Source organism: Nostoc sp. MG11, from assembly GCF_014904695.1.
GTDB lineage: Bacteria > Cyanobacteriota > Cyanobacteriia > Cyanobacteriales > Nostocaceae > Komarekiella.
Genome location: NZ_JACXXN010000011.1, coordinates 115,343 through 173,013 on the forward strand (window position 1 = coordinate 115,343; position 57,671 = coordinate 173,013).

48 protein-coding genes and 2 pseudogenes (2 of these 50 running past the window's edge) are annotated in these 57,671 nt (G+C 42.9%); 21 read left to right on the forward strand and 29 right to left on the reverse strand.

The genetic code is table 11. The features are described 5' to 3' along the window. The 4 genes in view from HCR01_RS17495 to HCR01_RS17510 are tightly spaced (at most 41 nt apart) and all read right to left on the reverse strand, a layout consistent with a single transcriptional unit that may run on beyond the window. Window positions 1-192, reverse strand: partial view of an antibiotic biosynthesis monooxygenase gene (locus HCR01_RS17495; protein WP_193197469.1) — the beginning only. It extends 357 nt beyond the left edge of the window; the window shows 192 of its 549 coding nt (coding positions 1-192); its start codon is at window positions 190-192; the stop codon falls past the left edge of the window. Between the two features lie 9 nt (window positions 193-201). Further along, the gene (locus tag HCR01_RS17500) at window positions 202-723 is read right to left on the reverse strand and encodes a GNAT family N-acetyltransferase (RefSeq protein ID WP_193197411.1); all 522 of its coding nucleotides are present in this window, start codon (window positions 721-723) and stop codon (window positions 202-204) included. Window positions 724-764: 41 nt separating this feature from the next. Then, entirely contained in the window at window positions 765-1,679 is a 915-nt protein-coding gene (locus tag HCR01_RS17505) for an SMP-30/gluconolactonase/LRE family protein (protein ID WP_193197412.1), read from the reverse strand. A gap of 16 nt (window positions 1,680-1,695) precedes the next feature. After that, window positions 1,696-2,346, reverse strand: coding sequence for an SDR family NAD(P)-dependent oxidoreductase (locus HCR01_RS17510; RefSeq protein WP_193197413.1), 651 nt, complete (start codon window positions 2,344-2,346; stop codon window positions 1,696-1,698). A gap of 102 nt (window positions 2,347-2,448) precedes the next feature. Between HCR01_RS17510 and HCR01_RS17515 the strand changes: the two genes are divergently transcribed. Continuing rightward, window positions 2,449-3,366, forward strand: a complete 918-nt coding sequence (locus HCR01_RS17515; protein WP_193197470.1) for a LysR family transcriptional regulator — start codon at window positions 2,449-2,451, stop codon at window positions 3,364-3,366. A gap of 164 nt (window positions 3,367-3,530) precedes the next feature. Here the strand turns inward: HCR01_RS17515 and HCR01_RS40795 are convergent. The 12 genes and pseudogenes from HCR01_RS40795 to HCR01_RS17575 all read right to left on the reverse strand — a co-directional run. Then, a pseudogene (locus tag HCR01_RS40795) lies at window positions 3,531-4,754 on the reverse strand (ATP-binding protein); the annotation flags it as partial. A 275-nt stretch (window positions 4,755-5,029) separates the two neighbouring features. Continuing rightward, on the reverse strand, window positions 5,030-7,267 hold the full coding sequence (locus tag HCR01_RS17525; protein ID WP_193197415.1) for a family 1 glycosylhydrolase: 2,238 nt from the start codon (window positions 7,265-7,267) through the stop codon (window positions 5,030-5,032). 32 nt (window positions 7,268-7,299) lie between these two features. Beyond that, entirely contained in the window at window positions 7,300-8,130 is an 831-nt protein-coding gene (locus HCR01_RS17530; protein WP_193197416.1) for an N-acyl homoserine lactonase family protein, read from the reverse strand. Window positions 8,131-8,175: 45 nt separating this feature from the next. Further along, a complete protein-coding gene (locus HCR01_RS17535) occupies window positions 8,176-8,430 on the reverse strand; it encodes a hypothetical protein (protein WP_193197417.1) in 255 nt (84 codons plus the stop codon). A 24-nt stretch (window positions 8,431-8,454) separates the two neighbouring features. Continuing rightward, window positions 8,455-9,384: an alpha/beta hydrolase gene (locus HCR01_RS17540; protein ID WP_193197418.1), complete on the reverse strand. Its 930-nt coding sequence runs from the start codon at window positions 9,382-9,384 to the stop codon at window positions 8,455-8,457. A gap of 11 nt (window positions 9,385-9,395) precedes the next feature. Further along, window positions 9,396-11,309, reverse strand: coding sequence for a cytochrome P450 (locus HCR01_RS17545; RefSeq protein WP_226889404.1), 1,914 nt, complete (start codon window positions 11,307-11,309; stop codon window positions 9,396-9,398). A gap of 113 nt (window positions 11,310-11,422) precedes the next feature. Continuing rightward, on the reverse strand, window positions 11,423-12,994 hold the full coding sequence (locus HCR01_RS17550; RefSeq protein WP_193197419.1) for a cytochrome c: 1,572 nt from the start codon (window positions 12,992-12,994) through the stop codon (window positions 11,423-11,425). Between the two features lie 32 nt (window positions 12,995-13,026). Further along, window positions 13,027-14,490, reverse strand: coding sequence for a hypothetical protein (locus tag HCR01_RS17555; RefSeq protein ID WP_193197420.1), 1,464 nt, complete (start codon window positions 14,488-14,490; stop codon window positions 13,027-13,029). Between the two features lie 171 nt (window positions 14,491-14,661). Further along, window positions 14,662-16,359: an alpha/beta fold hydrolase gene (locus HCR01_RS17560; RefSeq protein WP_193197421.1), complete on the reverse strand. Its 1,698-nt coding sequence runs from the start codon at window positions 16,357-16,359 to the stop codon at window positions 14,662-14,664. A gap of 89 nt (window positions 16,360-16,448) precedes the next feature. Beyond that, a complete protein-coding gene (locus HCR01_RS17565) occupies window positions 16,449-17,513 on the reverse strand; it encodes a DUF6765 family protein (RefSeq protein ID WP_193197422.1) in 1,065 nt (354 codons plus the stop codon). A 38-nt stretch (window positions 17,514-17,551) separates the two neighbouring features. After that, complete coding sequence (locus tag HCR01_RS17570; RefSeq protein ID WP_193197423.1) at window positions 17,552-19,879, reverse strand: GMC family oxidoreductase N-terminal domain-containing protein; 2,328 nt, start codon at window positions 19,877-19,879, stop codon at window positions 17,552-17,554. A 448-nt stretch (window positions 19,880-20,327) separates the two neighbouring features. After that, the gene (locus HCR01_RS17575) at window positions 20,328-21,131 is read right to left on the reverse strand and encodes an SDR family NAD(P)-dependent oxidoreductase (RefSeq protein ID WP_193197424.1); all 804 of its coding nucleotides are present in this window, start codon (window positions 21,129-21,131) and stop codon (window positions 20,328-20,330) included. Window positions 21,132-21,515: 384 nt separating this feature from the next. On the opposite strand from HCR01_RS17575, the gene HCR01_RS17580 reads away from it, so the two are divergent. Then, window positions 21,516-22,478, forward strand: a complete 963-nt coding sequence (locus HCR01_RS17580; protein WP_193197425.1) for an XdhC family protein — start codon at window positions 21,516-21,518, stop codon at window positions 22,476-22,478. Window positions 22,479-22,615: 137 nt separating this feature from the next. On the opposite strand, the gene HCR01_RS17585 is transcribed toward HCR01_RS17580, so the two are convergent. Beyond that, window positions 22,616-22,801, reverse strand: a complete 186-nt coding sequence (locus HCR01_RS17585; protein WP_193197426.1) for a hypothetical protein — start codon at window positions 22,799-22,801, stop codon at window positions 22,616-22,618. Between the two features lie 504 nt (window positions 22,802-23,305). On the opposite strand from HCR01_RS17585, the gene HCR01_RS17590 reads away from it, so the two are divergent. Together HCR01_RS17590 and HCR01_RS17595 are read left to right on the forward strand one after the other, a co-directional pair. Next, window positions 23,306-24,124, forward strand: a complete 819-nt coding sequence (locus HCR01_RS17590; protein WP_193197427.1) for a carbonic anhydrase — start codon at window positions 23,306-23,308, stop codon at window positions 24,122-24,124. A gap of 7 nt (window positions 24,125-24,131) precedes the next feature. After that, window positions 24,132-24,713 carry a nucleotidyltransferase family protein gene (locus tag HCR01_RS17595; RefSeq protein WP_320073129.1) on the forward strand — a complete coding sequence of 194 codons (582 nt, stop codon included), beginning with the start codon at window positions 24,132-24,134 and terminating at the stop codon, window positions 24,711-24,713. A 19-nt stretch (window positions 24,714-24,732) separates the two neighbouring features. Here the strand turns inward: HCR01_RS17595 and HCR01_RS17600 are convergent, their stop codons facing one another. Both HCR01_RS17600 and HCR01_RS17605 read right to left on the reverse strand, forming a co-directional pair. Then, window positions 24,733-25,227 (reverse strand): ureidoglycolate lyase, encoded by a 495-nt coding sequence (locus HCR01_RS17600; protein ID WP_193197428.1) that lies wholly within the window; start codon window positions 25,225-25,227, stop codon window positions 24,733-24,735. A gap of 78 nt (window positions 25,228-25,305) precedes the next feature. After that, window positions 25,306-26,289: an RNA polymerase sigma factor, RpoD/SigA family gene (locus tag HCR01_RS17605; RefSeq protein ID WP_320073132.1), complete on the reverse strand. Its 984-nt coding sequence runs from the start codon at window positions 26,287-26,289 to the stop codon at window positions 25,306-25,308. Window positions 26,290-27,111: 822 nt separating this feature from the next. On the opposite strand from HCR01_RS17605, the gene HCR01_RS17610 reads away from it, so the two are divergent. The 5 genes from HCR01_RS17610 (at window position 27,112) to HCR01_RS17630 (ending at window position 31,440) form a co-directional block, all read left to right on the forward strand. Then, window positions 27,112-27,711: a TetR/AcrR family transcriptional regulator gene (locus HCR01_RS17610; protein WP_193197430.1), complete on the forward strand. Its 600-nt coding sequence runs from the start codon at window positions 27,112-27,114 to the stop codon at window positions 27,709-27,711. A gap of 53 nt (window positions 27,712-27,764) precedes the next feature. Next, window positions 27,765-29,054, forward strand: coding sequence for an ABC exporter membrane fusion protein (locus HCR01_RS17615; protein WP_193197431.1), 1,290 nt, complete (start codon window positions 27,765-27,767; stop codon window positions 29,052-29,054). A gap of 76 nt (window positions 29,055-29,130) precedes the next feature. Continuing rightward, complete coding sequence (locus tag HCR01_RS17620) at window positions 29,131-29,469, forward strand: DUF2834 domain-containing protein (protein WP_193197432.1); 339 nt, start codon at window positions 29,131-29,133, stop codon at window positions 29,467-29,469. A 4-nt stretch (window positions 29,470-29,473) separates the two neighbouring features. Further along, on the forward strand, window positions 29,474-30,640 hold the full coding sequence (gene devC, locus HCR01_RS17625) for an ABC transporter permease DevC (RefSeq protein ID WP_193197433.1): 1,167 nt from the start codon (window positions 29,474-29,476) through the stop codon (window positions 30,638-30,640). Between the two features lie 47 nt (window positions 30,641-30,687). After that, window positions 30,688-31,440, forward strand: coding sequence for a DevA family ABC transporter ATP-binding protein (locus HCR01_RS17630; RefSeq protein ID WP_193197434.1), 753 nt, complete (start codon window positions 30,688-30,690; stop codon window positions 31,438-31,440). Window positions 31,441-31,728: 288 nt separating this feature from the next. On the opposite strand, the gene HCR01_RS17635 is transcribed toward HCR01_RS17630, so the two are convergent. After that, the gene (locus HCR01_RS17635) at window positions 31,729-32,265 is read right to left on the reverse strand and encodes a universal stress protein (RefSeq protein WP_193197435.1); all 537 of its coding nucleotides are present in this window, start codon (window positions 32,263-32,265) and stop codon (window positions 31,729-31,731) included. A 710-nt stretch (window positions 32,266-32,975) separates the two neighbouring features. On the opposite strand from HCR01_RS17635, the pseudogene HCR01_RS17640 reads away from it, so the two are divergent. The 3 genes and pseudogenes from HCR01_RS17640 to HCR01_RS17650 form a co-directional block, all read left to right on the forward strand. Then, window positions 32,976-35,063: pseudogene (locus HCR01_RS17640) on the forward strand (response regulator); the annotation flags it as partial. Between the two features lie 194 nt (window positions 35,064-35,257). After that, on the forward strand, window positions 35,258-35,644 hold the full coding sequence (locus HCR01_RS17645; RefSeq protein WP_193197437.1) for a response regulator: 387 nt from the start codon (window positions 35,258-35,260) through the stop codon (window positions 35,642-35,644). Between the two features lie 81 nt (window positions 35,645-35,725). Beyond that, complete coding sequence (locus HCR01_RS17650; RefSeq protein WP_193197438.1) at window positions 35,726-36,037, forward strand: chromosome segregation ATPase; 312 nt, start codon at window positions 35,726-35,728, stop codon at window positions 36,035-36,037. Between the two features lie 117 nt (window positions 36,038-36,154). Here the strand turns inward: HCR01_RS17650 and HCR01_RS17655 are convergent, their stop codons facing one another. Both HCR01_RS17655 and HCR01_RS17660 read right to left on the reverse strand, forming a co-directional pair. After that, window positions 36,155-36,874, reverse strand: a complete 720-nt coding sequence (locus HCR01_RS17655) for a dienelactone hydrolase family protein (RefSeq protein ID WP_193197439.1) — start codon at window positions 36,872-36,874, stop codon at window positions 36,155-36,157. Between the two features lie 449 nt (window positions 36,875-37,323). Then, a complete protein-coding gene (locus HCR01_RS17660; RefSeq protein ID WP_193197440.1) occupies window positions 37,324-38,289 on the reverse strand; it encodes an acetamidase/formamidase family protein in 966 nt (321 codons plus the stop codon). Window positions 38,290-38,432: 143 nt separating this feature from the next. On the opposite strand from HCR01_RS17660, the gene HCR01_RS17665 reads away from it, so the two are divergent. Beyond that, entirely contained in the window at window positions 38,433-39,062 is a 630-nt protein-coding gene (locus HCR01_RS17665; protein ID WP_193197441.1) for a type I restriction endonuclease, read from the forward strand. Window positions 39,063-39,282: 220 nt separating this feature from the next. Here HCR01_RS17665 and HCR01_RS17670 read toward each other — a convergent pair whose 3' ends face one another. From HCR01_RS17670 to HCR01_RS17680, 3 genes are all read right to left on the reverse strand, one after another. Further along, a complete protein-coding gene (locus HCR01_RS17670; protein WP_193197442.1) occupies window positions 39,283-39,951 on the reverse strand; it encodes an AIM24 family protein in 669 nt (222 codons plus the stop codon). A gap of 102 nt (window positions 39,952-40,053) precedes the next feature. Next, the gene (locus HCR01_RS17675) at window positions 40,054-46,662 is read right to left on the reverse strand and encodes a HAMP domain-containing protein (RefSeq protein WP_193197443.1); all 6,609 of its coding nucleotides are present in this window, start codon (window positions 46,660-46,662) and stop codon (window positions 40,054-40,056) included. Between the two features lie 233 nt (window positions 46,663-46,895). Then, a complete protein-coding gene (locus tag HCR01_RS17680) occupies window positions 46,896-48,062 on the reverse strand; it encodes a cysteine desulfurase family protein (protein WP_193197444.1) in 1,167 nt (388 codons plus the stop codon). A 191-nt stretch (window positions 48,063-48,253) separates the two neighbouring features. Between HCR01_RS17680 and HCR01_RS17685 the strand changes: the two genes are divergently transcribed. The 4 genes from HCR01_RS17685 to HCR01_RS17700 all read left to right on the forward strand — a co-directional run bounded on the left by HCR01_RS17685 (window position 48,254) and on the right by HCR01_RS17700 (window position 52,757). Next, window positions 48,254-49,885 (forward strand): DUF655 domain-containing protein, encoded by a 1,632-nt coding sequence (locus HCR01_RS17685; RefSeq protein WP_193197445.1) that lies wholly within the window; start codon window positions 48,254-48,256, stop codon window positions 49,883-49,885. Between the two features lie 85 nt (window positions 49,886-49,970). After that, window positions 49,971-50,543, forward strand: coding sequence for a GNAT family N-acetyltransferase (locus tag HCR01_RS17690; protein WP_193197446.1), 573 nt, complete (start codon window positions 49,971-49,973; stop codon window positions 50,541-50,543). 45 nt (window positions 50,544-50,588) lie between these two features. After that, the gene (locus HCR01_RS17695) at window positions 50,589-51,782 is read left to right on the forward strand and encodes an NAD(P)/FAD-dependent oxidoreductase (protein WP_193197447.1); all 1,194 of its coding nucleotides are present in this window, start codon (window positions 50,589-50,591) and stop codon (window positions 51,780-51,782) included. 321 nt (window positions 51,783-52,103) lie between these two features. Continuing rightward, window positions 52,104-52,757 carry an HAD-IA family hydrolase gene (locus HCR01_RS17700; protein WP_193197448.1) on the forward strand — a complete coding sequence of 218 codons (654 nt, stop codon included), beginning with the start codon at window positions 52,104-52,106 and terminating at the stop codon, window positions 52,755-52,757. Between the two features lie 218 nt (window positions 52,758-52,975). On the opposite strand, the gene HCR01_RS17705 is transcribed toward HCR01_RS17700, so the two are convergent. From HCR01_RS17705 to HCR01_RS38765, 4 genes are all read right to left on the reverse strand, one after another. Beyond that, the gene (locus tag HCR01_RS17705) at window positions 52,976-53,350 is read right to left on the reverse strand and encodes a hypothetical protein (RefSeq protein WP_193197449.1); all 375 of its coding nucleotides are present in this window, start codon (window positions 53,348-53,350) and stop codon (window positions 52,976-52,978) included. A gap of 313 nt (window positions 53,351-53,663) precedes the next feature. Then, window positions 53,664-54,905: a gephyrin-like molybdotransferase Glp gene (glp, locus tag HCR01_RS17710; protein WP_193197450.1), complete on the reverse strand. Its 1,242-nt coding sequence runs from the start codon at window positions 54,903-54,905 to the stop codon at window positions 53,664-53,666. Window positions 54,906-54,934: 29 nt separating this feature from the next. After that, window positions 54,935-55,261, reverse strand: a complete 327-nt coding sequence (locus tag HCR01_RS38760; protein WP_320073133.1) for a GNAT family N-acetyltransferase — start codon at window positions 55,259-55,261, stop codon at window positions 54,935-54,937. 3 nt (window positions 55,262-55,264) lie between these two features. After that, window positions 55,265-55,468 carry a GNAT family N-acetyltransferase gene (locus HCR01_RS38765; protein WP_226889405.1) on the reverse strand — a complete coding sequence of 68 codons (204 nt, stop codon included), beginning with the start codon at window positions 55,466-55,468 and terminating at the stop codon, window positions 55,265-55,267. A gap of 120 nt (window positions 55,469-55,588) precedes the next feature. On the opposite strand from HCR01_RS38765, the gene HCR01_RS17720 reads away from it, so the two are divergent. The 4 genes from HCR01_RS17720 to HCR01_RS17735 form a co-directional block, all read left to right on the forward strand. After that, window positions 55,589-56,146 carry an RDD family protein gene (locus tag HCR01_RS17720; RefSeq protein ID WP_193197451.1) on the forward strand — a complete coding sequence of 186 codons (558 nt, stop codon included), beginning with the start codon at window positions 55,589-55,591 and terminating at the stop codon, window positions 56,144-56,146. Window positions 56,147-56,189: 43 nt separating this feature from the next. Beyond that, window positions 56,190-56,384 (forward strand): 50S ribosomal protein L33, encoded by a 195-nt coding sequence (rpmG, locus tag HCR01_RS17725; protein ID WP_162397071.1) that lies wholly within the window; start codon window positions 56,190-56,192, stop codon window positions 56,382-56,384. Between the two features lie 2 nt (window positions 56,385-56,386). Continuing rightward, window positions 56,387-56,602 carry a 30S ribosomal protein S18 gene (rpsR, locus tag HCR01_RS17730; RefSeq protein WP_162397070.1) on the forward strand — a complete coding sequence of 72 codons (216 nt, stop codon included), beginning with the start codon at window positions 56,387-56,389 and terminating at the stop codon, window positions 56,600-56,602. Between the two features lie 118 nt (window positions 56,603-56,720). Beyond that, on the forward strand, window positions 56,721-57,671 hold the 5' end (the start) of the coding sequence (locus HCR01_RS17735) for a ribonuclease catalytic domain-containing protein (RefSeq protein WP_193197452.1). It continues 1,110 nt past the right edge of the window; only the first 951 of its 2,061 coding nucleotides appear in the window; its start codon is at window positions 56,721-56,723; the stop codon falls past the right edge of the window.

Consider the following 57,671-nt stretch of genomic DNA (forward strand, 5'->3'; position numbering starts at 1 on the left):
GTCAAACCGGAAAATAATCACATATTCGGGTCGCACGCCAGGTTGAGGGCGAATCACATTTGTACCCAAGTGACCAGTATAAGTTCTCGCCACACTAACAATATCTTTTACCCAAGCTTCGTAAGCATTTTCACAGCCAGGTTTGACAAGTTGCGAAATGACTACCGTTACGTATTGCTCATCTTGTTCCATGTTCATTAGTTATGTCACTAGCAAGCTTTTCTCACAATCTTTTGATGCAAGTCTAGTTTCTTGTACCAAGATTACAAAAGACACGCCCTGGGTTTGATGCTCAAAAGTCTTAACAGCGCGAAACCCTGCCTTGTACCATACTCGGAGCGCACGCTGATTGAACGCCGCAACCGTCACCCGAACAAAAGGAGGCGCAAACGTCTGTCGAGCAAAATCTAGAACCGCTTCCACATAGCAACTTCCTCGCCTCTGTCCTGTTAAATCTGGGCGAATACCCATGCCAATATCTAACCCTGGCGTGCTGTAATCACCTCCAGGCACTTGCCCATCTTCTCCAAAACTACAATAGCCAATCAACTCTTCTTGCTTTTCAAAAATACCGTAGAAGTTGTTTTGAGGATCGAGAAAGTAGTGTACGTTTTGTTCAATTTCGTTGGGATTCAAATTGTAAAAATCATAGGGTGCATCATAGTGCCACCCGGCCATCTCCCGCGCATTTGCTTCATTCAACGATTGAATAGCCAAGGACATTGTTAGTCTCCCATACAATTCAGACAGTGCCTCCCAGCAAGCTAAAGGTGATATCCAGCTTTTCCAACCTCAAGTCGGACAACGGTTGCTGGCACAACTCCTGTGGGAGGCGGTAAGAACATCCCACCATTTGTTACAACATAAATGGCTGTACGGTCTGATTCTTGTTGACCAAAAGCAACCGCTGTACTACCAATTACATCTTGCTCGGCTTGAGCAATGATGGTTGTATTTCCATTTGGAGCAATTCGCACTACACTGTTATAAATGTGAGTTGCTCCATAGAGATTTCCCTCTACATCAAACGCGAAATCATCAATATTGGTCTGCTCAATAAAGATTTCTGGTTCACCCGGTTCTCCTGCTGCGGTAATGGGAATCCGCAACAGCAGCATTTTATCAGTGTTTGAGACGTAGAGATTGTCATTAAAACGCTTCAAGCCATTTGCACCAGGAATGTTGCTCTCAGCAGTTCTCCGAGCTAGTAAAGAATGTTCTAACCAAATTGATGCATGGCGTTGAGCAATATCAATTTGCCAGATTGCACCCCGATAGGAATCAGCTGTCAAATACCGAGTACCTGATAAAGGTGTGATGCCATTGAGAAATATGGCATCTGGCAGCTTTAATAAAGTCTCTACTGTGCGATCTGAGGCAACCAGAGAAATCACAGGTACAGAATCAGTATTCCATCCAGTCGCTACCAAACCACCGTTTGTAGTAAAGGCCAGACCGCTGACTTTGCCCTCAATGTTTGCGTGAATATGCTGCTTTTTATCTGGAGTGATGCAAATAATTTTACCAATCTCGTGATTCGTTACAAAGATTTTTCCATCTGGGGCGATTGCCAAATTTTCTAGAAAGGTATTGACTGGAAACGAGGCAATAACTTGGGCAGATGCCAATTCAATTGGCGTATCTGCATAAATTGGGGGTAATCCGGCTGTAATTTCCATTTGGCTGCAACTCCTATTAATACACCACTTCTGTTTCAGAATCTTGAATAGTATAAAATTCCCAGTATTTATCTGCAATGCGATCGGGACTGTATTTGGGGTCTGCCGCGTCCACTGTACCGCAAATTGTGATTGTTCCCACCCGAATATTTTGACTTTTTAAAGCATCTGCCAGTGTATTAGCCAAACTGCGAATACCAGCTTTACCAATCGAGAGCGAGGCAAAATCAGGACTTGGATACAAAGCAAATCCACCGCCAGTCAACAGAATTGTTCCCTGACCCTGTGCTTGCATTGCTGGGATAACAGCTTGGGTTGCTACCAATGCGCCAGCAACATTCACTTTAAAATCATTGACTAGTGTCTCAAAAGATGTGTTAACAACATTCTCCATTCTCGGAACCGCCGCATTGTAAACAAGCACATCTGGGTTTCCTAATTGCTCTTGAATAGAGACAAATGCAGATTTTAGAGAAGCTTCATCACCCGCATCAGCCACAAAGTCATATACTTCATAGCCTGAGCCTTGCAATTGCTCTCGATATTCCTGTAACTTATTTTGGTTGCGAGCAATCATTGCGATCGCAAAACCTTCTTTAGCAAACCGACGGGCGATCGCTAATCCATTTCCCTCGCCCATTCCCACGATAATTAGCAAAGAGGTCATAATTCTTTGTTCCAATTTTGCAAAACTTAAATATTGCTTTTACTTGCAACGTACCAAAGTCAAATAAATTAATCAAATCGATTATAAAAATAATGACTATTGATGAAATCGATTGACTTGACCTCAATTGACCTAAATCTCCTTGTTACCTTTGAAGCCATCTTTGAAGAACGGAGCGTTACCAAAGCAGCTAATCGACTTTATTTAGGGCAACCTGCCATGAGTGCAGCGCTAAGACGGTTGCGAGTGCTATTTCAAGATGAGTTATTTATTCGTATTGGTAGGGAAATGCAACCTACTGCCAAAGCTACTGAAATTGCTTCTGCTATCTCAACCGCTCTACAGCAAATTCGACAGATACTAGAATCGAGTCAAACTTTTGATCCCGCAACTTCACAACATACTTTTGCGATCGGCAGTTCAGATTACACCAGTTATGTTGTGATGCCCAAACTATTAGAAATTTGTCGTCAGAATGCACCTGGTATTAACTTTCGATTAATTGGCTTTGATAAAGATCGAATTGGAGAGCTTTTAGAACAACGAGAGATTGATGTCGCCCTTGGTGTCTTCCAAGAACCGCCCAGACAAACGATGCAGGTTCGATTATTTTCAGAACACTTTGTAGGTATTAGTCGTCATGAACATCCCCTCATTACCCAGGACGCTTTTACAGCTGAAACTTTCGCTGCTCTGCCTCATGTTCTCTTTACCCTGCGGCGAGATGAAGTTGGTGAACTCGATAAGGTACTTGCTCAAGACAACTTACAGCGTCGAATCGTTTTGACAACCCCCCATCTGTTAATATTGCCAGCAATAATTTCATCCAGTGATCTGGTTACTGCCATTCCATCACGACTGGCAAAGCCGTTTGCGTGTCAAGGCTCATTAACAATTTTTGAACTTCCTGTGCAAACCGAACCGTGGATGATTTCCATGCTGTGGAGCAAACTTGCAGATCAAGATCAGGCAAATCGTTGGTTACGGCATATACTCAAAAGCGTTTGTGAGGGAATTTAAATATTAATTAAACTCCAACCCCATGTGTACCTTTGAATACATGGCAAATTTAACCCCTTCACTTCGTTCTCTGTTTTTACCTTTACCCTTTCCCTTTCCCCTTTTCCCTTCCCCCTTCGTTGATAAAAGAGTCAGAAGTTTACAGCATTTGGCTCTGCGTTATTAGCTGGCAAGTACACCTGAAACTGGCTACCTTTGCCTACCTCGCTATACACCTTGACAAAACCACCGTGGCTTTTGATGATATTAACAACAATGGAAAGTCCCAATCCAGTGCCTTGGCTCGTTTCTTTGGTTGTAAAAAACGGTTGAAGAATTTGCTCTAATAACTCTTGTGGTATACCGCATCCTGTGTCCGAAACAGTTACAAGCACGTAATCACCCACTTCATTCAGCCCTGCACAGTTTTGATCACAAAATAGATTTTCAGCAGAAATAGTTAGTGTGCCCCCCTGTGGCATGGCATCACGAGCATTTACACACAGATTCATTAATACCTGATGTAATTGTGTGGAGTCTGCCGAAACCATCCAGAGATCCTGTGTTGGTATATTAGTATGAATTTCAATTGATTTTGGGAATGTATTTTTAGTAATCTGCTCAATTTCCTTGAGCAAATGTCTTATTTGTAAAGGAACTTGCTTCCCTTCCGCTCCCCGTGCATAAGACAGAATTTGCTTGACCAGTTCGACACCGCGTTTAGAGTTGTCCTCTAGTATTTTCAGTAGTTGTTGATTCTGTTCATCATGATTGGGCAGTTTAAGTGGCAGTAGTTGAGCAATTATTAAAATAGGCGTTAGTATGTTATTCAAATCATGTGCAATACCACTTGCTATGATACCAAGGCTCTCTAGCCGTTGTGTCCGATATAACTGAGATAAGAGTTGTTTTTTCTTAGCTAAGTCAGTATCAATAGAGAAAATAGATTTAGGGGTGTTCTTCGCCACGCTAAAGAACTCCCGTGAATGTGGACGTACCTCATCTTTTAGCGGCTTGCTCACACTTTCCAGTATATTTTGGATAGCAAGACGAAGGCTTTGTGACGTAGTATCTCTTTTAACTAAATAGTCGGCAGCACCACTTTTCATCGCTTGTACTGCTATCTGTTCATTTCCCTGACCAGTTAGCATTATGACTGGAAGGTTTGTTTGACCAAACTGAGTCTTCAACTGACTTAAAATTTCTAGCCCATCCATATCTGGTAGCAGATAATCAAGCAAAATCACGTCAGGAATTTGTTGGCTACAAAATAACAGTGTCTCTTCTCCGGTCTCTGCCTCTAAAATATTGTAGGTGCGTTGCTTATCCCCCGACAGATAGCGTCGGTAAGTTTCCCGGTCTTCTAAGCAGTCATCGGCAAACAGAAGTTTTGGTGTAATTATTGCCACACAGCCCCCGGTCAACAGTTGTAATATCCTGCTCCTTTCATTTCAAATAACACATTGAGTGTATAAACACAAGGCTTTTACAGGCGCAGCCTCTCGAAGGCATCAGAACTTTGTAAGAGAGGGAAAAGGGCTTAACGCGACCACTATCCCCAAAAAGCTTTTTACCTCCCCCATAACAAAAGGATTATTTCGCGCCACTTAAAGGCGTTAGCGTAGCGGAACGAAGTCCGGTTTTTACTTTTACCCCTTTACCCTTTCCCCTGCCACTTCTTTTATCAAACCCCACCTTTTTTGATAATCTCTCGATATGCCGTCGCCGCAAGGGTTGGCTGGCGCTTTAATTCTGGGTCATTATCTAGACCAACGTGGTAAAGTCCAAAATCGCTATCTGGGCCGAACTTCAGACCCCACTCGCGGTTAGAGGTAATGCACCAGGAGACATAACCCACCACGTTCACACCGTCTTGACGAGCGCGTTGCACTTGCTGGATATGCTGGCGAATGTAGTCCTCGCGCTTGACGACCTTATCAGCTACATCAACACAGCCGTTCTCAACAATTAAAATCTCCTTACCGGGGAACAATTGGGCGTGGAACTTGAGCATATCGTACAGTACCCCAGACCAAACTGGCGCATTACCAAAACGTCCGAAAGCTGCATCCATCAACTGCTGGATGCGGTTAAGTCGTAAATTGCTGATGCCCCAATAGTAGTCAAACCCGACAAAATCTTGCTGGCCGACGCACTCTTGGGGACAGAGGAATGTTGGCAGTTTTCCAGCCATGCCGAGATGCCACCAGTTACTTGTTAGCGATGTTGAAAGGGCGCTAAAAATCTTCATTAATGGGTCAAAGATTCGTACAACAGAACGCAGCACAGGTAGACGTTCTTGAGTAGCAACGATTTTAAACTTTACTTTGCTAGGATCACCAAAAATTTGCTTTGCTAAAGCACGAGCTAGATCGATTTCTAAGCCGCTGAATTCACCCGTTTCTGGATCGCGATAACCAAACCCAGGAACATTATCTTTAACGGCAACAATTAAATAACCCCGCTCTTGAATCCGACGCAGCACAGGTTTGGGCAGGGGCTTGTTAGGCGCTGGGGGTTGTCCCTCTCCTTGATGTGTGATGTCAGCTAGAGTTGAGCGTCTGCCTAGACGGGGCGGTTCTGGCACTGGTTGACCGGGGAAATAGCGGGCGTAACTGGCAGCCCAAGCACCGGATTCTTTGAAGCTTCGCACTGCTATATCTACAGCATTAAGTAACTCGCGATCGCCTTTAACTACAGCAGCAGCGTAATTTTCTTCAGTAAGCCCTTCACCATTTTTACCAATCAGCCGATATTGCCCCGGAAACTGCTGGGCGATTCCTAACAAGATGGTGTCATCAGCGAGGATAGCGCTGATTTGCTCGTAGTCCAACGCTCTGAGAGCATCAGCATGATTTTCTACTACTTGGATATTGGCTGCGGGAAATAGTTGGTATCCGGTAGATTCAGCGGTAGTGCTTTTAACCACTGCCACAGGTTTGCCATCGACGTCTTCGGGTTGCTGAATTGGACTTGCTGACTTCACCAGTAAAAATTGACCTGCTTGATAGTAAGCCTCGGAGAAAGCTACTTGCTGTTGTCGCTCCTGGGTTACAGTCAAGGTAGCAATCACTACATCCACTTGCCCTTGTTCTAGCAAAGCCCGCTCACTGAAACGTTTTCCTTGAGCAACGAAGTCTTCGGGACGGCGGAGATTGGTAACGTTGCGATCCACCAGTTTTTGCAACCATAAGGGTAGACCCAACAACATGGGATTTGCTCCCACTTGAGCATCTGGGTTGACTTGCTTGAGAATAGTTCTAGCGTTAGTGTGTGCTATGAACAAATTTCGCATCAGCTTGCGGACTGCGGTCATTTGATCGGCGATCGTTGCGCCTCGATCTAAACCGGGTGGCATAAAGTAAGCTCTCTCCCACCAAGGTTTAACATAGCCATAAATGAGTTGACTGGGTTCGTTAAAGCTAATCCAATAGCGCACTAAGGGGCCCAAACGTTGAGCAACTTCTTTGGCATAGGTAGCAAAAATTGATGGGAAATCTGGGGAAATTAAACCGCCTCGTTCTTCAACATGGATGGGATGTGTGAAATGGTGTAGGGTGGCCATTGGTTCCATACCATGCGATCGGATAGTTTCAATCACTTGGCGATAGTGTTCAAAAGCTTCCTCATTAAACTCACCAGGTTTAGGTTCCACCCGCGACCAAGCGATAGAAAAGCGGAACATCTTGCAACCAAGAGACTTTGCTAGCGCTATATCTTCGGCATAGCGATGCCAAAAGTCAGTTGCTTGACCCCTAATTGTCAAGGCGCGACGCCGCTCCCACACATCTCGAATGTCTTCATAGCGGGAGTCGTAAGCTTCGCATTGGTGGTCAGCTGTGGCAACACCAAACATGAATGAGTCTGGTAAAGGTGAGAAGCGAGTTTTGTCCGTAAGTGGCTTTTTTTGTGCGTCTGACATAAAAATAACTCCTTTAGAAATAATCAAAGTAATTAGACTGAAACAATGATTTGCTCTGCTAACCTGTGAGCAGCATCAGGATCGTGACTCGGAAGATAGACTGTAGGAAATTCTTGTATGTACTGCAAAATCAGCTTCAATGTCTGGCGAGATTTTTCTTCATCTTGAGCAACACCGTCAACAATCTGATCCAACATGAGTTGCTGAGTGTAAGAGGCATCACCAGCAAAAAATAAGGATAGTCCGTCAGCTTGTACCAAAACTGACAAATGCCCCCCAGTATGACCTTCTGTAGGAATTAACTTGACATCTCCAGCTTTTGTCAGCGGGTAACTCTCTAAAAAAGGCCCGATTGGCTGAGGCTCATACTCGATTAAGTGAGGGTTTAACCACTCTGGCCAACGCTGAGTTAAATAACCCCTTAGCTGTCCGCGCCAACCACCAGTCAACTCATACTCTCTACGCGAGACAATAATTTCGGCGTTGGGAAAATGGTGCAGACCGCCTATATGGTCTGTGTGCAGATGAGTGAGAATTACCCAACGTACATCATTTGGTTCTATACCCAAAGCTCGTAACCGAAAATTCACTTCGTCTTCAGGTTGCAAACATGGTTTGATACTAAGCTGAAAATAAGGGTTCCACCAAGGGAAGTAGCCCGGTTCCAAAGTGCGTGCAGTTTCACCCGTATCAATTAAAATAATCCCTTCAGGATGTTCAATAGCCCAACTGTAAATAGGTAAAGGGTCAGTCCAATTGCGGTCAAGAATCGTGTTTACCAGACGCATAGCGCCATGACCTTTGCTATAGCACTGACAGGTTTTGATGGTTACAAGTCCACTTTGAACAGCGTGAATACGCATTTTTATACCCTGGTATGACAGTTACTAGTGCAAGAAGGCAAAAGGCTATTGTATTTCTGGCGTTGCTGAACGAAAATATGAATTTGCCGGGCTACGCCCCGCTTCTCTACGAGACGCTCCGCGAATGCTAACACGCAGAGACGCAGCGAAAAGTTCTGTAGGCGGGTTTCCCGCCGTAGGAAACTTTTCAAGACAGAGGCACAGAGAATAAGGGCATTGCTGAATTTGAATATGAATGATTTTAACTTTTTCATTTAATGCTTTCCTTTGCGTCTCTGCGCCTCTGCGTGAGCTTTTCATATATTGAGCAACGTCGTATTTCTCCTACCTACTCAGGTACTTCTCGAAGAAAGTGAGTATCTTGTCTGGGTTATCCACTGCGTATTGATACGCACCAAAGCGGTGGTCAGTCTCAGGATAAAGAGGTTCTACGGCGTTGGGTGTGGCTGCTACCATATTGGCTACATCAGCAACACTACCCCATTTGTCACCAGTACCTTGCACATAAAGCACAGGGGTATTGCGAGCACCTCTAGCGGCGTAAACTGGCTGGAGATAGGCAGTTTTGGGAGCGCCCGATAAGCAATAGAGAATTTCGATTGGTAGGTTAAAGAGTTTACCCAAAGGGCCAAATTTATCGGCGCGATAGCGTTCCCCAAACACCGATGAAGTATTGGGCTGCACGACAACGGCAACTTTAATATCAGTGGTTTCAGGAAGAGTATATATTACTGTGTTACCTCCCATAGAAAACCCGACGGTGACGATGCGATTTGGATCTACTTCGTTTCGGCTTTTAAGGTAGCTGATGGCTCCCAGCAGGTCACGCTTTTCTAGCAAGCCATAAGTAACTGGAATCCTGGCGTCGCTCTCACCAAAATTGCTGAGGTCAAACATGAGCACGTTATAGTTACTCTCGTGCAATGCTTTGGTCAATGGCAATAGGTTAATCGGCTTGCTACCTGGTAAGTCTCCGAGAGGATCGTTAGCTTTAGTACCCATTCGGTTCCAGGGCCAGCCGTGTAAAACGATCGCAGTTGCCGCTGGCATTTGTGTTGCCGGAATAAACCAGCCTTTGAGGCGTATTCCATCCTGGGCCGGAAACTCCACATCCTCATAGCCCAACCCTAGTTCTTGCTTAGGATTAGTCCATAACCGCTGTCGTTTTGGTGCAATTACCAACCGCGCCGAATTTGCGATCGCCAAAAGTGCTACTACTAAAATGATGACAACTAACCAGATAAAGATATTCACTAGCAACTCCTCTAAGCAACTGTCTGCTGATCAATCCCAAACCGCACCTTTAACCCATCACGTGGGGTAGGAAACAAGTCTTGGTTCAATTCCAGATTTTGCGGTAGCAGCTCCCAACTATATCGACGCAGCAAATGCACCCCCATTATCTTGAGCAACACAGTAATCAAGTCTTCGCCTGCACAACGATGTCCATCTCTAGGCCCACCGCCTTGGGGTACATAGCTGTTTTCCGGTAAGGCTGCAAAGTTTTCTGGAGCAAAGCGACAGGGCTTAAAACTCTGCGGTTCAGAAAAAACCTGGGGGATATGCATAGTGGTATGAATTCCTGCTACTGCGCCCCAACCTTTCGGAATGTGGAAATTTTGAAACTCACAGTCTTTCTTTACGTGAGCAAAAAAAGTAGCAGCATTAATGGGATAAAAGCGGCGGATTTCTTTGGTAATTTGCTCTAGATACACCAACTTTTGCAACCGTGCCATATCTAATGACCCATCAGGCACATATTGCTTGACTTCTTGCCTAGCACGTGCTGCAATCTCTGGATGTTGGGCTAGGGTTAGAGAAAGCAGCGTGAGAGCAACATAAAAACCAGAATAAGCCGCAAAGAACAAATGCATGACCTCACGGCGCAACTGTGCATCGGTGAGAGTGCTACCATCTTCACTGCGGGCTGATAATAGCAATCCCAGTAGATCCTGGCGGGGTTGCTGACGGTGCTGTTGAATCGCTTGGTCGATGTAATCGAGTAACCAATCACGATTCTTGAGCGCCCGTCCATAAGCATTAAAACCCAAGTTAATTGGTACTGAGGAGAAACCTTTGATAAAAGTGTCTGTGATTTCTCCCACAGTCTCACTCATCTGGCCTGGCTCTTTCCCAATAAATAACGCGTTGGTTAAAGATGCGCTCAGCTTACGGTATTCCGTTAACCAGGTAAAGCTACCCAGCTTTTCCCAGCGTTTCAGGTAGTAAGCCGCTGTTTGTTCAATGCTGGGTATGTATTTATCGAAAGCCTCCGGTGTAAAAGCCTGGAGAATAATCAGTTTTCGGCGACGATGTTCGTCACCATCCAACAGTGGTAAGGTGTCCCAGTCTAGTAGTTCTTTTATCGGATGTGGACTGGCATTTTCACGGGTGAAATATTCCTGATTTAGAAAGAAAGTAAAAGCCTCCGGGCCGTTAAAAGCAATGACAGGTTTGCCAAATAAATGAGTTTTAAAGACTGGGCCATATTTTTTAACACGCTTGCGGTAAAAGCTATGAATATCCAAAGCTAATGGAATCGTCTCACCCAGCAGCGGTAAACCGTAGGAACCAGGTGGTAGGTTTTCATTATCTTGACCATTGCGGGTGTTGTGCCGCACCAGTAAAGCTACCAAAATAGAGATAGCTAAGATAATCCCTAAAGTGCGAGCAAATCCCGCTTGTAAAATCAAATTAGCAACCAAAAAGCTCAAACCAACGTAAATATGCACCCCAGTTCGTTGGATTTGTATCCAGGTTGCCGAAGAATCGCTAAACCATCCCAAACTTATATCTAATCCCCACCATAAAGCTAAGATTAATTTACTCGCTGCGATCGCGTAGCCCATCGCACTCCCATCCGCTGCAAAATCTTGAATGCCGCCATATATTCCAAACACCTCATAAAACCAATGAACTAAATAAGCTAAAAAGCTAAAAGTCCATAGCAGCAACCAATAATTATTCTTTCTTACTGATTTCCCTAGCAATATATATAAATAAATCGCTGGAATTAACAACACCGTACTAGCACAAAATGAGTAAATCGCGCGGTGCAAATTCAAATTTGGTTTAAACTCTGCTGCTAAAAGCGTAGCAATCAGAATAATTCCAAAAGGGAAAAAAGTATTAGCAAATTCTGCTAAAGAAATGTTTTTTTTGAGTTTAAATATTTCCATTTTTATCTAACTATCTTTTTACCAAGAGTTATTATTTAACCTCTTCACTTTGTGTCTCCGTGCCTTTGCGGTTAAATAAATTCTTTTTAAAACACAAAGACACAGAGATAATTTTAAAGTGTCTTGAGATACTCTAATAAATCTTCCAAAGCTGCCTTATCCCAACCAGTTCCCTGATAAGTCCAAGGATAATCATGCCCTTTATTAGAGTTACCCTGAACATGGGTATCTAATTTAAAGTAATGTTTATCATCAGGTTCAGTTGGTGAAGCCAAGCCGACATCAATTGGATCGTAAAGATTGTCTCCGCGATAAAAAATTTCTCGACGAGGTTTGAGATTAATTAACTCTGCCAAAGTCAAGACACTGCCATTGTGTAAATAGGGAGCGCGGGCAAAAACTGATTCTATGGGAGCGTTAATGAAACCTTTGGTATTTCCTAAAGGCCCTGGTCTGATGTTTTCTCGTTTGGGTTTCAAGGGATTGTTATCAGGAAAGAAAACATCAACAGCATCTGGTAATTCTTGATAATAACGATAGTTAAGCCGTTCAGAATCAGTTTGAATTTCTTCTATCGGCGTAATTAAACCCTGAAGTTCACCTTTCACCCAAGTGCCATCTGCAAAATTGCGATCGCCATGACAGGTGGCGCAACTCTGCTGAAAGACAGCATGACCACGTTCTATTTTTTGTGGATCAAGCTTGATGCTTTGGTCTTTGAATACCTCTGCATATTTAGGCCCTTGCAAACCTCTCGTGTATTCAATGGCTTGGGTGACATTATGAGAAATTTCTGGCACTACTAAGTTATTCGGGGTGGCTCCTGCTGCCACAGCCGCAAGCACGCTGCGACTGAGACGATCTCTAACACTACCGTCATATTGCGCCCACTCGCGATTTTCCTGCTCGTACAATGACGGCAATTTGGAATAGGATTTATCCGAGGCGGCGGGGCGATCCATCACAAAGTGGACTAACTCTTTAAAAGGTTGCGTTCGAGCCGGGCCAATGGGTGATAATTTAGAGTCTCTCAGGTCTTTGCCATTATAGGGAGCATCCCATTTTGGAAGGGAAGCTAGTACTTGACCTCTAGCAGTCGATAGCCAAAAACCAATTACAGTTTTATCTACAATTCCCAGGGGTTTTTGGTATTTAGCTTCATAAGCCTTGGCAATGTTATCTACAGTTAGATTCTTATCAAGAATTGAAGTTTTAAAGGCGTCTACCCAGGCAAACAAGTCTAACGAAGTACTCCCCATGCCTGTGACTATCACAGCTTCATCTCCAGGAAACCTCCTAATATGGGATGTGTGACACAATGCACAACTAAAGCCCACAAACTTTACAGGCGAGGGATTTCCCGATTGAGGTTGATAGTTAGAAACACTAAAACCCACTGGCAAACCTTCGTTGTCCTCCGGCTTTCCGTGGATAAATCCGAATTGCTCAACCCAATCCCCTGCTTCTTTGCCTGCTGGCTGAAATTGATCGGGGAATAAATCGGGCAAGACTTGGAAAACTGGCAAGGGCGCTAACTCAGTACCGATACTGCCGTGGATAAATGCTTCTTTTGGTGTTCTAAATTGAGGTTTTGCCCAAGTTGATTCTATGTACAAAAACCCAAAGGTTGCTACCAGCAAGATCGAGATGAGGGAGATGGCGGCAATCCTGATAACTTTTAGCATACTTTCCTCTCACAAAGATTTGGCGACAGTGTTTAGCGATCGCCCCAAAGTTCAGCGTGCTGGGCTTGGCGACGGAAGAGAGCCGGATCGTAGTACTTTTGGTAGTACTCCAACTCTATGTGGCTAAATTGCAGCCAGATGCCAGGAACAAAGAAGGCATCGACGTGGGCAGGAAAGCGACCATAAGTGTCGTAGATATAGTTGCAGATATCTTTGGTGTACTGAATTGCTTCTTTAGAATGGGGTTCGGCATCCCGCAGAAAAGCTTCAGCACTTGACTTTGCTTGATAGGAGCGGGCAAACACATCCTTGTCTCCATAGGCTCCCTGGTTGCCGTACTTCTCTTCAATGACGCGATCGACCGCTTCATCCATAGAACTAATGTATGGTGGGCAAAGTCCTTCCAACACACCATCGATACCAACTGGATTGGGTTGAGTAGCGGGTGGCGGGGCCCAAATACTTTTCTTCGGAGTTGGTGGTTCCATGCGAAACCCTAAACCATACCATTCCTTGGCTGGGTTGTGTTCAAGAATGAAGGGTTGGAAGACTGACCCATGCACCCAACCACCAACACCCATTGCCTGACCAATGAGCATTAAGTTTTGCAAAATAAAGAAACATTCATGGTCAGTACGCATGGTGTGGGCGAGTCCCAAGGGAACAGTGTTGTTAGGATTGACAAAACCACCCTTGACTCGATCAATCCCACCGATGGGTTGATAAGGGATTTTAGGACTCAGCCCCAAGTGCATTCCTGCCCAAGCTGCCCAGTCTGCCAAACTTTTGGGTCGAAATTTCTGCCAGTCATCAACAAATAAAGGTTTTTGACCGTCTGGTTCCGAAAGTAGGATGAGTAGGACATTAATATATTGACGGGTGCAATCAACGACTGGGAAAAAGAGAGTTGTCCCAGGAAGGTTAGAGATTTGCTTGTTCCAACCCAGGTAGTAGGGATAAATTCGAGGGAAATCTAGGCGGCGATCGCTAATTTTATGTTTGACGGCAGCAGCAGCTTTTAGCCAGTGCTCCTCTGACCAATCTTCCCATTTAGGAGGTAAATCGCCAAGAGCTGCTAGCGCTTCCCGACCCTTGAGTCGCTTGATTAGCCAGATGCCTTCATCGTTGATCATGAAAAAGGAGGTAGCTTGAGAATTATCAGCGCTACTACCAGAACGAGCAACGATGTTAAGGAAGGGAGTTCCCAATTCTTTGCCACCTTCTGGTTTATCCAGAGGGCCATCGTGGGTTGTGATGCCAGTCATCCCCGTAGCAACAATCAAAATCGCCTCTTCCAACGGACTGAGAGGATCTGGCTGATTCTGGCTGGTATGGCTAAGTTCTCCTGCTACAACTGAAGCACCACGGGCTAATCTGCGAGTGCGTCGCTCAACAATTGCTTCTATCAGCGGGTAGCGAAATAGCTCTTTCAAGCCAGGATGTTGTCTGATATCAGACGCAAGTGGTTCACTGAGTAGTTGATTAATTTCGCTCATTTGCAATTACCTTGTGGGGAATGGGGAATGGGGCATTGGGCATCCCTTCGGCTTCTCTACGAGACGCTACGCGTAGCCGTAGGGGTACGCTCAGGGCAAGTGGGAATTGGGGAAGAATAATAACTCTTGACCCTTGACTCTTGACTCTTGACTCTTGACCCTTGACCTCAATTAATTGAACTTCTCTAATTCCGCCAGAATAGTCGGAAAAATATCCTTGGCTGCGTTTTTGCCCATGAAACAGTCCATGTGTGCATAATTAGGAATAACATGGCGAACATACAAGTCGCCACCATTTTTATCGCACAATAGCTTGTAAGTAATTTCCGAACCCTCTGGTAGGAAAAAGGCGTTGTCTGCGCCATGAATCAAAGCTATGGGAATGGCTAAGCGTTCTAGATGGGGCAAGTAAACATCTTTACCATCTTTGTTAACAATGTGTCCCTGGCGCAGGATCAAAGATATATGTCTGAAGAAAGTAAGATTCCCTGGGCCAAATATCTCGTGAATGGCATCGTGGGTAGCTTCGTTCAACTGGGCGATTTTGTACACTTCTCCATACATGAAGAGAATGCGGCGGTCAACAGGGTTGTTATAGGGTTCTTTGGTAGGATACAGTCTTAAAACCGTGTCGTAAAGTTTATCTTGCCAATCGGCATGGGTATCAAAGTCTGGGTTGAGAGTTTCTACCCCTAGCACTGTTAGAAATGAAGCTAGACGCAAACCAGCTCTGATTTCGTTAAGAGTTGCGGCTCTAGGATGGGTCGTTAGTTGGGAACAAACGGCGGAACGTACTCCTTTTAGACCCGCTAGCATGGCCATCAGAAAAGACATGGAACCAACGCAGTGACCCACGACTTGAACTGTTTCTGACCCAGTGATGCTACGCACTTGCTCAACTGCTGCTGGCCAATCGTAAAGCGCAATCTCATCGGCGGAAAACTGGGTCGCGGCGGATGGCAAATCGGCACTAGCTCGATAGTCGAATAGCCAGACATCATAGCCTTGAGCATACAAGAACTCTGGTAAGTTCGTGTCTACGGTATCGATGGAAAATGCCAAGGTGGAAGTCCCAAAGCCTGGTGCTAGCATGACTGGGCCTTTTGTTCCGCCTTGATACCGAATCAGTCGCAGTTGGACTCCATCATCAGTTGTGCAGAAATGAACTTGAGGCGCTGACATCCGCAGGGGACGCTTTTGACGGGGTGGTGCATCGGGATCGAATACTTTTGAAGGAGCAAATATTCCACCGTAAACGTTAAATAAGACTCCAGCAAAAAAGCTACCAAAGCGAGCAGTCTCTTCTAACTGTTGCGCGAGACTGGTGGTGTTGGTAACTTGCAACGTGGTCATCTGGTGAAGGAAATCTGCGGGGAGAATCTTTAAGATTCCTTGCCCTAGAATTGGACTATTGAGACTCTCGCCGTCATGCACAGTAATGTATAGCGTGGTGGTGTCTGCCCAAATGTCAAAACCTGGATCGTTGTGTACGACTTTGAAGCCATCAAAGTAATAAACTTTACCCTCTTCGCTAGTCATTTTCATGCGGTAGACCATGCGACGCGTATTTACGCTGTCTGGGTCAACGATGAATAAGTTAAATTCTCCATCGGTAACGCTGAGAGGTTCCGGCGATATAGCTGGAGCAATCACACTGCCAACGATTTTGGCTTTGTGGCTTTCGTCTGTGAGCATCCTGTCCAAATCATCGGAGCTGACTGTGACGGTAAATTCAAATTGGGAGCCACTCTGTTTACCCTGTTGTGCTGCGCGTTGATAGTCGTTTTGGACTGCTTTAGAAAAGTAGCCGCGCATGGTTTCGGTGAACTGAATTCCGACTTTGTTTGTTGCTGTTGTGGTTGTTGCCATGAAACACCTCGATTGCTGAGTAATGAGTCAAAAGTCAAGAGTCAAAAGTCAAGGGTAAGTATTTATTCCTCTCTGCCCCTCTGCCTTGTTCAAGCGACGCAGATTCCATATTTGGGTAGCAAGTCGTGGATGATGTAAAAGTGATGGGACTGCAAAGCATCGTGAAATAGTTTCCAATCACTTGCCAAAAAGCTGGGGTGATAGGGAAATCTTTCGTTTTCTCGGTCAACTGAGTTTTCAGTACCAAGGGCTAAGTGTTTCCACGAGTCTTTGCCTTTGGGGATATAAGTAACATTTGCTTTACCAAAGCTGAACTTACCCTGAGCGATCGCACTCAACCACTTTTGATGACGCAGGCTACCTTTGTTATCTGTGATACTCTCTAGCATCTGAGCAATTAAAGTTTTATCTGATTGTGGCAATCCCGGTACAACAGCATCAGGATTACCCGCTATATACCGCTGCATGACTTTGCACATATTGTCTGCTGCTTCTAGAAAGTCTTTAGGATTGTTTCTGGTAATTTGCTCGCCCCTGCCGTTAAAGTAACCCCAGCGCAAAAATGGCTTGTCAGGATGGCTGAGAACAGAACCATGTCCCAAGGGTAAAGCTTCATTGACGAAGTAATTCTGAAGCCGATCCATGAGGTTGCGATCGGGTTGACCATGTTCGTCTAGCAGGTGTTTGGCTTCATTGACCCGATGATTAACCCCGGCAAAGCCCTGATGTGCCCAAGTGTCAACATATACATGAGCAGTAATTCCCAGGCGATGCAGTCCGTAGGGAGTATGGCGGCGATTTATACATTCTCTCACCATCTCTTGAGCTACGTAGCTGTTGGGGCGACAAATTAGCTTGTCGATAAAGCTTCCTTGGGGGTCTTCACTTGCTGACAATCCGCCGTTACCTGGGAGAAAATGAAACGGAATCCAAACGCCGTAATTTGCTAGTTCCTCAAAGTTGCGATAGTCCAGCATTTTATGGGCAGAACTGATGCGGTGAAACAGTGCGCCGTTATCAAAGCGGATGAATCCGTCATTTATCGCATCGTCTACGTATTGGGCACTGTAAGCGATGATATTAGCAGGTTCGTGCTCAAATCCCGCTAGTCTTGCTGCAACATAGGTAACACCATGATGAAAGTCGATTTGCATAATGAGTCAAGGGTCAATAACAGCTAACAACTAACCATCTAGAGGTAGAGTTCAGATAATGTGCCAGCAAAGAAGCGACTGAAGCGATCAATTGCTTGCAGGCGTTCTGTGGGGCTGGGGGCGTTGGTGACTTTGATAGTGGTCATTTGCTTGACAAAATCTCCGGGCTGAATTTTCAGAATGCCTTTACCTAATACGGGATTACTGTTATTGTCGCCAGCATAAACGGTGATATAAAGGGTGGTGGTGTCAGACCACAAATCAAAACCTGGGTCATCGTGAAGTTCTTTGTAGCCCTCTAAGTAGTAAGACTGTCCCGCTTCTGTGGTCATGGGTAGACGGTAGAGCATCTGTCGTGTTTCATGTTGGTCTTGTACCACGACAAACAGGTTAAACTCGCCATTGGTGACGGTTAGCGGTTCAGTAGCCAGAGCGGGGGCTGTTACTGTGCCAACTATCTTGGCGGGATGTTTGGGGTCGTTGAGTAGATGTTCTAAATCATCGGCAATTACTGTCAGGGTAAATTGCAGGGGGGAACCGTCTTTTTGACCATGCTGAGCGGCACGTTGATAGTCGTCTTTGATTTCAGTGGAAATGTAACCGCGCATGGTTTCGGTAAACTGAATTCCCAGCTTGGCGGGCGTGTTGACGCTTGGGGAAGTTGGTGCTGAAGGTAGGTTGTAGTTAATTGTCCACTCCCGGTCTTTGGCGATGAGGGCGCAGCAACGCTCAGCTATGGCAGAAATTGTCAGTAGCGGATTTACTCCCAGTGTACGAGGAATCACTGAGCCGTCGGAAACATACAGGTTTTCGTAAACGGCTGTACCTTGGTTGCTAGAAAATACTTGTCCTTTATGGTTGACAACACCGTGTTCTGAATCTTCTGCGAGGATGCAGCCACCCAGAGGATGGACGGTAATCAGGTCGTGACCGAAGAAATTAGTCCAAATGGGGTTGGGAATTTGTGTGCCACCTAGGGGACGAGTCGCTTCTGCGAGGCGATCGTTCACTCGTTGAAAGATGGATTGTTTACCTACATTTTCCCAGCGAATGCGGAGGCGGTCATTTTCTAAGTACATTTCCCCGGCTGCATCATCATGGGTCATGACTAGGTAAGTTTGGGTGTTGCGAACTGCACCAGTGTAAGCACCTTTGGTTAAACTTTCTGCCTCTCGTAGCTTTTCTTGCAGGCGATCGCCTAAACCTTCATCAGTATCTTTACCTAGTATTGTGCTAGCGGCGGCAAGGCTTTTTGGTAAGATGGGAGCTAGCGCACCAGGAATTGAGCCTTCTTCTATAACCATGCCGTTATCAAGGCGTGGTTGCTCGCGCATATCGATAATGCCGCTGATGCAGGGGCCGACGGGTTCTCGTCCGCTAGCAGGACGATTCCCAAAGCCAACGCCGTTAATTTTTTGCTCGGTGTTGTAGCCGAAGGCCAGTACATCACCATTACCTGTAAAGTTGTGTCCCACCTGGTTAGATAATGCTAAACCTGCTTGTTGCGATCGCAGCAAAATTTCTGTAGAACCGAGAGTACCAGCCGCTAGGATAACTATATCGGCACTGACGAACATTGTCGGAGCGTCAAACTTCTCTTGTCCGGCGTTGAGTAGTTGGAAGTGAACTAACCAGCGATTATTCTGCCGTTCAATATGCCTTACGGTTACTTGCGTATAAATTTCTGCACCGTGATTCTTAGCATCAGGCAGATAATTCATCAATACAGTATTTTTTGCCTTGTTGTTGCAACCTGATACACAATCACCGCAGAGATTGCATTTGTTCTGTTCTACGCCGACATGATTAACCTCATCTTTAAAAGTTACATTGATGGGTGGTCGATAAAAATTTTCATTCAAGTATTTAGAAGACTTTTCTAATGCTTCTAATTTTGGCAAAGGTGGAAAATCTTGGGGATAAGAAGTGGGTTTGAGCATTTCCTCGGCACGACGATATCCCTCTGCCAATAATGTGTTGACATCATCACGCAATTCTTGGGGCCAGCGCTGATCTGCAAAAACACGGGGTTCAGCTTGTAATGACACATTGGCATTGACAAGCGATGTCCCACCCAGCCCACAACCAACAAATACATTAATATCTTTATTGACGTGAAAATCGTACAAGCCTGTGCATGAACCAACGCGTTTAGCAGGCAAATCTACTTGGATTTCACCTAGTGCTTTGACTTCATTATTTGGATATTCACCTGGTTGAAATTCTTTGCCTCGCTCTAGTAAACACACCTGCTGTCCAGCACGTGCTAGGCGTGAAGCAGCAATCCCGCCGCCATAGCCGGAACCAATAATCACAACTTTATAGTGATTTTTTAAGTTTTCAATAGGGCTTGATAAACGAGTCATAGCATCAATCCTTTAGATGTATGGACATAGCAAGATACGCTTCACCTACGTTGAGAATAAAGCTCATCAGAAGGGTTCTAACACCACTGCTGTTGTACATCAACAGCGCTCAAGGCGGTTCCGCAAAATCCGCAAAAAAAGTATTGCTAAATAATTATTTATGAAATAATAAAGTTTGAAAACAGATATATCCGGTATTGCTCAAGAAATTAAAGCAATACCTTCGATAGAGTTATCAGAGTTAATTAGGGATTTATGCAAGTTGAAAAATAACTTTACATTTTTTTACTCTATTCCCTAATTGAGGAATATTCACAAGAGAGTTACTCTTAATTAAGAAAACGAACACGTTTTAAAATTACACCTTTGAAATCCTATGTGGTATGTGGAATTTAAAACATCAGCGTAACACCATGAACAGAATTTTTGGGTAGAGATTGGTTAATATTTATTGCTTATTATTTATACTTCTGACCATTTTTACCACCATTTTTCTGGGTATAAATCTGACAGCTTCAGCAAATAACTTATTTTTCAGACCAGGGATAACAACAGTTTTGTTTGACATTAAGCCACGATAGCCAATCTTAGCTACAGTTTCCGCATCCATAATTTTCTGACTAGCGACTAGCTTAGATTCTTCCATAGCAGCTCTTTGTTGAAAACCCGATGCTGTTGCTCCTGGACAGATTACGGTCACTGTAACACCTGTACCCTCTAATTCATTTGCGATCGCTTCAGAAAATGAAAGAACATAGGCTTTTGTAGCATAATAAACTGCCATCAGAGGGCCTGGTTGAAAGGCAGCCCCCGAAGAGACGTTTAATATCTTTCCATAGCCTTGCTTGACCATATCTTTGAGAAATAGCTTAGTTAAATGGCTGAGACTAACCACATTTACTTGTAGCATTTCCAGTTCTGTAGTGATATCAGTTTCGTGAAAAAATCCATAAGTACCAAATCCAGCATTATTTACCAATACATCAACTTTAATCGCTGCTTGTTGTACTTTTGTAAAAATTTCTTCCGGGGCTGTTGGTTCGGATAAATCCTTAACAATAATTTCAACTTTTACACCTGATTTGTTTGTGAGTTCCTGAGCAATTTGAGTTAACTTATCTTCACTTCTTGCAACTAACACCAAATTGTAACCATCACGAGCAAATAACTTAGCGAATTCGTACCCAATTCCACCAGATGCGCCAGTAATTAAAGCAGTTTTTTTCCTGTCTAAATGATTAATTGTATTCATCTAAAAAACTTTTGTATTTAATATTGTTGAATTGATGGTTATGTTATACCGTAAAAATGCGTTAATTGCTGCTTTGTAAAGTAAATATAAGAACATAATTTTTTTATTAAAAATTAGATAATTTTAAATATGTATTACTATAATTCAAAGTTTACTGCTATACATAACTAAATCTGGTTGAGTAGTTAAATCTTCTGCTCATATCATTCTGTTCAAAGAAAAATCAAATAGTAACTCAATATTGTTATACAAGAGTGGATAGAGCGATCGCATCCTCATAATTTTTATGATAGAAAACAGGGTAAGGTTGTTATAGTACCCTTGTGGGTAATATTGCGTTTTTTCAGAGGATATTGTATTATCGACAACTGGCAAAAAGCTTAAATGCTTAACTTCTACCAAAAACTATCAACAGCATTAAAACAAGGTGCTGTAGTTTTAGCCACTGTCACCAGTACTAAGGGTTCCGTACCCAGAGAAGTAGGCGCGAAAATGTTCATTAGCGCTGATGGAAAAACATTTGGAACAATAGGCGGTGGTGCTGGGGAAGCAAAAGTTTATCGACAGGCTTTGCAATTACTGCAAACAGGTGAAAAACAATTTGTAGAAATTGATTTATCTGGCGTAGCGCAACGAGAAACTCAAGGCGTTTGCGGAGGCACAATGCTGGTATGGTTAGAGTTATGGTCAGGCAGTGAAAGCTTAAACTTAGTCAATCAAATTATAGATATCTTAAAATCTGGGCAAGTAGGGGCAATTATCACACCGTTTAATACAGATGAAAAGCCTTATGTACTGCTAGAACCTTGCTTAATTGCCTCTCTACAAACTACCGGATTAATTGAACCTTTACTACCATCACCAACACTGTTGATTATTGGTGCGGGACATATTGCAGTTTCCTTAGCGCAGATTGCCAAGATAGCAGGTTTTCAAGTTATTGTACAGGACGATCGCCTAGACTTTGCCACAAAAGAACGGTTTCCCGAAGCGTTATTAGTGCTAGCACAACCTATTAGCTCAATTCAGGAAATATTAGAGATAAGTCCTAATTTATATGTTGCTTTAGTTACTAGAGGTTATCTGCAAGATTTAGCAGTTTTACGGCTGTTAAGTAATTATCAATTGCCATATATCGGTATGATTGGCAGCAAAAAACGAGTCAATACTGTGTATAATATACTGCAAAAGGAAGGTTGTTCGCCCGAATTCTTACATAAAATATATGCACCAATTGGTTTGGATATCGGTGCTTTAACTCCAGAGGAAATTGCAGTTAGTATCTGTGCTGAATTAATTAAAGTTCGCCGTGGTGGAACTGGAACTTCGTTATCTGAGATAATGTAAGTCTTTAAGGCATTGCTGAATTGAAGTATGAAATTTAAAAACTTAACATCTTAAACTCTTACTCTCTGCGCCTCTGTCTTGAAAAGTTGAGCCACTGCGTTGGACGGGTTCCCCGGCTTGTTCGCGCAGCGTCTCCCTTAGGAGAAGCAAGTGGCGTCTGTTCGCCGGAAGCCGGCGCTCAGACTTTCCGCTGCGTCTCTGCGTGAGATAAATTCATACCTGGATTCAGCAACGCCGTCTTTAAAAGTCAATAGCACTTTTACCTGAGTCTCTGTGAGCATGAAGTTTAAGCTTTCAGCAGGATACTCAGGGTCAAGTGGCATGCCCTACCCGCCTTGAGAATCGCCAATGGGAAATTAGATGAATGGAAGGATAAAAATACCAAATTTATTACTAATTGCAGATTGATTTCACATTAAAACTGCGACCAGAGAGGGTAGTTTGACAAGACTGCTTAAATAATACAACAACGAATTTCATCCTTTGACTAAGCCGATGGTGCAATGGCAAAAGCCGAGCAATTGAGTCAATCTGTTTATAGATATTATTAACCCATTTAGTCAAAAATTTCGGTTAATGGTATCTAATAGCTTTAAGACTGGTTTTGGCAGGGATTTGACAAGTTTTAAATGTTGGTTATCTTTGTTGGCAACAAAGTACTTAATTACTTAATGGGGTCATCCGCTTTGTCTACGAATTACCTTTGTCATAAACAACGCTCAATGGTAGAGACTAACTGTAACTTTTACGCGTCCCTGCTTTTTTAATTTGAAAATTAAATTTTTACGAAAAAATTTAAACTATTACTTATGCATTGAGGTACTCTTGTGAAAAAATTGATTAAAGGTTTGCGCGAATTCAAAAGTAGTTATTTTTCCGCAAATGAAGAACTGTTTGAACAACTTTCTCATGGTCAAAAGCCCAGAGTACTATTTATTACTTGTTCCGATTCGCGTATTGATCCAAACCTGATTACACAAGCCGGGTTAGGTGAATTGTTTGTTATCCGCAATGCAGGCAACATTATTCCACCATTTGGTGCAACTAATGGCGGTGAAGGGGCAACAATTGAATATGCTATTCAAGCATTAGATATTCAACAAATTATTATTTGTGGTCACTCGCATTGCGGTGCTATGAAAGGGTTAATGAAGTTAGACAGCTTGCGAGCAGAGATGCCGCTTGTACATGACTGGCTCAAGTATGCAGAGGCAACCCGACGATTGGTGAAAGACAATTATAGCCAGTACGAAGGGGAAGAACTTTTAGAAATAATTATTGCTGAAAATGTACTCACTCAAATCGAAAACTTACGGACTTATCCAGTGATTCACTCTAAGCTTCACCAAGGACAACTCAGTATTTATGCTTGGATTTATCAAATTGAGACAGGGGAAATTTTGGCATACGACCCACAAAAGCACGCCTATGTCTTGCCCCAAAATCAGCTTTTGCCATCGGAGATAGATGAGACATTACTTAGCCCACCTTTAACTAGCAATGGGGAAATACATTTCACTAAAACTCAACAACGGGCGTTTCAATCGTCCCAGGAACTCCCAATTTCCACACATCAATGGTTTCCAATGACAGTGCTTTCTCCAGAGCAAATGGAGCGAATTTATCGAGGCTCAACAACAAAGTAAAAATTGAGTGACACACTTTGCTATCGTTCTCGCAGCCGGTGCATCGACTCGCATGGGTACTTGTAAAACCTCACTACCTTGGGGTGAAGGGAAAACGTTATTAACTTATCAAATAGAACAGTGGTTAAATTTGGATTTTACACCTGTGGTAGTGTTGGGTTTGCATAATAGCCATAAACAAAAAGATTGCCCTCCTGGCAGTTTAACTATTATCAATCCTCATACCAATGCTGGAAAAACAACTTCCCTACTTGCTGGGTTACGACATATTCCCCCAGACTTTGAAGTATTGGCAATTTCCGCAGTTGACCAACCTAGAAAATTAGAGATTTACCAGAGATTACTGCAAGCACATATAAACAATGCAGCATTGATTACTGCACCTATGTATAAAGATAAAATGGGGCATCCATTGTTACTTGATCAGAAGATGCGATCGCACTTACAAAATATCCGTGAAGAAACCTTCGGTTTACGCCAAGTTATCAAAGAATTTTATCCACTGATTCACAAAGTGGAATTTGATCATCCAGCAGTACTTATAGATATTAACACCCCAGAAGTATACGAACAACTACGTAATTTTTAGGTAATTTTTTAAAGAATACCTACACCATCTCAAACTCTAATTGATGACTTTTGAGAAAATCGTGAGTGAAATGATCCACTACATTCGTATCACTCAATTCCAAATTATAAAAATCTACAGCCTCATGCTCAAAATAGGGCCCAGCGTGCCAAGTACCCTCATTTAACTTAATAAAACAATTCCCTGGAATGCGGAAAGCTGCAATATCTTCTAACACTGGTTCATCTAAATTATTATTAGGAGGACAAACTGCAATGAACCAATCCTTTCCTTCTAAAGAACCTAGACATTGAGTACATTGTACATGGCGAGTAATTTTGTGAAACTTCCGCCCTCTGCCTTGCAACCGCATAATATAAAAGCGGGGAATGCCATTTTGTAGGTTTAAGTTGGCATCTTCCGCATCGTAAGCCTTGCAATCTTGACTAGCAGAAATTACCTGTCCATAACGCCGAAAATTTTCCGGCGTTACCCATTCTGCCTGCAATTGTTGCACTGTCTGTAATGTACTCATATCAAACATTTTTTGAAATTACTGAGGTTTTTCCCCTACAATAACTAAACTTTATACTAAGTTCTGATACGTATATCCTTAGACAGCCAAATAGCTACGCACTTGATCTTTTTGTCGTCTTAACAAAGTTAGAGCTTTTTGCTCTATCTGGCGTACCCGTTCTCGACTAATACCCATGCGATCGCCAATTTGTGCTAAAGAAAGTTCATATCCATCAGCAAGGCCAAAACGCAAGGTTAATATTTCTCTCTGCTGGGGAGTCAGCTTTGCCAATAAGTCTTGTAAGTCTTGGTGGAGGGATTCCTCAACAGCGTAGTCTTCGGGAGAAAGTCCGTCATCTTCCAGAATGTCTTGCAATTCTGTATCTTGTTGTTCTCCAACTCGCGCCTCTAGGGAGAAGGGTTGACGGGTAAGATACCAACACTCTCGAATTTGGCTTGGTGTCAGCGATAATGAGTTGGCAATTTCAGTAGTCGTAGGAACGCGCCCCAGTTGTTGAGATAATTCGCGTTGTACACGCTTAATTTTGTTTAGTTTCTCAAAGATGTGAATGGGTAAGCGGATTGTACGGCCTTGCTGGGCGATCGCTCTTGTAATTCCTTGGCGAATCCACCAATAGGCATAGGTAGAAAACTTATATCCCAGAGTCGGATCAAATTTATCTACGCCGCGCTCTAAGCCCAAAGTTCCCTCTTGAATTAAATCCATAAACTCTAGGTTTCGTTGCTGGTATTTCTTAGCAACTGCTACTACCAACCGCAGATTTGCCTGAATCATTCTCTGCTTGGCTTGGTGTCCTTGACTTAGCTGCTGCTCCAGTACTTCAATACTTAAATTCACCTGCTCAGCCCATTCTTGTGATGTCGGTTGGCGGTTTAATTTCACAGCTAATTCTTCTTGAGCAGCTAGTAAATTCATCATTTGCTGCACTTGTTGAGCAAAAACAATTTCTTGTTCACGAGTCAACAAATTTACTCGCCCAATTTGTTGTAGATAAGCACGTACGATATCATCTGTAGCCCGACGAGGTTTTTTATCTATAGCTAGATTTTTTTTCTGCATATTGTCAACTTCAGCATGTGCAGATATTGAGTTACTCATGGTTATTTCCTCCTCTATAACCTCGTTAATTTTCTATTTTTTAAGTATGGATATCCAGACTCATAGCCTTTTCATACACTTTATCAATACATTAGTGAGACTAAGCAACTCTATTGTATAACACTTTCTGAGTTAAAATTTGACGGTAATCAACCCCTTGTAGGATATGCAAGCTTATCACTGACGACAAACTAATTAGCAAAAATATTATCAGCATATATTTTGTATAAGGTACTCTTACTCATGGCTGATTTTTATAAACTTGTAAATATAAGTATTGCCTATTCAGTTCATCAATGCGGTTGAGCGATAAGAAGCAAGAACTTTCCTGGTCAATGATGTGATTACAGGGAACAAATATCCAATAGCGACTGTCATAGCTTTTATTTTGATATCCTATTACCAAATAAGAGTTAGCACGGGCAATAAACAAGCTATTTATTATCTGGTTTAACTGCCATCCATATAATTCTCATTTAAAAATAAGTCATTAATATAAACAAGTCTCTTAGATGATCATTGGATAATTCAATCACACGTTTAATAAAAGCATTATTTATAGTAAGACAAAAAGTATGGCTACTTTACTTCGTATCTGTTACAGGCGATCGCCAATAGCTATACTCGTTCTGTAACAGTAATAAATATTACATTAATTTTAAAAATAGGTTTAACCATAATCTATGTTCAATTTAAATCAATCAGTTATGCTTTGACAAATCAGTAGCAGAGAGGTTAATCTTATAAATAACGAGCGTTCGATATAAATAAACCTAATCAATCATGCCTAAAATTGTTGACCATGAGCTATACCGTAAAGAACTGCTCGCCAAGTGTTTTGACTTATTTGCTCAAAAAGGCTATAGTTCCATCACCATGCGCCAAATTGCTCAAGAGTTAGGAGTTTCTACTGGTACGCTGTACCACTATTTTCCTCGCAAACAAACTTTATTTGAGCAATTAGTCGAAGAGATTAATCAGCAAGAGATGCTCATGGCAATGGCTGAGTTGGAGGGAATACAAACACTCCAAGAAAAACTAGAAGCCGTGGGAAGATATCTTTCAAAAAACGAAGATTACTTCATTAAATTAACTTATATATTGGTTGATTTTCGTCAGCATCAAGACTCTAAGGAAACGTGGGGCAATGGAGTATTTAAGCGAGTTGATGATCAATCTCGGCAAGCGCTCAAAGATATTTTGGGTATCCAAGATCCGGCGCTTGCTTCCTTTATATTGAGTCTAATTGATGGCTTAATTCTCGAACGGTTATGGGGTAATGAAAATATTGATTTTTATGAACAATGTGCATTGTTGGGTAAAATACTGACTGCATATTTGTCTAACAAAGAAATTAATTGTCAATCATCATCAGGGCGCTAGCAATTATTGGTTGATACGAATGATATTCATACACTTTAGAATAATCTAAAAAAATGAATCAAAAACTGGTATTTAAAGCTCCCAAAAAAGGTTTAATTGCATTAGTAATTACTGCTATTACTATTACAGGTGGAATTGTTGTTTATGGAATTTCTCAGTTTGGCAAACTTGGTCAAACTGCCTCATCTGAATCTGGACAAACCACGCCTGCTAAACCGAAAGTGTCAGCATTAGGACGAATAGAACCAGAAACAGAAGTAATTAGCTTATTTGCACCCATAGCTTTAGATGGCGATCGCATTGCCCAAATCCTAGTTAAAGAAGGCGAACGCGTTCAAACCGGACAGATTGTGACAATTTTAGACGCACGCGATCGCTTGCAAACTGCGGTACTACAGGCTGAAAAACAAGTTAGAGTTGCCCAAGCTAAACTCGCTCAAGTCAAAGCTGGCGCAAAAACTGGAGAAATTCAGGCACAGCAGGCAAGCGTTGAACGCTTACAAGCCCAGTCCCAAGGAGACAAATCAGCTCAACAAGAAGCGATCGCCCGCATAGAGGCGCAATGGCAGGGAGATAGAATAGCCCAAGAGGCAACAATTAAGAAGCTTTCGGCAGAATTAAACAATGCCCAAGCCGAATATCAGCGTTATCAGCAACTATATACAGAAGGCGCAATTTCTAATTCTTTATATGACAACAAAGGCTTGAGCGTGGAAACTGCTAAACAGCAGCTAGACGAAGCCAAAGCAGTACTCAACCGCATTAACACCACAGCCAGCAAAGAACTCGCCGAAGCTAAAGCAGCGCTCACTCGTACTAACGCCACAGGAAACAAGCAAGTTAGTGAAGCCAAAGCTACACTCACCAGTATTGCAGAAGTCCGAACTGTGGATGTAGCAGCGGCACAGAGTGAAGTTGAGAATGCGATCGCCACCCTGAAACATGCCCAAACCGAGTTAGCAGGAGCTTATATTAAAGCACCGATAGCGGGGCAGATAATCAAAATTCATACACGAGCCGGAGAAAAAATTAGTACTGCTGGGATTGCAGACTTGGCGCAAACAGATCAAATGGTTGCAGTAGCAGAAGTTTATCAAACCGACATCGGTAAAGTGAAACTAGGACAACAGGCAACCATTAGCAGTCAAGCATTTGTCGGCGAACTGCGAGGAACCGTTGCCCAAATTGGCTTGCAGGTAAACCGCCAAAACGTTTTCAGCAACCAGCCTGGGGAGAACCTTGATAGCCGAGTAGTTGAGGTCAAAATTCGCATCAACCCCGAAGACAGTAAGCGAGTTGCTGGCTTCACCAACTTACAAGTGCAGACAGCGATTGAATTATAGAATTGTGTTCCAAACGTTGGATACACCATAATATGAACTCGTATATTCCAGCATCTTTTATAAAGTGAATTAAATCATGATTCAAGTCATATACTTTCTACTTTGTATACTTGGCTTTGTTCTACCTTACTCTCAGTTGATTCCCTTTACCTTAGAGCATGGTTTTGATATAAAGCTGTTTTTTGAACAACTATTTGCTAATAAAATTTCTGGTTTTTTTGGCATGGATGTTATTGTTTCATCGCTAACCTTATGGGCATTTTTCTTTTGGGAGGGAACACGTCTTAAAATGCAAAATCTTTGGGTTTACGTTGCTTGTAATCTTTTGGTTGGTGTTTCCCTAAGTCTTCCTTTATTTCTATTAATGCGACAGCGCCAGCTTGAACAACATGACAAGATAATTCATAATTTATAATTATATGTTGTCCAAATTGTTTCGCAAAACGCCGCTAGCATGGCGGCAGTTAATGAAAGAAAAAACGCGTCTGGTAGTTGCAGTTGCAGGTATTACCTTTGCTGATATGCTGATGTTCATTCAGTTGGGTTTTGAAAGTGCGCTTTTTGATGCAGCCATACAACCTCATCGCAATTTAGAAGCAGATTTGGTTTTGATTAATCCCCAATTTCAAACCCTGTTTTCGGTAAAAAGCTTTTCTAGAGAGCGACTATATCAAACATTGGGTTACGACGGTGTTCAGTCGGTAAATTCAGTTTATATCAACACTGGACAATGGCGAAATCCTGAAACGCGTCTTGATCGCGCCATCTTAGTGTGGGGTATTGATCCGGCAAAATCTGCGTTTAAATTTCCCGAAATCCAACAAAATCAAGATCATCTCAAGCAGTTGTATCAAGTTTTGTTTGATCAGGCGGGACGTCCAGAGTATGGGGCGGTTGGAGATATCTTTAAAAAAACAGGCAACTTTAAAACTGAACTGAATAACAAAGCCGTTAGCGTTAAAGGTGTGTTTAGTAATGGTGCTTCCTTTGCCGCTGATGGCAACGTGATCACCAGTGACTCTACCTTTTTACAACTATTTCCAGACCGTAAACCTGATCAAATCGAAGTTGGGTTGATTGACCTTAAACCAGGAGTCGATCCCGAAAAAGTGCGATCGCAACTTGCCGCAGGGTTACCCAACGATGTCAAAGTTTTAACTCCAGAAGGGTTTGCCGAAACTGAAAAAAATTATTGGGCCACCGGGACTGGTATTGGTTTCATTTTTGGTTTGGGTGTAGGTGTCGGGTTCATTGTCGGCATCGTCATTGTCTACCAGATTCTTTACTCTGATGTTTCTGAACACATGCCAGAATACGCCACCCTCAAAGCAATGGGTTATAGCGATCGCTATCTTTTAGGAGTCCTATTTCAAGAGGCATTAGTCTTAGCCGTGTTGGGTTATATCCCTGCATTCTTCCTTTCTTTTGGGCTATATCAGATCACCTACGCTGCTACACTGCTTCCCCTAACCATGAAATTGGAACGAGCGATCGCTGTTTTGATTCTGACCATTGTAATGTGTAGTTTTTCTGGAGCGATCGCCATGCGAAAACTACGAGCCGCTGACCCCGCTGATGTTTTTTAGTTTCCTTCAAAATCTCAACTCTGCGAAATTCACACTATAAAAATCTTATGTTCCAAGAATCTGTATCAGTAACTTCTAATTCAAGACTCTCGGTTTTAGAACCAGTAATTACTGTTAGTAACCTTAACCATTACTTTGGTGGGGGTACACTTCGTAAACAAGTATTATTTAACATTAATTTGGAGATTAACGCTGGGGAAATTGTCATCATGACTGGCCCCTCTGGTTCGGGAAAAACTACCTTATTGACTCTAATGGGCGGACTGCGTTCTGCTCAAGAAGGTAGCCTGAAAATTTTGGGACAGGAAATCTGTGGTGCTAAAAAACAGCAGTTGACTTACCTACGTCGCCAGATTGGCTATATTTTTCAGGCGCATAATTTGATGACTTTTTTAACAGCTAAAGAAAATGTGCGAATGTCAATAGAGTTGCATGACGAATTTCTGAATCAGGATATTAACGCCAAAGCGATCGCTATACTGGAAGCTGTCGGTTTGGCAGATCATGTAAATTACTACCCAGAAAATCTATCAGGGGGGCAAAAACAACGGGTGGCGATCGCACGTGCTTTAGTCAGCCATCCTAAAATTGTTTTGGCAGATGAACCCACTGCTGCACTCGACAAAAAATCTGGGCGCGATGTCGTTGAATTGATGCAGAAGCTAGCTAAAGAACAAGATTGTACAATTTTGCTGGTTACTCATGACAACCGCATCCTTGATATTGCTGATCGCATCATTTATATGGAAGATGGTCAGCTGAAGACCGATAGCGTAGATATTGCGACAACAAGTAAATAAATCAAGATTGTCACCCGATTTTGGATTTTGGATTTGCGATAGCGTAGCGTCATTTATATTTCAATACAGTTCAGTTAAGCGTTTTTTCCTTCTCTCTTGAAGTTCTCAGCGGCGCAAGCCGCCGCAGCGAGCTACATACTTTTCATTGCGCCTCTGCGGTAGCCTGTCTTGAAACAATGTATTTTCTCACCCACTTACGAAATGGCTTTTAGATAGCTGTATTTTAGCAAATCGATGAGAATTTCCTGATAAATTACTGAATAGTGCCAACAGAACTCAAGACTATATTTAGTTAGCACTTACAGGGTTTGTAGTCGCGTCTAAAACTCCATCTGCTTTAGTGGTAACTGGAAGATGCACAATATGCACTGAACAAGAAGCATGGTGAAGAACGTAGTTACTTACGCTACCGAGAAATAATTCTGTCAGCCCCGAACGACCCCGACGCCCCATGACAATTAAGTCAGCGCCCCAACTACGAGCTAAATTACAAATGATCCGTCCAGGATGACCAAGGTTTTGTGTAAATTCCGTAGTAATACCTGCGGTGTTGGCTTGGGCACAGAAAAATTGCAACATCTGGATACCTTCATTTTTAAAAGTATCCCACTGCTTTTGATATAACTCAAAACTTTGACTATTCAATCCCGGATAGTAATCAAAATTAGAGAACATGGGTACATAAGGACTGCCCTCTGCTTCTGGGGACAGGACATGCAGTAGCATTAAGTTAGCTTGTGTTAACTTTGCTAAAGCCAATGCTTGTTCAAAAACCTGTTGCCCTATTTCCGAGCGATCTAATGCAACTAGAATCTTTTTAATCATATAGACCTCCGGTGTCATTAGTGATTGGTCTTTAAGGTTTCTGGTTTTTATAGCAATCCTACATGAGTTGTAAGATTTTTCGTGTATTCCTCCAGGGAAGCTAGGCATAGCATTAACTACCAAAGAAGGCTGTCATTTGTCATAAACCGCAAATTATCTAAGACTGCTATAGTAGCCAAGTAAGCATTCTGACTCTTGACTAGTGATTCCTTTGTTGTTGTATCTCCTGGATCACAGAATCGCTATAAAATTCCACTAATAATTACTTTGGATGAGCTAGTAAGCTTTTTTGTCCTACAGTTATGTTTATAGGGAAACAATTTGAGGAACTTGTGAGGAAAGCCAAGAATTATTTACTGAGATACCTAATGGTAAAATTTATTTCTTTTCTAAGACTGAATTTAGATGATTAAAAAATGCGATCGCAAAGCGTGTCTGAGACAATCGCCACAGTGTTTTTGTCATCAACTTGCCAACTAGCTAGCAACTTTATACAAGCTTATACTTCTAATTAGGACACATGTACATATCAACTCCCACTTAAATACAACATTACAGTAATAAATGTTGACATTTATTAAAAATATTCACCTTAAAGATATATCTTCTTGAAAATGCTTTAAAACATAGTATTGATATTAATTTGGTTGGTAATTAAAATTTATTGCTTGTTATTTATTGTATGTGTTAACCGCTGGAAAGCTTTTGATATGAAGATTTTAGTTGTAGAAGATGACGAGTTAAATGCTCATGTGCTGACCACGGTTCTCGCTAACCAAAACTATGTTGTTGAAGTGGCAACTGATGGTGATGTTGCTTGGGATTTGATCCAAACTTACGATTATGATTTAATACTGTTGGATATAATACTGCCTAAGCTAGATGGTATTAGTCTTTGTCGGCAAATCCGATCTGGTGGTCTGCAAGTACCAATCCTATTACTAACAGGGCGCGATAGTGGTCATGAAAAGGCAATTGGACTAGATGCAGGCGCAGATGACTATGTAGTTAAACCCTTTGACGAAGAGGAGTTAGTTGCTCGTGTACGGGCGCTATTGCGTCGCGGAGGCAGCACTTCACAACCTGTGCTGGAGTGGTGCGGGTTAAGGCTAGACCCTAGTAGCTGTGAAGTTACTTACGCTAGCAATCTGCTGTCACTTACACCAAAAGAATATGCTCTGTTGGAACTATTTTTGCGAAATAGTCGCCGGGTGTTTAGCTGCGGCATGATTTTAGAACATCTTTGGTCTTATGATGACACTCCTACAGAAGAAGCCGTTCGCACCCATATCAAAGGATTAAGACACAAACTAAAAGCTGTCGGAGTGTCCAGTGATTTGATTGAAACAGTTTACGGAATTGGTTATCGCCTGAAACCACTGGAAGGGGAGGGGGAGAAGGGGAGAAAAATCTCTCATGCCACTAGAATGCATAGATATCCAGAAGAGGATTTGTCCAAGCAGCAGCAAACACTAACAGCTGTTGCAGGGGTTTGGCAACAATTTAAAGGGCGGGTGGATGAGCAAGTGAGTGTGATAGAGCAAGCCGTTGCAGCTTTGAAGCCCGAATCGCCACTTGTTCGAGGCGATCGCAATTTGCTCTTGGAAGCAGTCCAAGAGGCGCATACTTTAGCAGGATCTTTAGGCACTTTTGGCTTTACTCTTGGCTCAAAACTGGCACGTCAAATTGAGCGTCTGCTCAATTCTCAGCAAACCTTGAGTGTATCTGAGATAACTAACCTTGAATGTTGGGTGAAGTTATTGCGTCAGGAAATTGAGGGCGACAACGAAGTTGCAGTGATATCTGCATTGTCAAGCGGCGCTAAACTGCCTTTGGTTTCGGTGGTTAAGAATGATTGCATAACTTACAGTATGCAAGTCATCGAACTAGAGAATCGCTGGCGAACTATCTTTGATGCTGAGCCAGAATGCGTCAAAGTGATTGCCGCCGATGGCACTTTGTTGGAAATTAACCCAGCAGGTATTTTAATGCTGGAAGTAGACAATAACGCAGCGCTGATTGGTAAGTCTGTTTATGATTTAATTGCTCCAGAATATCAAGAGGCATTTCGCCAACTCAATGAAAGTATCTGTCAGGGTAACAAAGGGATTTTACAGTTCGAGATGATTAGCTGTCGGGGTAATCGTCGCTGGGTGGAAACTCATGCAGTGCCTCTGTGTTATGACGATGGCAAAGTAGTGCAGCTAGCAATTACACGAGATATTACGCTACACAAACAGGCTGAAGCCAAAATTCGGCGGTTAAATCGAAAGCTGCAAACTTTGAGTAGTTGCAATCAAGTACTCTTTCGTGCCAAAGACGAGTTCGATTTATTACAGCAAATTTGCCAAATTCTTGTAAAAATCGGCGGCTATAGGCTGGCGTGGGTAGGTTTTGCTGAAGAGGATATAGCGAAAAGTATCCGCCCGGTGTCTCAAGCAGGCTATGAAGACGGATATTTGCAATCTTTGAATCTCACTTGGGCAAACACCAGTCATGAACAAAGTCCAATGGGGATTGCCATTCGCACAGGTCAAACTTGTATTGTCCAAAATATTTTAACTGATCACAATTATCAGATTTGGCAGTCTCATACTATTAACCGAGGTTATGCTTCAGCGATCGCGTTACCGTTAATTATCAACAGTCAAACTTTTGCCGCATTGAATATTTACACTGCCGAACCAAACGCCTTCGATGCTGATGAAGTCAAAGTGCTACAAGCATTAGCAGCAGATTTAGCTTATGGCATTGTAACATTGCGAAATCAGCGCGATCGCCAATTAGCAAAAACCGCAGAGTTAATTACCGTCAATCGACAGTTGCAGTTAGAACTTGATGAGCATCACCAGACACACAAAGAGCTAAGCTTATCTCAAGCTAGATTTGCACGAATTTTGGATATTGCTGATGATGCAATTATTTCTATTGGACATGATTTGTATGGAACCACTTCAACAAATTACTCGCAACCAACAATAGAGTAGCAACAATGACAACAAAGCGAATTCTAGTGGTTGATAACGAGCAGTCTATTCAAGAAGTTGCCCGGATTTGCTTGGAAACTATCGCCGACTGGCAAGTGTTGACGGCAAGTTCTGGGAAAGAGGCCATAAAAAAAGCTGAGGATTGGCAACCAGATGTGATTCTGCTAGATGTGATGATGCCAGACATGAACGGTATTGCAGTCTTTGAGAAGCTACAAACAAATCTGGCAACAAAAGCTATTCCAGTCATTTTGTTAACCGCGAACATACAGACTTGTGACCGTCGCCGCTATGCCGAGATTGGAATGAAAGCAGCGATCGCTAAACCGTTTAATCCGCTAGAATTAGCCAATCAAGTAGCAGTAGCGCTGGGCTGGAATCTGGAACAGTAGTTACAAAAATATTTATCTAAACTATTACTTAGTAAGTTATATTCCTTATTGCTAAAACTTTACCTAATATCATCGCAAATTATGCTACCTGTACAACCTTTAGAGTCGTCATTACCACCTGTTAATGGTAATTGGTACTTACTCAGCGTTCGAGCCAAAAAACGTGAATTATTTCTAAAATATTTAAAAATCGCAATTACTCAAAATCATCTACAAGAGGTAATTATCGATATTAAGACTCCACAAGAGTCAGTTTACGAAGATATCATTTTGCTGAATTTAAGTCACTTTAAAACAGCATGTACTCACATACAAAAGATTGAGTACTTCCAGAGTATTGAACGCAAACCCTTACAGTTAGAACAAGTCAGCCGAATGATGGGAAGTCTTTGATTGTTGTGCTAGAAGCCGGAACGCATGACCTCGAACATTTGATCAAAGACAGTGATACTTACTCTGCGTTGCTAACACAAGTCTCTAAACAGATTATCAAAAATAAATTTCAAACCATTAATTTAGAGACATTGCATGTAGATGCGGTTCCTGCCATTCAAATGATGTCAGATAGTAATTAAACCATTGATTCGCCAGCCGTCCTACTTCCTCCAGAGCGCCAGGTTCTCCAAACTGATGAGTTGCCCCAGGAATCATTTCTAGTTGCTTGTTTTGGGCCGAAATTTGTGCCAGCGCATCCTCATTCATTGCGATTATTGGGAAGTCGTAGCTGCCGACAAGGAGCAATGTGGGAGCTTGCACCTGAGATAGTACAACGCCCGTTAAGTCAAGTTGACCGCTGCGGCAAACTATAGCCCTAACAGATATTGGGCGTGCTGCTGCTGCTAGAAACGCCGCACCACTGCCTCTGTTTGCACCAAAATAGCCGATTTTGAGATGGTGGGTTATCGGGTTTTCAAACAGCCAGTCTGTAATAGCAACTAACCTGGTGGCGAGAAAAGCAATGTTATTACGGAAATGCTTGGTTCGCTCGTCAATTGCTTCCTCTTCTCTTGTTAGCAAGTCAATCAATATAGTTGCTAATCGCCCTTCCTGACGCAGCACATGAGCAAGATAGTGGTTACGGGTACTGTATCGGCTGCTACTACCGCTATGAGCAAATAAAACAATTCCCTCAGCATTTTCAGGTACAACCAATTCTCCGTTTAGCCTGATAGTTCCTAGCTCAACTATCACTATTTGTTCTTCAACATTCCATGATGACTTTTTATTCATTGGTCTACATTTGTAATTCGTAATTGAGGTAGATAGCGTTTCCTAATCTGCTAAGGTAAGAATTTATTTGTTTAGTTCTGAAGAAAAATTTTATGAGTTTGTAATGGTTTACTACTGTTGCCTGGGACGATTCCCTAAAATGAGATGCTCCCACTTTCTATTTGCTTTAAAAAAGTTAATCAAAATGCTTTTTAGCTTTTAACATTTTCTCTAACTTTTCCTTCTACCTTTATAGTAGATCTATCTCACCGATTGATTCAAGTTTCTTGTCAAAGAGTCAGAAGTAGAAACGCGATTATACTTTTATGATAAGTTGCTCTTTGAGCGTCTAAGCATCTGTAAAGGAGTCAGTATTAATGTATTTTGCTACCTCATCTCCTCCACTCTCACTCTCACACTTCTTTGCTCTCCCAACTTCTTCGATTCCGTTGTATTAGCTAAATTACAACTTATAAATTTATTGACTTTGAGAAAATTGATTTGGGTAGCATCCCATGCACACCTTTTTGTGGACTGTTCACAACTTGAGTGATCCGAAAATTCACAGCTAAACTACATAATACATAAGCATCTTCTGGCGACAAATTTGTGAAGCGTTTTAGAAAATCAATCATATTGTTCAAAGCCAATTCTAAAGCTTCATCTAAGGTTTGACCGAACCCCATTGTGATGATGTCGGTTGGAGTTTCTGCGATTGGCGTTGTCAGTTGCATATCCTTGCGAAGCATGAGTGTTATTCTTCCGTTCATAGAGGTTTCAATGGCGGTAATATTTACTTCGCCGTCTCCCTGTGCTGAATGACCATCACCAATCGAAAACAACGCACCTGGGACGAAAACAGGTAAAAATAATCGGGAACCTGCTTGCAGTTCGCGGTTATCAATATTACCACCGTAAGCACCTGGCGGAACGGAAGTTCTGGACGTTTCTGGGGTAGCGACACCAAGAATGCCAAAAAAGGGTTTGAGGGGAATTTTTATGCCAGCACCCGCAGGAAATTCAGCGATGTTGTTGGCTAAATCGAGGGAAATAAATCTCAAGGCTGGTTGATTGAACTGGTGTGGTAAGGCTCCCCAACCTGGACGAATCGCATTAAAACCCATTGGTAAACGAGGTGCGATCGCTTCTAATCTTACTTCCAAAACATCCCCCGGTTCTGCATCCTGCACATAAATTGGCCCTGTGAGTAAGTGCGGCCCCCCAGCAACTTTGCGTTCTGGTGCAAGATTTTGGCAGATATCGAGAAATTCTGGTGTGAGAAACTCTGGTGGTGCTTTGTCGTAAATGTAATAACCAGTGTAAGTTTCTACGTCAACTGTGTCGCCAGAATTCACAGTGAGTACTGGTTCTAGCAAATGGGAGAAACCACCCAGATGCACAGTTTTCGTGGTGGCTTTTAAAATATGATCAGTCATCGCTGCTGCTCTGGTTGGTCAGTATCCTTGCTTAAGATATCCGAATATATTCTTTTTTTGTATACTACTTTCTCCGCAAACGCGCTAATTGGCGATAATAGAGATGCTGAGCATGTAGTAAAGCAACTGATTACCTACAAGTAATGACACAGACGGCAGCAATTACTACTTTATTGGATGCAGAAAATCGATTCGGTTTTGTCCGCGTTGAGTCCGAGCAGTTTTTTCCAGAGTGGTATGAGGGATTACCTGAAATTACGGAAGTGGAAAAAGCTTCTGTGGATATCCTGCGGCGCAGGTATCTCTATCACCGGACTGGAGGTCATTTACTAGAAGGAACAGTCATGTTGTTGCTGGTGTCGCCAATTCTTGCACTCTCCGGGTTTTACGATCCTCCTTTCAGGATTAAAGCCGAATCCTCTGTAGAATTAGTGCTAAATGATGGCGAGGAGATACTGCGCGGACGAATTGACGTTTTAGTGCTACAAGAACAGTTCTGGGTCATGGTTTTGGAGTCAAAGAAAACCACGCTTTCGGTTTGGTCGGCCGTACCGCAAGCTCTAGCTTATCTGATGGCTAATCCTAACCCCAATCAACCTGTGTTTGGTATGGTGACGAATGGGGACGATATTTTATTTGTGAAAGTAACGCAGACAAATACCTCACAGTACGACCTATCAAGAGTCTTCGCTCCGTTTGCATCTGCGAGAGAATTGTACGGCGTTTTGCAAATTCTCAAGCGTATTAGTCAGGTAATTTCTGGAGTGTCTTGAAGAAGACACAGAGAAGGACGCTAATAACGCAAAGAGATGTTAAGGCATAACAAATCCCTTTTGTTAGAAGCTCACGCTAAATTAATTAGACTTCTTGCAAAAGTCGATTTTCTGAAGATTAAACCACAGATGGACAACGATAAATTATCTGTGTTCATCAGTGTTTATCTGTGGTTCTAATAAAAAACTAGGATTTTTGCAAGATATCTATTGATGATTTCTAGCTAGAAGTTTTGGGAATTGCTGCTGTAATTTGACGCAACAACATCACTTGCCAATAAGGAACAGGTGCTAGTAAGACAGTACCAGTTCCCTCGAAAGTGTTGACTAAAAACTCGCCAGAAGTCATAGAACCGAAGAAAGATTTAGTGGCTTTTTCTACACGATAATTTAAAGTAGTTGTGCGGGCGATCGCAAAGTTGCCATCAACTACTAATCGGTCATTTTGTAAATGCACAACTTCTACAGGCCCTTGCGCTACCATAGCCACTTTACCTCTACCTTTGACTTTGGTTTGAAATAAACCTTCGCCACCGATTAACCCAGATATTAATTTATTCCGCTCAATTCCTACTTCCACACTGCCATCACTTGCCCAATAAGCGCCACTATCCAAGATCCATTCACTGCCATCTAATTCTAGGATGTGAAATCCAGACAAAGAAGGTTCCAAATACAATTCACCGCTTCCTGTATAAGTGGGGCGAAAAATGTTTTCACCTGTGGCTAGAGATTTCAAAAATCCACCCGCAGAGGGCGGTTTAGATTGCATGGTAATGTTGCCACGTATATAGTACATAGCACCAGATTCAGTACGTACCGTTTCGTTTTGCAAACTTACCTTGACTAAACGCAACCCTTCTTGTTCGATAACTTCAAAATTTGCCATTAGTTTCCTGTTGTTTGTACAAGAATATGTGCGCCAATTAATAGGCATTCGGATACATTTCTGGCATCTCTTTTCTCAAATGGCAAGTAATATTTTTTCTAACTATCGATAGAGCCAAACACGCAAGAGTGAAAGCAACTGTTCAGTATCTACAGGTTTGGTGATGTAGTCTGATGCGCCTGCTTCAATACATTTTTCGCGATCGCCTTGCATAGCTTTGGCGGTGAGTGCAATGATTGGCAAATTTTTAAATTGCTCGTTCTGGCGGATTAGGCGGGTTGTTTCGTAACCGTCCATTTCTGGCATCATTACATCCATCAAAATGACATCAATATCTGCTGTATTATCCAGTAATGCAATACTCTCTCTGCCGTTTTCAGCATATAGAACCTGCATTTGATAGCGTTCTAGCATACTCGTCAGCGCGAAGATATTACGCATATCGTCGTCTACAATTAGTACTTTTTTACCGACGAGTAAGTAGTCTATTGAATGTAATTGTTCGAGGATTTGTTGTTTGGGTGCAGGTAGATTTGCTTGGACTCGGTGTAAAAATAATGCTGTTTCATCAAGGAGACGTTCGGGCGATCGCACGTCTTTGACGATGATTGTCTCGGCTATCCGCCTGAGTTCGGTTTCTTGGGCTTTGGTAATTTCTCTACCAGTGTAGACAATAATGGGCAAAGTTTCGCCATTCGGTTCAAGCTTGATCTGTTCAATCAGTTCAAACCCAGTCATATCTGGTAGCCCTAAATCGAGGACGAGGCAATCAAAATGCTGTGAGCGAATGGCTTCTAGGGCTGCTGCACCAGTACTAACGGCAGTAGTAGCAACATCGCTGTTACCAACCAGTTCCACAAGGCTCAGCCGTTGAATATCATCATCTTCGACTATCAGCAAATTCTTCACCTGACGCTCAACAAAACCTCTAATCTTAGTTAATGCTTCAGATATTGTTTCGCTAGTTAGAGGTTTTTGCAGATATGCGATCGCTCCTAGTTGCAAACTGCGCTGTCTTCCTTCCTCGACTGTCATGATGTGTACAGGGATGTGACGCGTGTTTGGGTCATGCTTCAAGCGATCTAGCACCGTCCAACCATCCATTTCTGGCATCCGAATATCTAGCAAAACGGCTGAAGGCTGAAATTGCTGTGCTAGCATCAAACCTACGCTACCGTTTTGGGCGGTTATGACCTTGAATCCTTGCTGTTGCGCCATATCTAGAAGGATACGGGCAAAGTTAACATCATCTTCGACAATTAACAGCACGCGATCGCCATTTTCGATAGTAGCGCGATCGTCATCTAGGAGTGGGGAATGGGGAATGGGCAATGGGGAATGGGCAATGGGGTGGGGAGTACTGAGTGTTTGTGATGTAGATTCAGGACTCGGCACTCGTGACTCAGGACTGAATTGCGGTAGGTAGAATGTAAACGTGCTACCTTGACCGGGATTACTAACGAGTTTTATTTCTCCGCCAAAGAGACGGGCGATTTCACGGCTAATTGATAAACCTAATCCAGTACCACCGTATCTACGACTGGTAGAGCCATCAGCTTGCTGAAATGCCTCAAAAATCACTTTTTGCTTTTCGGGGGCAATGCCGATGCCTGTATCACTGACTGAGAAGGCAATAACAGTCTGGGCGCGATTCAAGATTTGCTGGTCTGAACTCCAGCCTTGCTTCGTCACCGCAATTTGCAAGCGTACCTCTCCTTGATCTGTAAACTTAAAAGCGTTGGAGAGCAGATTTTTCAGCACTTGTTGTAAGCGTTTGGCATCAGTATAGATGGTTGGTGGCAATTCCGAAGCCAATTCAATTGTGAAAGCAAGCCCTTTATTTTGAGCTATTTGCTCAAATGTGCCTTCAATCTGTTCGCGCAACTCTGTTAAGAGCGTCTGGGTCATATCAATTGACATGGTTCCAGATTCAATTTTGGCGAGGTCGAGAATATCGTTGATTAACGCCAAAAGGTCGTTACCAGCTGAGTAAATTGTGCGGCTGTATTCGACTTGCTTGGCGGTGAGGTTGCTATCCACGTTATCCGCCAATAGTCTAGCCAAAATTAACAAGCTGTTTAGCGGTGTCCGCAGTTCATGGGACATATTGGCGAGAAACTCAGACTTGTATTTTGAGGAGAGCGCTAATTGTTCAGCTTTATCTTCCAAAGACCGTCTTGCTTGTTCAATTTCGCGGTTTTTGCGTTCAACTTCTTGTTTTTGTAAGGCTAATAACTCTGCCTTTTCTTCTAATTCGGCGTTGGTTTGTTGTAGTTCCTCTTGCTGTCCTCTTAATAAATCCTCGGAGGTTTTGAGTGATTGGGCTTGTTGTTCTAGGCGCTTGTTGGTTTCTCTGAGTTCGCTTTGCTGGGTTTGTAGTTCTTCAGCTAAAGATTGCGACTGCTTCAGCAATTCTTCAGTCCGCATGGAAGCTGCGATCGTGTTGAGAACGATCGCAATACTTTCGGTGAGTTGATCGAAGAATGTCAGATGAATTTCGCTAAAGCGGCGGAAGGAAGCTAATTCAATCACCGCCGTCACTTGTCCTTCAAATAAAACGGGTAACACCACGGCATTTAAAGGGGCCGCTTCTCCTAAACCAGAGGCGATTTTGACATAATCGCTCGGCACTTCCGTGAGTAGAATTCGCTCTTTTTCCAAAGCGCATTGTCCTACCAAACCTTCACCCAAGTGGAAGCGGTTAGCTAGATGCTTGCGTTCACGATAAGCGTAGCTACTCAGCAGTTTGAGATACGACTGATTCTCTGCGGCTTCCATCAGGAAGAAGACGCCGTGTTGTGCTCCTACTAAGGGAGCTAGTTCTGAGAGAATCAGTTTGGATACAGTTTCCAAATCTCGCTGCCCTTGAAGCATCCGGGTAAACTTGGCTAGGTTGGTCTTCAACCAATCTTGTTCGGTATTTTTCTGGGTTGTCTCCCGCAAATTGGCGATCATCTGGTTGATGTTATCTTTGAGGATCGCCACTTCGCCCAACGCTTCCACGGCGATTGAACGGGTTAAATCGCCTTTTGTTACCGCTGTAGCTACTTCGGCGATCGCCCGTAACTGGGTGGTGAGAGTAGCAGCAAGTTCGTTGACGTTATCTGTTAAATCTTTCCAAGTTCCAGCCGCCCCAGGTACTCTGGCTTGTCCGCCTAACTTCCCTTCAATTCCCACTTCCCGCGCCACTGTGGTTACTTGATTAGCAAACGTCGCTAGGGTATCAATCATCTCGTTGATTGTCTCTGCTAAGGTTTCAATTTCTCCCTTAGCATCCAGCATGAGTTTCCGTTTCAAGTCACCATTCGCAACCGCTGTTACAACTCTGGCAATACCGCGCACTTGTGCTGTTAAGTTCCCTGCCATTGAGTTAACGTTGTCAGTTAAATCTTTCCAAGTGCCTGCCACACCTTGGACTTGCGCTTGTCCGCCCAACTTCCCTTCAGTTCCCACTTCCCGCGCCACCCGCGTTACTTCCGATGCAAAGGAACTGAGTTGATCTACCATCGTATTGGTCGTGTTCTTCAAGTCCAAAATTTCGCCTTTGGCATCGACGGTGATTTTTTTGGAGAGGTCGCCATTCGCCACCGCCTTGGTAACTTCGGCGATGTTCCGCACTTGTCCGGTAAGGTTCCCCGCCATCGAGTTAACGTTATCAGTTAAATCTTTCCAAGTGCCTGCCACGCCTCTAACATAGGCTTGTACGCCTAGCTTACCTTCGGTTCCCACTTCCCTAGCAACCCTTGTAACTTCTGATGCAAAGGAGTTGAGTTGATCCACCATTGTGTTAATGGTGTTTTTAAGTTCTTGAATTTCACCTTTAACATCAACGGTGATTTTCTTGGAGAGGTCGCCATTCGCCACCGCTGTGGTAACTTCGGCAATGTTGCGGACTTGTGCCGTCAAGCTTCCCGCCATGAAGTTCACGCTGTCGGTGAGATCCTTCCAAGTGCCGGCAACGCCTTTAACTTCTGCTTGTACACCCAATTTGCCCTCGGTTCCCACCTCCCTAGCAACCCTTGTTACCTCACTAGCAAAGGAGTTGAGTTGATCCACCATTGTGTTAACGGTATTTTTCAACTCCAAAATTTCACCTTTGACATCAACAGAGATTTTTTTTGATAAGTCGCCATTAGCTACGGCGGTGGTGACGGCGGCGATGTTGCGGACTTGTGCCGTTAAACTTCCTGCCATGAAGTTCACGCTGTCGGTTAAGTCTTTCCAAGTCCCAGCCACACCGCGCACATCTGCTTGGACGCCCAGTTTGCCCTCACTTCCTACTTCCCTAGCAACTCGTGTTACTTCACTAGCAAAGGAGTTGAGTTGATCCACCATTATATTGATGGTGTTTTTGAGTTCCAGTATTTCGCCTTTGACAGCAACAGTAATTTTTTTGGAGAGGTCGCCGTTAGCGATCGCAGTCGTAACTTCGGCAATATTCCGTACCTGTGCCGTTAAACTTCCCGCCATGAAGTTTACACTATCGGTTAAGTCTTTCCAAGTCCCAGCAACGTCTTTGACATCTGCTTGGACACCTAGTTTACCTTCGGTTCCCACCTCCCGCGCCACCCGCGTTACTTCCGATGCAAAGGAACTGAGTTGATCCACCATTGTATTAATAGTATTTTTCAACTCCAGAATTTCACCTTTAACATCAACGGTAATTTTCTTAGAAAGGTCGCCTGTGGCTACAGCTGTGGTAACTTCGGCAATATTCCGTACTTGTGCCGTCAAGCTTCCTGCCATGAAGTTCACGCTGTCGGTTAAGTCCTTCCAAGTCCCAGCCACGCCGCGCACTTCTGCTTGCACGCCCAGTTTACCTTCACTTCCCACTTCTCTAGCAACTCGCGTTACTTCACTAGCAAATGAGTTAAGTTGATCCACCATTGTATTTATGGTATTTTTCAACTCCAAAATTTCGCCTTTGACATCGACAGTGATTTTCTTGGAAAGGTCGCCTGTGGCTACAGCTGTGGTAACTTCGGCAATATTCCGTACTTGTGCCGTCAAACTTCCCGCCATGAAGTTCACGCTGTCGGTCAAGTCCTTCCAAGTGCCAGCCACACCTTTGACATCAGCTTGCACACCCAGCTTACCTTCACTTCCCACCTCACGCGCAACTCGCGTCACCTCACTTGCAAAGGAACTGAGTTGATCCACCATTATATTGATGGTGTTCTTGAGTTCTAGAATTTCACCTCTGACATCGACAGTAATTTTCTTAGAAAGATCGCCGCTAGCGATCGCTGTAGCAACTTCGGCAATGTTCCGTACCTGTCCAGTCAGATTACCCGCCATTAAGTTCACGTTATCGGTCAAGTCTTTCCAAGTACCAGCCACTCCCCGGACTTCTGCTTGTACGCCCAGTTTACCCTCTGTTCCCACTTCACGCGCAACTCGCGTTACCTCACTTGCAAAGGAGTTGAGTTGATCCACCATTGTATTTATGGTATTTTTCAACTCCAAAATTTCGCCTTTGACATCGACAGTAATTTTCTTGGAGAGGTCGCCGTTTGCCACCGCCGTGGTAACTTCAGCGATGTTCCGCACTTGTGCTGTCAAGCTTCCCGCCATGAAGTTCACACTATCGGTCAAATCCTTCCATGTACCTGCTACTCCCCGAACTTCCGCTTGACCGCCTAATTTTCCTTCTGCACCCACCTCACGGGCAACCCGCGTTACTTCGCTAGCAAAGGAATTGAGTTGATCCACCATGATGTTGACGGTGTTTTTCAACTCCAAAATTTCGCCTTTGACATCGACAGTAATTTTCTTGGAAAGGTCGCCGTTGGCTACCGCTGTGGTAACTTCAGCAATATTACGGACTTGAGCAGTCAGATTTCCTGCCATTAAGTTCACGTTGTCGGTCAAATCTTTCCAAGTGCCTGCCACGCCGCGCACTTCTGCTTGCACACCCAGCTTACCTTCAGTTCCCACTTCACGAGCAACTCTGGTGACTTCCGATGCAAAGGAATTGAGTTGATCTACCATCGTGTTGACGGTGTTTTTCAATTCTAGAATTTCGCCTTTAACATTGACGGTGATTTTCTTGGAAAGGTCGCCGTTTGCGATCGCTGTAGCAACTTCGGCAATGTTACGAACTTGACCAGTCAGATTGCCCGCCATTAAGTTCACGTTATCGGTCAAATCCTTCCAAGTGCCAGCCACACCCAGCACTTCTGCTTGCACGCCCAGTTTACCTTCAGTTCCCACCTCACGGGCAACCCGTGTGACTTCCGATGCAAAGGAACCGAGCCGATCTACCATCGTGTTGACAATATTGGCAGTTTGAAGAAACTCACCTTGCAGAGGTCTGCCATCAATTTCTGTAGCGATCATTTGGGATAGATCGCCATTCGCTACAGCCCTGATTACACGTGTAGTTTCAGCTGTTGGTTGGACTAAATCTGTAATCAAAGTATTGACAGAAGTCACACAATCTGACCAAGAACCGCGAACATCTCCTAAAGAGGCGCGTTCAGTGATTTTGCCTTCTTTACCGACAACATCACCCATCCGCTGTAACTCTGTTGCCATCCGCTCATTCCGGTCAATAATATCGTTGAGCGTATCAGCGATTTTTCCTGCCATACCAGTTTGGTCTATGGGCATCCGAACAGAAAAGTCACCTTGTTTGACAGCAGCCAGCGTTCTCAATAGCTGATTTAAATCTAAATTGTCGCTGTCTCTAGTCAACTGTTCGGTCGTCATAGCTTGATCCTTATTTTTTCTTGAGAAATTTTTTGTATTTTTTGTCCTCTGTACCTGCTTAAGGGTACTTTCAGGTAATGCTCAGCGCTTCTTCACACGCAATAGTTGAGTGAATTTCACTCCACGCCCCTGCTATCTGTACACCAGATGATCATAGCTAGCCGTCTTCTGCTTTGGATAGATGGCAAATATTTTTAATGGGAATGGGGGATTTCGGTCAATAGAGTTTAGTTTTATTTAACTAAAGACAAATCTGGTGTAAGTCTTTGCAAAACTTGCTTCAACACCATTGCTGTCCAATCTACATCAGCTTCGGTGGTATCACGCCCCAGCGTTAAGCGAATTCCACCCAAAGCAGCTTTTTCTGAATAGCCCATTGCCAACAATATCGGACTAGGGCTAAGTTTTCCACTGTGACAAGCAGCACCAGCACTGATCCCAATACCAGCAAGGTTTAGCTGTCGTACCAGGGTTTTACCGCTAAGTTTTTCCCCATCGGCGTTTTTTGTATAAACGCTGACATGGTGGGGTAAACGATGATCGAGATCGCCTGTGGGTATTAAACCAGGAATCTCGGCTAATAGGGCAAAGGCGCGATCACGTAACTTAATTAAGCGGGGTGTTTCGATTGGTAGTTCTTGTGCGGCTAATTCAGCTGCTACCCCAAAACCTGCGATCGCAGGTACGGCTTGAGTACCAGAACGCAGTCCCATTTCTTGCCCACCGCCACCCAGCAGGGGTATCAATTCTATACCAGGACGCACATACAACGCCCCAGCCCCTTGTGGCCCATATATTTTATGGCTAGAAAGGCTAAGTAAGTCTACTGAGAGTTGTTGTACATCTATGGGTAAACGTCCCGCTGCTTGCACTGTGTCTGTGTGGAACAAAACACCATGCGATCGGGCAATTTGCCCCAGTTCCTCAATTGGTTGTACTGTTCCTACTTCACTTTGACCATAAATTACCGAAACCAAGACTGTGTTACGTCGCAATGCCGTCTTTAAATCTAGAGGGTTGATTCTGCCTTTAGCATCCACAGATAGGCGCGTTACTTCCCAGCCCCACATCTCTAGCAACCGCACTGGTTCGGAAATTGCAGAATGCTCAACACTGGAAATAATTATATGTTGGGGAACAGCGTACAACCGGGCAATACCCATAATTACCAGATTGTTTGCTTCTGTGCCACCAGAAGTAAAGATGATAGATTCAGGACTGGCGGCGTTAATTAATCCGGCTACTTGGACTCTTGCTTGTTCCACAACCGTTGCAGCTCTTTTTCCCCACTCATGCAAACTGGAAGGATTACCCCACTGTTGAGTGAGGACTAGTTGCATTGCTGCGATCGCTTCTGGGCGAGTGGGAGTAGTGGCGCTGTAATCTAGATAAATTTGCATATCAACCAATAGTAGTGGGAACACACGCCGGCAAAAGGATGCTGATCTTGTCAACATGTACATGTAAATGGGCAAATCTGACAAAATCTAGATACTTCGGCGTGTATGGGTAGCTTCTCTACTTAATTCCGAACACAAAATTTTGGGAATGATAAATGTGTTCACCCCTAATCCACTTTTAGCAGATTACAGTGCAATTTTTCTCTAGACAAAGCTATTCTTTTTATATCTTTTTACTTATATTTCCCCTTGCTGCTTGTCAGCGAGTCCATTCCTACAATCAGCTTCCAGCATCTTTACCGCAAGATCCATTAGTTCAAGTTTACTTGAATCATTCCGAATCTTCAGAATACAAAGAGCCTTACCGTCAACAAATCCGTCTGGGAGATAATTTAGAAAAACAAATTGTTGATGCTATTTTTCAAGCTAAATCAACAGTAGATGTAGCGGTTCAAGAATTACGTTTACCCGCAGTTGCTAAAGCGCTAGTTGATAGACAAAAAGCTGGGATCAAGGTCAGGATCATTTTAGAAAATAGCTACAGCCGACCTTGGAGTAGCTTAACATCTACTGAAATAAGTAAATTAAATAAAAGAGAACGGGAACGCCATAACGAGTTTCGCCAATTTATAGACATTAACCAAGATAATCAACTCACTCCAGAGGAAATCAATCAACGAGATGCTTTAGTAATTTTACAAAATGCTAAAATTCCCTGGCTTGATGATCAAGCAGATGATTCAGCAGGTAGCAGTTTAATGCATCACAAATTTGTAATTGTGGATAATCGCATTGTCATTATAACTTCGGCAAATTTTACCCTCAGTGATACTTTTGGCGATTTCACCAATTCTAATAGTTTAGGCAATGCCAATAATTTATTGCAAATTGACAGCCCAGAATTAGCATCTTTATTTACAGAAGAGTTTAACATCATGTGGGGGGATGGCCCAGGAGGCAAGCCAGATAGTCAATTTGGTTTGCAAAAGCCGATGCGATCGCCTAAAACAATCATTTTAGGAAAAACCCAAATTACTGTACAGTTTTCGCCTACTTCTCCTACTCAACCTTGGAGTAACAGCAGCAATGGTTTAATTGGCAAAACTTTAGATTCAGCAACTAAATCTATTGATATGGCGTTATTTGTCTTTTCCGAACAACGCCTTGCAAACATCCTAGAAAATCGTCATCAACAAAGTGTGCAAATTCGCGCATTGATTGACTCACAATTTGCATACAGATCTTACAGTGAAGCGCTAGATATGATGGGGATTGCACTCAGTAGCAAATGTAAATATGAAGTTGATAATCATCCTTGGCAAAATCCAATTACCACTGTAGGTGTGCCTTCATTAGCCAAAGGTGATCTATTACATCATAAATTTGGTGTTATGGATGATCAAACAGTAATTACAGGTTCTCACAATTGGTCGGAAGCTGCTAATAGTGGCAATGATGAAACGCTGATAGTGATTGAAAATCCCACCGTTGCTGCCCATTATGGGCGCGAATTTGCTCGTCTCTATGCTAAAGCCAAACCAGGAATACCAACAGCAATTCAAGAAAAAATTAAACTAGAACAAAAACAGTGTCCCCAAGCTCAAGCTCCTTTATCAAATGAAATTACAGCAAATCAAAAAATAAATATTAACACTGCCAGTTTGGCAGAATTAACAACTTTGCCTGGTGTGGGCAAGAAGTTAGCACAACGAATAATTAGTACCCGTCAACAGCAAAATTTTACATCTGTACAAGACTTAGAAAAAGCTCCAGGTATTAGTCATAAGATGCTGGATAAATGGCGCGATCGCGTAACTTATTAATAATATTTACTTTTAACAAATACTACTTTTCATGAAGATGATACTAATCAGCATTATAAAGCTGTGACATTTGGCGGTAATATATATGCTTTTTCAAAAAGACGAAATCGCCCTTCGTCGAATGCGAGATGATATGTACGATTATCAGTTGATGGCAAAATGGCTCACTGACGAAAAAGTTTTAGAATTTTATGAAGGCAGAGATAATCCTTTCCCTTTAGAAAGAATTATAGAAACATACAAACCGATAATCAGAGGAAATGAGCTAATTGTTGCCTGTATTTTCTACTATCGCAACGTTCCCATTGGTTATTTACAGTATTATGCACTCAATGACTTACCGGAAACCGACAGACAATTGTATTATTTAGATAAAACTAATAATGTCTATGGAATTGACTTGCTCATCGGCGAAACCAACTATTGGAATCAGGGAATCGGTACAAAAATGCTCTCAGCAGTTATAGAATATATATTTGAACAACTGCAAGCTGTTAAAATTGTCATCGATCCAGACGTTAGCAACGCTCGTGCTATCCGCTGCTATGAAAAATGTGGTTTTGTCAAAGTTAAGCTATTAACCGCACATCAACTGCATGAGGGACAACATTCAGATTGTTGGCTCATGGCAATAAACCGAAAGAAATCATTACACTGAAGTTAGTTGCCCTGCTGGAATTGACCGTCCCACACATATCGACCGATGACTCAACAAACTCCTAGAATTTGTATTCTCGGTGGAGGCTTTGGTGGTCTCTACACTGCTCTGCGTTTGAGCCAGTTACCTTGGGAATCTACGCAAAAACCCGAAATAGTTCTGGTAGATCAAAGCGATCGCTTCCTATTTTCTCCTTTACTATACGAATTACTGACTGGTGAACTGCAAACCTGGGAAATTGCCCCCCCATTTGAAGAACTTTTACAAGGCACAGGTATACGTTTTTATCAAGCAGTTGTGTCTGGAATTGACATCGACCAGCAAAGGGTACATTTACAAGATGGGCCAGAAATCTCCTACGACCGATTAGTATTGGCGTTAGGTGGAGAAACACCATTGGATTTAGTCCCCGGTGCGACATCCTACGCTCACCCATTCCGCACAATCTCTGATGCTTATCGTCTAGAAGAACGCCTGCGATTTTTAGAAGAATCGGATGCTGACAAAATTCGCATAGCAATTGTTGGGGCTGGCTACAGTGGTGTGGAGTTAGCCTGTAAGTTAGCAGACAGACTAGGGGAAAGAGGACGCTTTCGGATAATTGAAATCGCTGATCAAATATTGCGAACTTCGCCAGAGTTTAACCGCGAAGCAGCAAAGAAAGCTTTAGATGCGCGTGGTGTGTTTATTGATTTAGAAACCAAAGTGGAATCAATAGACCAAAATACCATCTCCTTAGAATACAAAAGCCAAGTAGATACGATTCCTGTAGATTTAGTAATTTGGACTGTAGGAACACGAGTTGCTCCCGTAGTTAAATCCTTGCCTCTGAAGCAAAATCAGCGTGGTCAAATCAGCACTACACCTACTCTGCAAGTTCTTGATCATCCAAAAATCTTTGCTTTGGGAGATTTGGCAGACTGTCATGATGCAGAAGGACAGCAAGTCCCCGCCACTGCACAAGCAGCTTTCCAAGAATCTGATTATGCCGCTTGGAATATCTGGGCTTCTTTAACCAATCGTCCTTTACTTCCTTTGCGCTACCAACAGTTAGGGGAAATGATGGCACTAGGAATAGACAACGCCACCCTGACTGGTTTAGGAATGAAACTAGACGGCCCCTTGGCATACGTCGCCCGTCGTCTTGCCTATCTCTATCGGTTGCCAACTTTAGAACATCAGCTCAAAGTTGGTTTTAACTGGCTAGTCCGTCCTATTATAGAAACACTTTCTAAATAGAACTTTAGAACTGTAGGTAGGGCGTATGCCTTACCTATATTGTTATTAACCCAAATTTGTAATGCTCATAATTGTCAAAAATCTTGAACTGAATTTGTTTTAATTTTTCTTCACTACCTGTTTAATAGTGATACAAACCCAGTTAGATAAACTTAGTTGTCTTAAAGGATGTTTGTAAAGTCTAATTTATTACTAGCCTTGGCGACTAGAAGTCGTGTCTACACAGACAAAACCTGCCTCCGCAGGTTCTAAAACTGTAGTAGCGAATTATATTCGCCCAATACTTTTAAAATATCCTCTCAACGCTTAGCACTTAATACTATGGAACAACCGAAAGTTATTTTTTTAGATGCTGTGGGCACACTCTTTGATGTCAAAGGTAGTATAGGTGAAGTTTATAGTCAAATAGCCGAAGAATTTGGCGTTAAAGTTTCAGCTGATACACTGAATAAAACGTTTATCAAAAGCTTCAAAGCAGCGCCACCGCCAATATTTCTAGATGCAGACACGCAAGATATTCCCCAGCGCGAGTTTGATTGGTGGCGGATAATTGCCCTAAACACTTTTGAAAGTGCAGGTGTTCTCAAGCAATTTTCTGACTTTTCAGCTTTTTTTAGCGAACTCTACATTCATTTCGGCACTGCTCAACCGTGGTTTGTTTATCCTGATGTTTTAGCAGCTTTGGTTAACTGGCGGCGCTTAGGAATTGAACTAGGGGTACTATCCAATTTTGATTCTCGGATTTACTCAGTATTGCAAAGTTTAGGATTGAGAGACTTTTTCATATCTGTTACTATTTCTACTCAAGCACGTGCAGCTAAACCTGATCCCCAAATTTTCGCCATTGCTTTAAAAAAACATAACTGTCCCCCAGAGGCAGCATGGCATATTGGCGACAGTATCACAGAAGACTACAACGGTGCTAAAGCAGCTGGACTCAGAGGCATTTGGATCGACCGTGGCAAAAAGTCTTAATTCAATTTAGCTGGATTTGGAACAATTAAGGATTTTAGTGATGTTGCTAACTGAAAAATAGTCTATATAAAATAATATTTATATAATAGCTATCACTAATTGCTGACTCAAGTAAAATCAAGTTTTATTGACACCCTAATTAACCTAGCTTTAGCAAGGCGATCGCACTGAGTTTGATGTTGCTGATTTTGAGATTAATTGCTTGCAACTTGAGTTAATTACCTAGCTGTCCAACAAAGTTGATATTGCTCAATATAAAACGTTCCAACATTAGAAGACATCTTAAAGACGAAGTAATAATCTCCTGTTTCCCAAATATTAAATTCTCGCTGTGTTTCTTGAACATTAATTGTCGAGACGCCATTAGGAATGCTCATACTAGAATGTATTGTTCCGTTCTGTGCTCTCATCAGAAAAATTTCGAGTAGACAAAAATCTTGTAGTTCGGCACGATAACGAATTTTGAATCTAATTTTACCTCCATCTCGTAGGGTCTTTTCACTAAAAAATTGTTCGGTTTGAATGGATTTATCAGACAGTGGAATGTCTTGCCCTTTTGTTAAGATGTGTGTCTGTTCGTCAATTGCACCCATTATTTTCTCCTGGGAAATAGAATATGTTGAGATAATTGTGATGTTGAAGCCGATATCTCCGTGTCACGTGTGTATCTTTTCACTATCACTAAATAAATGCAACGACAGATAAGACAGTTAAGAGAAAATAAAAAAATAATTAGAACAAATAATCGAAATTTGGGCTTGTACTAGACAGTTAAGACACTTAAGCTTAACAATATGTAAATTTGATAAATAAGAGGGGAAAAGGTTAAAGGGAAAAGGGAAAGGGGATGAACAGGTAGCCCACAATACCAAAAAGCTTTTTACCTTTCCTCAGCGATATTATCAATTACAAATTACCAATCTGCAAAACTTGAACTTTTTCTTCTGGGGAAATTAATGTTTTCCCGATAGGTAAAATAGCTAAGGCGTTGGTTTGAGCTAAATTAATTAAATTACCGGAACTGTGACCCCCACCAGCTTTGTGAAATTCGTAAACTCCATCAATTAAATGCAATTTACCCCAAAGGTAAGTTTCACGCTTGCCATCCGATCGCAACTCATCGCGCGATCGCACCTTCATAAATATAGGTTTCCAACCTTCAGTAACTCCAGAAAGTTTCTTAATTGCCGGTTGCACAAACCGCCAGAAAGTCACCAAAACCGCAGCCGGGTTTCCTGGTAGACCGAAATAGAGTGAGGAGTGTTGAGTTGGAAATGTGGCGACGGTTAGGGGTTTTCCTGGTTTCATCCCCACTGCACGAATGTGGATTTTTGCTTCTAGTAACTCTAGAATTTTGTCAACATAGTCGTAATCTCCCACTGAAACACCACCGGAAGAGATAACTATATCGGCGTTAGCTATAGCGTAGGCGATCGCTTCTTGAAGGGCATCTGGCTCATCCTTAATAATTCCTAACAATAACGGTTCTGCTCCACTCTGCTTTACCAAAGCTGCTAGAGCATACTGATTAGAATCTACAATTTGACCAGGTTCCAGCGGTTGATCGGGCATTACCAACTCATTACCAGTAGAAAAAATCGCCACACGCGGACGACGGTAAACATTTAATTGAGGACACTGTGCCGCTGCCAACACCGCAATGTCCGCAGGATTTAACCTAATTCCTGCTGATAGTAGTGGCGTTCCAGCTTGGTAAAAAGATGCTTTGTGTCTGACAAATTCTTGTGGTTGCGGTGCAGCCAGGATAAAAACGCGGTTTTCTTCTCGGCGTGTTCTCTCTTGTATGACTATAGTATCTGCACCTGTGGGGATCACCGCACCTGTGAAAATTCGTGCCGCTTGTCCCGGTTGAATCGTAGACTTGGGTTGATATCCCGCAGGAATCTCTTCAATAATTTCCAAAATAACAGGCTGTTCGGCGCTGGCGTACTGCACATCTTCGTAACGTACAGCATAGCCATCCATTGCCGAATTATCCCAATGAGGAAAATCTAGCGAACTAGTAACAGGTGTTGCCAGAATGCGACTATCTGCTGTCAATAAATCTACAACTTCTATATCCCGCTGAGCATCCAACGGTTGCACTAAATTTAAAATAATTGCTTCTGCATCGTTGACTGATAGCATAGCGATCGCCTCTGATTACTTACCATGTACTACATTGGGTTAACTAACTTAAACATTTCTAGTTCCATTTTGTAATACTTGGTTGTACGTCCTACTGGAGTCATTCCTAACCTCTGGATCACGCGAAGTGAGTTTGTGTTTTCAGAACGGGCAATTGAATAGATTACAGGAAGTTTCAAAGTCTTAAATCCGTAATCCAGAATCACTTTCGCGGCTTCGGTAGCATATCCTTTTCCCCAAGCGGATTTCTTGAGATGCCACCCTATTTCGTAATTTGGGGTCAATTGTTCATCTTCATCTCGGAGTTGGATGAGGATGATCGTTCCCACAATTTCTTCGGTCTCTTTAGGAAGAATTGCCTAAAAACCACTGCCATTGTTCAATTCTTGTGACTTTGTAATCCATCTTTTCAGCAAATTTTTTGAACTTTCAACGCTATCCACTTTAGTTATGATAAAGCGCGTAACTTCGGGATCACTATAAATATAAAACGCTTGTCCTGTGTCTGCTTGGGGACTCCAAGTACGGATAATAAGACGGTCAGTTTCAGCAATGATATTCATGTGGAATGATTTTCTATATTAAGCAAAAATCAATTTTTCTATGACCACAGTCATCACTTTAATATAAAAAATAGAAGCAATGATTATTTGCCAACCCCTAAATAAAAATACCTGTTTTGTATGACCATTGAAAGAGTTACCCAAAAACACTATCCCAAGGCTGAGATTGGGCGGCGAGGTATGGCATTGGGACTTGATTTCCTGGTTGTCTGGTTAGTCAGTTCCCTGCTAGGAGGCAACAATCCCGGTATTCAATTTGTGCAGATTCTAGTTTTTGTCATAGCTTGGCTAATTTTGCGGGTAGTGTTGGTATACAACAATCAAGGGCAAAGTTTAGGGCGTTGGGCGTTCGATTTAAAAGTGTTGGAAGTCGAAGATAGGCAAGTAGTGGGCAGAATCCCAGATTTGCGATCGCTGCTGAAGCGTGAGGCGATCATTGGTTGTGGTGCGCTTTTAGTGTCAATTGCCCTGAGTAACATTAGAGCCAATCCTACTGCTATACTTCTAGTACTTCCCCTGGCAATCGATTGTGCTACTGCCTTCTCTGATACTCAGATGCGGCAAGCTTTGCACGATCGCTATACAGGAACTTTCATAGTTTCGTCGCGTCGAGGCTACTCGCTAGATATAAAAGTTAAGCGATTAGTTGAAAATTTGCGTCGTAATGTGAGAAGATAGTCATTTGTGTTAATTCTCTTCAGGCTTTACTGTTTGTAAGATTATGGCTAAGAGCAAAGGCGCCCGCATAATAGTCACACTAGAATGCACTGAGTGTCGCACTAACCTAGATAAGCGCTCTGCTGGTGTTTCACGGTATACCAGCACCAAGAACCGTCGCAATACAACCAATCGTCTAGAACTGAAAAAGTTCTGTACCCACTGCAACAAACATACCGTTCACAAGGAAATTAAGTAAAGATGAGCTACTATCGTCGTCGCCTGTCTCCGATCAAGCCAGGAGAACCAATCGATTACAAAGATGTTGATTTGTTGCGTAAGTTTATCACCGAGCGAGGCAAGATATTACCCCGCCGGATTACTGGACTGACGTGTAAACAACAGCGAGATTTGACATTAGCAATTAAGCGATCGCGGATTGTGGCTTTGTTGCCATTTATCAATGCAGAAGGCTAAAAAAGTGCTGGGTTATGAGTGATGAGTGATGAGTTAAGAATCAAAACTTCTAACTCCTAACTCTTAACTCTTAACTTACAAAATATTTAAATTGTTCACCAAATAAAGCGCGAGAGTTGTGGAGAAGGGGACGCTAGTTGAATTTAGGGTTCAAGGCGATCGTCGTCTGGGTGTCGTAGATCGTCCAGACGGCAAAACCCGCTGGTTTGTGGTAGACGAACGTGGTCAATCCCACAGCCTCGCGCCTAGACAAATTACTTATACAGTTAACGGACAAACCTACAAGCCATCAGAGATTCCCAGCTTTTTGGAGCAAGCCCAGGCTTATTTAGATCCATCTAGTTTAGAAGTAGCTTGGGAATTACTGGTTGAGGACGGGGAAACTGTCACCCCAAACCAAATGGCGAATCTGCTTTTTTCTGAATCAGACGCGCTTTATTGTTATGCCGCTCACTGCTTGTTATCAGAGGACAAACTCTACTTCAAGCAAAAAGCGGAGGCTTACGAGCCGCGAACTGCTGCTCAGGTAGCAGAACGCAAGCACCAGATGGAAGTAGAGGCTCTAAAAGCTAAGGGACAGCAGGAATTTTTGGCTCGCGTAGAGCAGGCGCTTAAAGGTGAAGCAGTAGAGTGGCAGCGCCACGATCTCCAGCGCCTAGAAGGATTGGAAAAATATGCAGCGCTGCTTGCTGACACCGTGCGGATGGGGGTCAATTATGACTCTTTGGCTCGCGCCTATCCTCCCCCGGCTCCAGTTTTAGAAACTATGACCATGCTGGGACGCCCCACAACTCCCCCAGGAGCCTTTCAACTTTTGGTGGACTTAGGTTGGTGGAGTCCTTACGAGAACTTGTTCCTGCGTCGTTCTTCAATTCCGATTCAGTTTCCTAATAAGGTATTAGAAGTGGCGCAACAGCGTTTGGATTTTCCACCGACCGACTTAGATGCAAATCGCCTAGATTTGACTCACCTGAAGGCATACACAATTGATGATGAAAGTACTACTGAGATCGATGATGGTCTGAGTTGGGAATTATTGCCTGATGGACGAGAGCGGCTGTGGGTGCAT

Bases quoted from the DNA above. Each gene is read 5' to 3' on its own strand.
- HCR01_RS17500 (WP_193197411.1), bottom strand. From the start codon at position 723: ATGTCCTTGGCTATTCAATCGTTGAATGAAGCAAATGCGCGGGAGATG.
- HCR01_RS17505 (WP_193197412.1), bottom strand. From the start codon at position 1,679: ATGGAAATTACAGCCGGATTACCCCCAATTTATGCAGATACGCCAATT.
- HCR01_RS17510 (WP_193197413.1), bottom strand. From the start codon at position 2,346: ATGACCTCTTTGCTAATTATCGTGGGAATGGGCGAGGGAAATGGATTA.
- HCR01_RS17515 (WP_193197470.1), top strand. From the start codon at position 2,449: ATGAAATCGATTGACTTGACCTCAATTGACCTAAATCTCCTTGTTACC.
- HCR01_RS17525 (WP_193197415.1), bottom strand. From the start codon at position 7,267: ATGTCAGACGCACAAAAAAAGCCACTTACGGACAAAACTCGCTTCTCA.
- HCR01_RS17530 (WP_193197416.1), bottom strand. From the start codon at position 8,130: ATGCGTATTCACGCTGTTCAAAGTGGACTTGTAACCATCAAAACCTGT.
- HCR01_RS17535 (WP_193197417.1), bottom strand. From the start codon at position 8,430: ATGAAAAGCTCACGCAGAGGCGCAGAGACGCAAAGGAAAGCATTAAAT.
- HCR01_RS17545 (WP_226889404.1), bottom strand. From the start codon at position 11,309: ATGGAAATATTTAAACTCAAAAAAAACATTTCTTTAGCAGAATTTGCT.
- HCR01_RS17550 (WP_193197419.1), bottom strand. From the start codon at position 12,994: ATGCTAAAAGTTATCAGGATTGCCGCCATCTCCCTCATCTCGATCTTG.
- HCR01_RS17555 (WP_193197420.1), bottom strand. From the start codon at position 14,490: ATGAGCGAAATTAATCAACTACTCAGTGAACCACTTGCGTCTGATATC.
- HCR01_RS17560 (WP_193197421.1), bottom strand. From the start codon at position 16,359: ATGGCAACAACCACAACAGCAACAAACAAAGTCGGAATTCAGTTCACC.
- HCR01_RS17565 (WP_193197422.1), bottom strand. From the start codon at position 17,513: ATGCAAATCGACTTTCATCATGGTGTTACCTATGTTGCAGCAAGACTA.
- HCR01_RS17570 (WP_193197423.1), bottom strand. From the start codon at position 19,879: ATGACTCGTTTATCAAGCCCTATTGAAAACTTAAAAAATCACTATAAA.
- HCR01_RS17575 (WP_193197424.1), bottom strand. From the start codon at position 21,131: ATGAATACAATTAATCATTTAGACAGGAAAAAAACTGCTTTAATTACT.
- HCR01_RS17580 (WP_193197425.1), top strand. From the start codon at position 21,516: ATGCTTAACTTCTACCAAAAACTATCAACAGCATTAAAACAAGGTGCT.
- HCR01_RS17585 (WP_193197426.1), bottom strand. From the start codon at position 22,801: ATGCCACTTGACCCTGAGTATCCTGCTGAAAGCTTAAACTTCATGCTC.
- HCR01_RS17600 (WP_193197428.1), bottom strand. From the start codon at position 25,227: ATGAGTACATTACAGACAGTGCAACAATTGCAGGCAGAATGGGTAACG.
- HCR01_RS17605 (WP_320073132.1), bottom strand. From the start codon at position 26,289: ATGCAGAAAAAAAATCTAGCTATAGATAAAAAACCTCGTCGGGCTACA.
- HCR01_RS17610 (WP_193197430.1), top strand. From the start codon at position 27,112: ATGCCTAAAATTGTTGACCATGAGCTATACCGTAAAGAACTGCTCGCC.
- HCR01_RS17615 (WP_193197431.1), top strand. From the start codon at position 27,765: ATGAATCAAAAACTGGTATTTAAAGCTCCCAAAAAAGGTTTAATTGCA.
- HCR01_RS17620 (WP_193197432.1), top strand. From the start codon at position 29,131: ATGATTCAAGTCATATACTTTCTACTTTGTATACTTGGCTTTGTTCTA.
- devC (WP_193197433.1), top strand. From the start codon at position 29,474: ATGTTGTCCAAATTGTTTCGCAAAACGCCGCTAGCATGGCGGCAGTTA.
- HCR01_RS17630 (WP_193197434.1), top strand. From the start codon at position 30,688: ATGTTCCAAGAATCTGTATCAGTAACTTCTAATTCAAGACTCTCGGTT.
- HCR01_RS17635 (WP_193197435.1), bottom strand. From the start codon at position 32,265: ATGATTAAAAAGATTCTAGTTGCATTAGATCGCTCGGAAATAGGGCAA.
- HCR01_RS17645 (WP_193197437.1), top strand. From the start codon at position 35,258: ATGACAACAAAGCGAATTCTAGTGGTTGATAACGAGCAGTCTATTCAA.
- HCR01_RS17650 (WP_193197438.1), top strand. From the start codon at position 35,726: ATGCTACCTGTACAACCTTTAGAGTCGTCATTACCACCTGTTAATGGT.
- HCR01_RS17655 (WP_193197439.1), bottom strand. From the start codon at position 36,874: ATGAATAAAAAGTCATCATGGAATGTTGAAGAACAAATAGTGATAGTT.
- HCR01_RS17660 (WP_193197440.1), bottom strand. From the start codon at position 38,289: ATGACTGATCATATTTTAAAAGCCACCACGAAAACTGTGCATCTGGGT.
- HCR01_RS17665 (WP_193197441.1), top strand. From the start codon at position 38,433: ATGACACAGACGGCAGCAATTACTACTTTATTGGATGCAGAAAATCGA.
- HCR01_RS17670 (WP_193197442.1), bottom strand. From the start codon at position 39,951: ATGGCAAATTTTGAAGTTATCGAACAAGAAGGGTTGCGTTTAGTCAAG.
- HCR01_RS17675 (WP_193197443.1), bottom strand. From the start codon at position 46,662: ATGACGACCGAACAGTTGACTAGAGACAGCGACAATTTAGATTTAAAT.
- HCR01_RS17680 (WP_193197444.1), bottom strand. From the start codon at position 48,062: ATGCAAATTTATCTAGATTACAGCGCCACTACTCCCACTCGCCCAGAA.
- HCR01_RS17690 (WP_193197446.1), top strand. From the start codon at position 49,971: ATGCTTTTTCAAAAAGACGAAATCGCCCTTCGTCGAATGCGAGATGAT.
- HCR01_RS17695 (WP_193197447.1), top strand. From the start codon at position 50,589: ATGACTCAACAAACTCCTAGAATTTGTATTCTCGGTGGAGGCTTTGGT.
- HCR01_RS17700 (WP_193197448.1), top strand. From the start codon at position 52,104: ATGGAACAACCGAAAGTTATTTTTTTAGATGCTGTGGGCACACTCTTT.
- HCR01_RS17705 (WP_193197449.1), bottom strand. From the start codon at position 53,350: ATGGGTGCAATTGACGAACAGACACACATCTTAACAAAAGGGCAAGAC.
- glp (WP_193197450.1), bottom strand. From the start codon at position 54,905: ATGCTATCAGTCAACGATGCAGAAGCAATTATTTTAAATTTAGTGCAA.
- HCR01_RS38765 (WP_226889405.1), bottom strand. From the start codon at position 55,468: ATGAATATCATTGCTGAAACTGACCGTCTTATTATCCGTACTTGGAGT.
- HCR01_RS17720 (WP_193197451.1), top strand. From the start codon at position 55,589: ATGACCATTGAAAGAGTTACCCAAAAACACTATCCCAAGGCTGAGATT.
- rpmG (WP_162397071.1), top strand. From the start codon at position 56,190: ATGGCTAAGAGCAAAGGCGCCCGCATAATAGTCACACTAGAATGCACT.
- rpsR (WP_162397070.1), top strand. From the start codon at position 56,387: ATGAGCTACTATCGTCGTCGCCTGTCTCCGATCAAGCCAGGAGAACCA.